The following is a 57671-nucleotide window of genomic DNA, read 5'->3' on the forward strand; positions in this document are numbered from 1 at the left end:
TATACGGGATCTTACGTCCCAACCAGCCTCAATCATGGTCATGACAAGTAGGGGTGAACATTATAGCGCTCGGGATCAAGTCCCACGGGCAGGTACGTTCGACCAGGCTACCTTAATCCTCTATGAAAATAAAAAAAGGATCAACCAGAAAGAACTGGTTGATCTCATAATACGAACGGGCAGTATAGCAGAACATTTTCTTGGCACATAAAACCTAACCAAATGAGGCAATTTATAGGTGGGTGATAATATGAAAAATAAATTGATATCTACTCTAGTCCTTTCCATTGGGGCGATACTATCCATTCAGTCAGCAAGTGTTGCTCAACCACATGATGAAACGACTAAAGGAAAAGATGCAATTGAATGGATTGCTTTATGGGGATCCCCACAAACAAGGGAAGAACGATTGGAACGAATGTTAACAACTGAATTGCAACAGAGGACACTATGGGCACTCCAAGAAAAGCAATGCTTAAAGACAGGTAAAGAAAATGTTTATTACTTTGACCCATTTCAAGTAACCGATATGAGAGAGGTTACGGGGGGATTTTATGAATTAGATGTTTTAGCGAGTGTACATGAAGTTATTAATAACGAGGTAGAAAAGAAAACAGAAAATTATCAAATTACATTCCGTCACAATTACGATTCAGGATTCGTTGTCACACATGTAAGCGAAAATAATATAAACCCCTAAATTATTGTGCTAACGGGACACTATAGTTGAATAATACACATTGATGAGCAGGTGCTTCGGTATCCTGCTCTTTTTATTAAGCTAACGGGCAGGTTAGTTCCAATATGTGGTATTATATGTTTATTAAGTTAATGACTGAGTTACTCCAATTTCAGTACGGATGGAAGGGAGTTAGTAACATAAAACAAAAAAAACTTGTTGGATTGTTCGCGTCAATATTTCTCACTTTCTATGGTATATGGAAACTAAATAATTTTTTCGAACCAAAAGTTGGTCCGGTAGGTAACGGTCCTAGTGATACTGTTGTGGAAATAGTATGGATATTGTTTGGTATATCAATGATTTTAGGTGTTGGTGGAGTGATTTATTTTTCTTATTCAATTTTTAAAAGAAATGATTAATTAATAATCCAAAAGTTAGTTGTTCCGCGGGCAGATTAGTTCAATGACGATAAGACGGGATTTTAAAAAAAGTGCGCCATAAAGGTTGCCTCTACTTCCTCATCGCAACATAACTACTTGTTCTTTCGTTTGAACAGTAAACGTTGTTATTTAAACTGGGGGTTCAAAATTTGAAGAAATTTCTACTGCCTTTCGTAATGACTCTCGTTCTCATGGGCTTAGTTGGTTGTTCTGGCGTTCAGCCAAATGGTGTTGATTTAGTAGTTGGAAAAGAGCCAATGGACAAGGTACTTGAGGAAGAGCAACCGCCTAAGGCTGAAATTCAGATTGGTGAACAAATGTATGAGACAAAACTCGGCACATATTGTTGGGACTCAAAAAATCAAAGCAGATGTGTGGATTCAATTGGTCCAGTTGAGCTTTTAAAAGGTGAAAATCCAGTTATTGTACAGCCTGGTGAAGTTATTACATTTGTGATGAACTATGAGCCGCAACCGAACCAACACCATGTCATGCAAATCTATGAAGACAAATCTGAAGAAGCTGAAGTGAAAGAAAATAGTTTTCATGCACCTACACAAAAAGGGACATATTTCTATTCATACGGGGTATGGTGGATGGATGAACATATAGAGAACCTATCTCACGGTGATGCTTTTTATTATTTCGTCCTAAAAGTTGTTTAGATGATTAAGCTAACGGGTAACGTTAGTTGAATAATACACATTGATGAGCAGGTGCTTCGGTATTCTGCTCTTTTTATTAAACGCATCATTGGCAACCCAAGAGGTCTAGAAAATGACCTATATAGTGATCAAGGTGATTTGTACGTTGAAGTTTTAATAAGACCTGACGTTAAGCAGACGCTGCCTATTCGGTGGCGTTTTTTATTGGGAGGAGGTGAGGTCACAACTGAAAAAGGATCCTTATAATTAGGACTCCTTTTTTTCTGGAAATCAGGGTTTCATCGGGTAAGTGACCAAGTTCTTGTCCTCCGACACAAATACTGTTTGCTGTTTGTGCTGTATCTGGGTTTATTGGTCTGTTCATTTTTAAAAAAAGACATTACATATATCTCGGTCGAACCACATGTAGTAATGAAACTAAATTATGTAACAGAACACATAACAACGATTCATTCATTAAGTTTCTTTCTCAGCCAACCCGAAAAAACTTTTTAGGGGAGCTCATACGTCTTACTTATGTAAGAGACACCAAGCATAAACGGAGGTTTTTAGAAAATGAAAAAGCAGTACGTAAAGAAATACCTTTTTTAGCGCTGGCAGGTTTCATTTGTGCAGTAAGCATCGGTACACCTCAAGTTTCATTAGCAAAACAGGCAACCTCCGACCACCATCAGAAAAGATATGGAAAGTAATCTATATAGAATTCGCAAAAAACTGGATGTTCCTTAAAGATAAGGAACATCGATAGATCCTGACGTATCTGGGACCGAAACGTATTATCATGCAGTCGATAGTTTTCCGTTCACACTCGATGTGCAAGAGCATTTGGTGGAGAGGATACCGGATACAAGGATCGCGACGTGAGAGAGGCTGGAAGGTACTGATGTAAAGCAACAATCCCGTGATTTTGCAAGAGGAGGTTCCACACAAAACGAATCGATGAAACGAATAAGTTCAGCGATAGGCATCAGAATCGAACGGCCCAATCCATTGTGAAAGGGATCACAAAGCATTTCGTGGATAGAGAAGCTTAGCGCGCGGCTGTTTGAACCGTGCACTCATTTCAGGGATACAATACAACGACTTTTATAATTATTGCACCAGATCTGCATGATATCTATTAATCTATTTATTTAAACCGATTATCACAGATGCTTCAGTACACAATGGAAAGGTTTGGAAAGTAGTGAAAACATCGAGAAGAAATAAAAAGGCAAGGATAAGAAAGGTAAGAATACGTTTTGGGATTATTGTTCTAGTAACATTTTTTCTAATGATCTTTTTAATAGGGAAGATGTATTCTTCTCACCAAGAAGGAGTACTACAACAAGCTATCAAACAAGAGGCAATAAAACAAGAGGCAATAAAACAAGAAGCTATCAAACAAGAGGCAATAAAACAAGAAGCAAAACAACAAAAAAAATCTGACGGAAAAACTAAAGGGAAAGTTGTTTACCTAACATTTGATGATGGCCCTAGTAAATTAACGGATCAGTTCTTAGATGTATTAAAAGAGCAAAATGTAAAAGCAACATTTTTCATGCAAGGAAGTAATTTAAAAAAAATGAATTTACAAGAAAGTGTAAAACGAGTAATACGAGAAGGACATTATATTGGTGGACATAGTATGACCCATGATTCTCAAAAGTTATATACAAATAAACAGTTTGTACCAGAGATGAATGAAACCTTAGCTCTTATTCATGATATTACAGGTACAAATCCTAGATTGGTTCGTGCACCTTATGGTTCAGCACCAGGATTGAGAAGTGAGCGAATTCGTAATCAAATTGTAGAATCTGGATTTAAGCTTTGGGATTGGACAATTGATTCTAACGACTGGAGATTAAAAGGTCATCCGAACCAAATTCTAGAAAATATTAAAAGGGAAACAAAAGTTGACATGGAAGTCGTTCTCATGCATGAAAAATCACAAACATTACAGGAACTAACAGAAATCATTACATTTTATAGGGATAAAGGATATGCGTTTGGCGTTTATAATGATGCTGATCACTTTGTCCTAAATTTTCAGAATGATGAACGACTGTAGTCGGGTTGAACATATGAACACGCTATATTACACTCCAAATATTAGGAAGGAACTGGAATGATGAACAAGAGAATCAAAAAAAAAATCATAGTAGTGCTAGCGCTAGTGCTAGTCTTGATCGGATCAGGAGCTTTTGTGTTCCGTAAACCGTTAGCTATGCTTGCATTTGATATATTTTTGTCTGATCGGGTAGTGAGCACGTTAGAGGGGAAGTCATATAAACCGCTAGACGGGAACGGGGATGTAACTACTCCTATAGTAGAAACGGTGAAACCTTTTTCTGTTTTACTATTAGGTTCAGACCAGCGTGGACATGAAACGGCGCGTTCAGATACTATGATTTATGCGGTGATTAGACCTAAAGAATCAAAGGTATTATTGGTTTCAATTCCGCGAGATACCTATACGGAAATTATAGGAAGAGGAAAGAAGGATAAGATCAATCATTCCTTCGCTTTTGGCGGACAACTGATGGCGAAAAATACCATGGAGGCTTTACTCGACCATAAGTTAGACTACTATGCTACGATTAATTTTGTAGGATTAAGGGATGCGGTGGATGAGCTAGGGGGTGTGGAACTTCCAATTGAGAAGGATATCGTCAATAAAGGCGTAGACCATGAGAAATTCACGATTAAAGCAAATCAGTCTATTTATAATGGTACGGATGCTTTAAACTATGTGCGTTATCGTGAGGATAGTGATTTCAATCGTACGAAGAGACAACAGGTCTTCTTAGATCAGGTAGCTAAAAGGATGATGAACCTAAATCAAATCATTAAGATCCCACAATTACTAGATATCATGGGTTCTAACCTTCAGACGGACATGCAACCTAAGTTCATCATTGATCTGAGCAAACAACTACTAACTGGAAACAAAGTTCAAATTACAAGTTATACGGTTATGGGTGAGAGCATACGTTTGAACGGTATTTCCTATGACCGTGTGGATGAAGAAGATCTCAAATTTGCTCAAGATTCAATTGATAATTGGATGGACAACTCCATACCAACAGATCAGTTACTGAGACCAGAAGATCAGGATAAAGCGGAGTAAGTTACTTTAAATAATAGTAGCCCAGCCGAGAAGACGAAATTTTAAGGAGACAAGCATATGTCGCTTCTGAATGTCTATGATATATGCAAGAAAAATTCAAAATGATAATTAGAAAAAGGACTGATCTTTCATTTGTTAAAGATCAGCTTTTTATTTTACTATGAATAAAAGAGTGAAGATTCGGATCGAGATTTTAGAAGGTACGGATTTGTCGACTCAGATTATTAAAATAAAAGGCTATTTTCTGAAATATTGTTGCTAAATAAAAAACAATTATAGTCATTTTACCCTCGCAATAGATTCACTTAAAGAGATATTAAAGACATTAGTACAGTTTATAGAGGGAGATGTATTATGAACACTAATGCTCGTTCCGATTCCAAAGAAAAGATTTTTACGATTGAATGTAAGGATGTAATTCTACGAGAATTTTTAGTTACTGATTTATATGATTTTCATTCACTCACCTGGCAACCTGAAATACATGGATTTTTTCCAGGATTTAACGTATCTAAATAACAACGGAAAGATTGGTTTATGAATAAATACTGAAGAAGACTTTCGTAATGATTGTCTGGTTTTATATGATTACTTGGGTTATTCCAACAGTGATAGTAGTATGATAAAAGAAATTGATACACTATATTTTGTAGTGTGCAATGATAAATTCAAACCTACTTATAATGAAAAACAGTATAGGTTCACATCAGGGACAATTCATTCATCAAAAGGATAAGAGTATGATCAGGTTATTATTATAGCTAACGATTATACTTAGCTATAGAATGACCGCTATCTTCATTATGTTGCAGTATCGCGTCCAAAGAGTAGATTATTGATTTTAATTTATGACGATGATCGTGGGTTAGGATACATGCAAGAGATAAAGCGAGTAATTAATGATGCAAATAGAATATTAAGCACAAACCTTTCGGTTTCAGATATAATCAAAATGAGAAAAGTAAACGGGATATAATTGAATTTATATAGATGAAAATATTATAAATGATTTTATTTGGGTCACTTCACAATTTTAATGTATTTGAACATGTAGCCTTATAATAAAGTTGGGATGTTTATAAAAAAGATACGATGTTTATAATAAAATTGCGACGGTTGTAAAAAAGTTGCGATGAAATACCCCTTTAGATTAGTGGTCTAAAGGGGTGTTTTTTATGTCTAAACGAGCAAGAACATCTAAAATCGAAAAATGGATTAAAGAAGGTCGTGGCTCTGGAGTCGGTTCAGACTATAAACCGTGGTTAAATATTCAAGATGTTTCCTCTTTGGGAAGGTCTACTCGTCTAAAAGGGATTAAAACAAATAGGCAACATGAATTTTTATCTGATTTGGAACGAAACTACTTTTATTTAACTGAATATTCAGATTTTGTTGTTGGTATTCGAGAACAATTTCCTTTATTGCCGTTGGAAGAAACAATTGTCATTGTAGATGAATTAGGTCTTAAACATCCCACAGACCCAAAAACAAATGAGCCAGTTGTAATGACAACGGATTTTTTATTAACAGTAGATAAAGGTGAAGGACTAGTAGAGCTTGCTAGGACCATAAAAATGAAAGACGAGCTTTTAAAAGAGCGAATTATTGAAAAGTTTGAGATAGAGCGGGTTTACTGGGAGAGAAGAGAAATTGATTGGGGTATCGTAACAGAAATAGAAATTCCTAAAGAAATGGCTCGTAATATTAGTTATATTCATGACTATTACGATATTCAACAATACGATTCATTTCAAAATATGAATCAACAGCATAATGCAATTTCATGATGCGGGCAATAATTGATACCCTGTAGCTGATGCTCTCTATGAATATATGGTTCTCCGCACCTCTCATTATCTCCCTTCGTACATTCAGCGCAATAATATAACCCATCCTTTGCAGAAATCTCTCATTCAGGCAAGAGCAGAATACAGGAAATATCAGTTCATAGACTCTGCCGAAATTGTCTCACACCCGTTGAATATCGCAAACTTTTGGAAACAACTGTTCAAAGCTGTTCGCAATTGTGTTGTTTGCTTCACACCATTCTCGTACCAGATGTTTTTAACAACGAGTGTTCGAGTTTTTCTCTCCGCGATAATCTCGGCTCGTCCAATGAAGCTCTCTCCATATAATAGAGGCAGCACATAATAGCCGAATTTTCGTTTGATTGCAGGCGTGTAAATCTCCCAGGTGTAATCAAAGTCAAACAATTCGTTGATAAGTTTTCTGTCCCATATGAAATTATCTAGCGGGGCAATAAGCTCGCAACGCAATTTCGGCTCCTGATTTTGCAGAATGGCTTCAATAAGCGGTAAATCCTCCGCGAGGCAGTACAGCATATCCTTCATTTGCTCCACGGCAACAGCAACAATGCGAGCTTCGTGTAATAGCTGGCGGAAAACCTCTTTGCGCTGTGCAGCTTTCAGCCCCCATATATTCAACCATGCATCTGACGCACGATTCCATAAGAGACCAACCGAGCCGATTCGCCGTAGTACCCGCCACTTATGATGCTCAAGCTCATCTTCCAGCGGCTCTGATGCACTCAGCAGATTTGGCGGTATGTACTTCTTGGCTATATCGTAATATTTACGTGTTCCTTTTTTATGATGGATAATCAACTCACCCGTCGAATACATCTGTTCCAGCACTGATCGAGATGAATTGTTTCCACTGCTCCAGTGGATTGCCGATTGCCAAGAGAAATCTCCATCCAACTTTAAATCATCCGAACTTAGTGCACCGTGATTTTGGATATGAGCCCGTACTTGCGCTGTCAACGCTTCCATTTCGGGATAGCGTTCGGCATGTTGTCGGGCGGCCTGCCTGTATCGCTCAAAATACGGCCAGTCCTCGACAGGGATAATGGCCAGGTTCTTGTCGGGATAATCGACAAGGCTTCTATCCTCATACAGCAAATCGGCGAGCATTCCCTTAGTAAATCCTTTGATTCGCGACTGTAACACCAATTCGGCGTTTTTTCCGCAAACATCGATGGGGTCGTATTGAATACAGCCAATCTGCCGAGCAAAGTCCAATACGCCCTGCTTCCCGCTAAATTTATATTCGTCCAAAAGTCCGTGTTTCAACAACAAAAATTGCCGTGCCTGGCGGTTTGTTAATTGGATCATGTGCGCACCTACCTCTATTTTAGTTTTCTTATTATATTACAGAGGGGGATGGAGGGGAAAAGAAAAGCGAAGGCGTGAAGGGAAATTTGTTCACCTCGCTGGGGTGTTTCGTGGACTTTTATTGGCCGGCTCGAGTCCAGTGCAATACCGAACTCAAAACAATCAATCAGCCGCATAATAAAAACTCTAACTTTAAGTAATACTACCCAGGAGGGCATCTTTTCGTTATTGCATTTCTTTTGTTGGGCCCATCACAGGTGGTACTGGTAAGCCTGCTTGACGTAATAGCACCATCATTTGGCCGCGGTGATGTGTTTGGTGGTCAATTAAGAAACGTAATAATGCACCTTTTGTTGCAACACTCGCAATGCCTGTTTCTGTTAGCAAGTCCACATCTGATAACTTAGCTACCTCTTCCTTGACCGCCTCTGCTGCTTTTTCGTAAGCTGCTATAATTTCTCTTGCTGTCGCTGGAACTGGTTCATCTTGACCATTCATTGGTACAGTTAAACCTGCTAAATGACTAAAATAACCTGTTGTTTCTACTAAATGCCAGCTTAACCAACCAAGTGTACTATGCCCTTCCAAAATACTTTGTCCTAATTTGTCATCTGTTACGGCTTGTAATACTTGCAATGTCCCTTCCACAGCCACTGCCCATTCCTTTAAAAAATCATCCACTTGTCGATACATCCAAACTCCTCCTCTATCATTCACTTCTATATTTATTATACAAAATAGAAAGGAAAAATACAAACGTATGTTCTCGTTAAAAGTGTATACAAAAAACATCTGTAACCGCTAAACTTGAGAATACAAACAAATAGGTTAGTGAGATGAGCGATTTGAGTAACGAAAAAATACCAAAAAACAAGCGATATAAGCATTAAAAATCGTAGAGGAGTTGCTTGGAAGTTCGATAGTCGGGGTATATCTATTTGGTTCTGCAGTAAATGGTGGCTTACACATTAATAGTGATGTAGATGTCCTAGTGATCGCGAATCATAGTTCCATATTTCTATCACCTGTTAACAATCTCCAAACTTTCATTTTTTTTAAAAGAAGGAAGTTGAAAGGCATTCATCATTAGGTGAACGTTTTGAATGCGTTAAATATTGTATGTAACTGATAATTAAAGAATGTAACTATAATCTAGATACATCATGAACTGTCCTTTAAATATTAAGGACGGTTTTATTTTTTAGGAAGGGGCAAGGATATAGAGGGCATTGGAGATAAAGTTAAAAGCATTCGTCTACAGCACGGGCTGAATCAGGTCGCCTTAGCTGAAAAAATAGGGATATCACTGAAATAGAACAAGGAACGAGCTTCACTTGAGTTTCTGTCCCAATGCCGAAGCTGCAACGAACGGATTTAACCTTTGGTGTGAACAGGGCGATAAGATTGACCACGAAGCTGTTAAAAGTGGATTGGAAACGATGCGTAATTGGAAAAATGAGATCATCAACTACCATCGCTGCCGACGAATGCAACTGTAGAAGGTCGTCATTACTTCACATGTAATCGTGACCGTTATAAGACTAGGATCTTAGTAGAATGCAATCGTTATAGGCTTAACTAAATAATCAAGCACTGATTTCTAGTTCCTCTTTTTATGAAAAACCATTTTTTTTGATAATATTGTTCAAATTTCTTTTGATTATCAATAAAAATCCGAATAATAAACGTTTACACGTGATAAAAGTTCGTTTATAATCAAATTTGTGTTTATATAAATTATTTAACGTTATTCGTATATTCTTAGAATATGGTCTAAGAGTCTCTACTAGGAGCCTAACAATCCTAACTACGAATGGGTGAGATTACTCTACCCATTTATAGTTAGGATTTTTTTGTTACTTTAGTCAGAATTACTATTAAAAATTTTCTATAAGGAGTGTATATCATGGAAAAAGTATTTGATTATGAAGATATTCAGTTAATTCCTAATAAATGTGTGGTTAACAGCCGTTCTGAGTGTGATACGACTGTGACATTAGGAGGTCGTAAATTTAAACTTCCTGTTGTGCCCGCCAATATGCAAACAATCATTGATGAAAAGATAGCCCTTTATCTTGCTGAAAATAATTATTTTTATATTATGCATCGCTTTGAGCCAGAAAAGCGGCTGTCATTTGTAGAAGATATGCAGGCAAAAGGTTTCTACGCTTCAATTAGTGTTGGAGTGAAAGAAGAAGAATATCAATTCATTGAAGAGCTTGTAAAGGCAGGGCTTACCCCTGAATTCATAACGATCGACATTGCACATGGTCATTCAAATGCTGTCATTAATATGATTCAGCATATTAAAAAATACGTACCCAAGAGCTTTGTCATTGCTGGTAATGTTGGTACTCCTGAAGCTGTGCGAGAACTTGAGAATGCCGGTGCTGATGCGACAAAAGTTGGGATTGGACCTGGTAAAGTATGTATCACAAAAATTAAAACAGGATTCGGGACTGGAGGCTGGCAGTTGGCAGCACTTCGTGGGTGTGCAAAGGCAGCAAGTAAACCGATTATTGCTGATGGTGGAATACGAACACACGGTGATATAGCCAAATCAATCCGTTTCGGTGCATCGATGGTCATGATTGGATCCCTTTTTGCCGGACATGAAGAATCACCAGGAGAAACCATCGAAAAAGATGGTAAGTTTGTTAAAGAATATTTTGGCTCTGCTTCTGAATTTCAAAAAGGTGAAAAGAAGAACGTAGAAGGTAAGAAAATGTACGTTGAGCATAAAGGTTCCTTACAGGAAACGTTAACTGAAATGGAACAAGATCTTCAATCTTCTATTTCATATGCTGGTGGAACCACGTTAGCCTCCATTCGTCACGTAGATTATGTTATTGTCAAAAACTCTATTTTTAATGGCGATAAAGTATATTAAAGCCTTATTTAAAGAAGCTTCTAAAGGCAAGTGTTTTACGTATCCTCTGGACTTTTCTATTACTTTCTAACAACATCGCTTAAAACAGAAAGTCGAATTTCTATCAATGATTACCATGAGGCACTCAAGTTAGCTCTAGATAAAATTCAAGGTAATCTTGAATTGTACCATGTTAATTCACGCCACAAAGTTTATTTCGCACTTAGTTTAAATGATTCCTTAGTCAATCTGACTAGGAAGTCTTTTTCATTTATGATTCGACGTTTCAATACGAGTTATTAACCGTGATCAGTCCAGTACCGTTGTATCTATTATTTCTTATAGTTAGAGTTTTTAAGGCGAATGCAGCTCATGGTTGGAGGTAACGAACATTATGCTAGACTAGTGTCGAATTTATGATCTCCGTTATGAGTCAGGATTCCATTTCTAGCAGAATCACCCATCAATCTAGAGAAAAAATAAACAGTTACAAAAGCTTGGAAACACTTAAATAACAAGTGCCATGAAAACAATACTTTATTGTAAATAATCATGTCTGGTGACATTAAAGTTCACCGATATCACGCTGAGCCGAGAGAAACCCAGGTACCCCTGCATTTTTCTCGGCTTTTTCGTTCCATAAATTATTTTATTAAAGGTGAGGTGTGGAGTCTGGGCGAAGTATGAATTTGAATATTGTCGTTCGAATATTGAGGTTAGCCTCTGATCCGATAAATTAAAAGGGGATTTAAGTGAAGTCGCACTAGAGAAATTAGGTGAGTTAGAAACTGAACCAATAGAAAGTGGTTTTAAATGGTCGATATATTTATACTGAAAACAGAACGAGGGATATTATGAAGTTTGACCGCATGTTAAGTATTGTGAATATACTATTGAACAATGAGAAGATAACCGCTAATGACCTAGCTGGAAAACTAGAAGTTTCTAAACGTACTATTTTTAGAGATATTGAAACTTTAAATATGGCAGGAATACCGATCGTTACATACCCAGGGATAGGTGGGGGCATAGGAATATTAGATGGCTACAAATTAGATAAAAGCATTCTGTCAACGGATGACATGAAAAATATTGTGATGGGATTAAAAATACTGCAAAGTTTCGAAAATAAAGATATCATCGAACGATTGATTACAAGAATATCTCCCACCAATGAAGATATTGCGCTGATGGAAAGCAATGTAGTTATTGATTTATCGACATGGTATTCAGATGGATATACGCAAACCATGATGGATGATTGTAAAAAAGCCATATTGAGAAACAATCGGATCCGTATCGAATACCATTCGAAAAATAAATATAGCAAACGCACAATTGAACCCTATAAACTTATCTTTAAATATACCGACTGGTATTTGTATGCCTTTTGCACAGATCAACAGGATTTTAGATTGTTTAAAATCAATAGAATTTCATCATATAAATATTTAGAAGAAATATTTATGCCTATGCCAACAAAAGATATTTCTATGGATTTTAGTGTTAAAGAAAATGATTTGGGAGAAACGAAGGATTCTCCATCACAAGAAATAGTATTGGAATACAAAGCGGTACATAAAGATTTATTAATGGATAAGATTGGAGCAAGGAATTTTACGGAAGATGGTAAGTTTATTATTTTCTATTCTGCTAATACGAATTGGGTAGTTGATTTAATAATTAGCCTACAGGATAAGGTTAAAGTAATTAAACCGCAGTTCATAATATCAGAGGTTGAAAATACAATAAAAAAGATGCAAGAGCAATACAAAAGATGACACCTCGTTGTCATCTTTTGTTATATATAATCAAATTAAAAGGAGTGTTACGATATGAAAAAGGAAGTATTGATTTTTATTTCCAATGGATATGCTGATTGGGAAGCGGGATATATATGTGCCGTACTAAATAAGCCAGAAAGCGAATGCAAAGTAAGTACAGTTTCTTTAAATAGCGACAATGTAAAATCGATGGGCGGATTTACTGTTATTCCTGACTATAATATAGACAGTATACCCTCACAGTGTGAAATGTTAATTTTAATCGGGGGTACAACATGGAAAGATAATTCAGCGATTACTCCACTTATTGAAAAATGTATACAGGATAGGGTACCTATAGCTGCTATATGTGACGCTACAACCTTTTTGGCAGAACATAGCTATTTAGACAACATTCCTCACACTGGAAATTCATTGGAATACTTAAAGGAATTTGCTCCTAATTATAAAGGGGACGCAAATTTTATAGAACAACAGACCGTTTCGAGTGACTGTATCATTACGGCTAATGGTACGGCATCTTTAGAATTTGCAAGGGAAATTATGAAGAAGTTAGATATCTCGCCAATCGAAACCATTGATGGATGGTATAGCTTTTTTAAAAATGGATTATATCCAGAATAAGCAAGAAAATAACCGCGTTCATCGCGGTTATTGGTATTTCATAGGGACATATTCTTATCATTATATAATGCCAAGAATATACTTCTCACTCATAGCATCTGTCCGCCCACCATCGTCCATAGAACTTGAAATTCTTTATCTAATAGGACTAAGTCAGCATCGAAACCAACGGAAATCTCCCCTTTTTGTTGAAGCCCAAGAATATTGGCTGGGGTAGTTGAAGCCATCTGAACAGCATCCAGCAACGAAATTCCAGTTTCGACAGTATAACGTAAGGCTTCATTCATGGTAACTGTACTGGAGGCTAATGTTCCATCCTCTAGTCTCGCAATGCCATCCTTTACCGAAACATGATGGCCTCCAAATATATAATTCCCATCACCCATACCCATGGCTTGTAGAGCGTCTGTGATTAAGACCATACCTTCAGGTCCTTTCAAGCTATGCATCAATCGAATGATAGCAGGATGTAGATGGACATTATCCACGATAGCTTGAAGACTCACATGTTTCTCTTCGAAAGCCGCCACGATAAGCCCGGGATCTCGATGATGAATCGGACGCATACCATTAAAACAATGGGTAACATGACTAGCACCTGCTGAAAAGGCTTGTTTGGCTTCTTCATATGTGGCATCAGAGTGAGCAATGGCTATAATGACTCCTTGTTCCTTCAAAAAGGAAATCAGCTCCATACCGCCCGGTAGCTCAGGTGCTATAGTAACCATCTTAATGAGGGAACCTGCTTCCTCAAAAATCATCTTCATTTCTTCTAAGTCAGGATGCCGTAAATACTTTTCATTCTGCATTCCTTTTCGCTTCGGATTCAGATAAGGGCCCTCTAAGTGAATACCTGCAATCTTTGCGCCTGCTTCACGTCCTTGTACAAGCTTAACACTACGAATCATTTCTAGAAGATCCTCTATCGTGGAACTAACAGAGGTAGCCAGAAATGAAGTGCACCCCGTTGAAGCACATACACGTGAGACTTCTTGAATACTCTCGGTCTTGCCGTCCATCATGTTAAAACCATTGGCACCATGGATATGAACATCTATCATGCCTGGTACTAACAAATGCCATCTACCATCAATCAGTTCATGGTCTCCATCTACAATAGGAAGATCACCTGTATCTATCCTCATGATTTTCCCTTCAGAAATCCACACATTGGCTGATGGAACGATACTGTCTCGAAGTACCAGTTGTACATTATGCAAAATATAATTCATATAAATCCCCCTCTATTCTATGGGTATCATTCTTGGTTTCGAACCTCTTGATTTTCTTCCGGACACTCAATAACGGTGATGTTCTTCTGATCCAGAACTTCTCTTATCTCAACTGGGAGTTCCCTACTTGTAATTACAATGTCAACGAAATCAAAGTCTAGCCGATGAATAGATTTACCACTAAATTTGGTGTGATCGGCCACTACGATAACTTGATCAGATCTTCGGGCCATTTCTTTCTTTACCCGGGCATCTTCTTCATATGCATAGTAGAGTCCATCAGATCTGATTGCCGATGCTCCAATAAAGGCTTTATCAGCACGAATTTCACTTAGTTTATCAATAATGGAAGAGCCATATAAGAAACGGTGCTTTACATTTAAGTAACCACCGAGAATATATATTTGAAGATCCTCTCGATTGGATAAAATACCTACGTTATCAATGGAGTGCGTAACAACCGTAATATTCTTGGCGGTAATTTGTTCTGCAACAAATTGCACTGTGGTTGATACGTCTAGAATAATAGTCTCATGGTCTTGGATAAGTTGTGCCCCAATTTTCCCTATTCTTTTCTTACTCTCGGATTCATCAATCAATCGATCCTGATAAGATAACATTTCTTTCTGTAACTCAGGTAATGAAAGCCCCCCATGAGTTCGAATAACAACGCCTTCTTGTACCAATTTAACAATATCCCGTCTAGCAGTATCCCTCGATACTTCAAAGTGCGTACAAATATCTATAACACTCATCGATTGATGTTTTTTCAAGTATTCAAGTATTTTTAACAATCGTTCTTCTTGAAACATAATATATGCACCTCCATTTAAGTAATTTTAATTATACACTCAAGTATTTATAAGTATATTATACATTATATAAGTATATATAAGCATTTAATTCTGAAAGTTCAACAAATCTACCGTAATCTACTCGGTTAACGAATTATCTAATAGGAAATTGGAAGAACTTAAAAATGACTTGTAATTAGTCATAACGGGTGAATGGATGGAAAAAAACCGCCAATATATAAAGGGCGGTTAAGGTAGCTATTGCGATGGGTATCATGATCTCAATTTCCTGTTACATCAATTGGCTCAAAGTCTTAGCCTGAGCATCTAGATTGCCAGCTGCTTCGCTAATTCCTGCAAATTCACCGACTGCTTGTTGTATTTGATGCTGGCTATCGATAATTGCCTGTTGGGAGGATTTTGTTCCGCCGCTGACTCTACCAACATGTTCGGAAATCTCTTCAACAGTGGAATGAATTTCTTGTGCAGATTCCTGAACATGTTTCGCAAGCTTACGAACTTCAGTTGCTACAACGCTAAAGCCGCGTCCATGGTCCCCAGCATGTGCCGCTTCAATTGCCGCATTCAAGGCGAGTAGGTTCGCTTGCGAAGCGAATTCCCCTATCGTTCGGACAATACGCTGAATGGCTATACTTTGCTGTTCCAGGTTGTAAAGATGGCTCAAGTTGTTCTCATTGTCGTTCATCATACGCTCAATGGATAAAGCCACTTGCTGATTGCGTCTAATACCTTCTTCTGTACGCTTGAGTAAATCCTCTGCCAACTCTTTTAATTCGGTAGTTAATTGGGTTGTGGCAATTTCTCGTGCTGTTATGTCTGTCGCTACTTTAAGAACGGCCACTACCTGTTCAGTATCATTGTATATTGGCATATACGTGGCCTCAAGCCAAAGAATACTGCCATCCTTTGTCACACGAACGATTTTCTCTTGAAATTTCTTACCTTTTCTTAAATTATCCCATAGTGTTCTATATTCTGAACTGTTAATAAAGTTTGGTGTACAAAATTGCTTATGGTGAATTCCTGGCAACTCAGACATTTGATAGCCCATCGCCTGAGCAAAATTCTCATTCGCCCATAACACATCGCCCTGTGTATTAAACTCAATCATAGCCAGTGATTGCTCTAATGCAACCATCACCGCATTTTCATCAAGAACTTGTGTCGACAACTTCGTTATTAACATGAGTCACTCCCTTTATAGTGGAAAATTAAATTCGGAAAAATATCATTTATATTCATTGGTTTATGTTAGTGTATGGGACAAATATACTAATATTTAACATGGCAGATTATACAATAAATAAGTATCGGAGTATAGAGGCAATATTCGACATGCAAAGAGATAAAATCCAATCATAAGTACTGTAAGTTTGTAGATTGTTGTAGAAAGTAATTTGAATATTCGGAACTTCCGACATAATATTCGGCTGAGTCTAGCGAAATACAAGCAATTCACCCGAAGTCTGCTAGGCTTTTGCTGTTCTTACCTCAATCATTGAGTCATTTAATGTGATGTAGACGGAGAAATCATATTTTGTTGAAATAGAGCTGAGAATAGGACGATAGCCCGCAGTCTTTCGACTAACCGGATTATCGTCCTGTTTGATGTCTAAATATAAAGTTCATGAAGAAGATTTACTTTCGTGGGGTAGAGTTGAGATGCTCAATCTGTTCATCCAGAATTGTACTCGCTTTATCTAAAAACTGTGTAATAAGCTCAAGTTCTTCAACCTTATAGGATGAAGCCAGTTTAAGCATTGCGGTGTGAAGAGGGTGGTACGTATTGCTGACCTCTTCTTTATTTTCATATAAAGGGACAATAATGACTTTGCGACGGTCATTGGGGTCATTTTCTCTGCGAACAAACCCATTTTTTTCAAGACGATCAATTAAAGCGGTAACGCTTCCTGTAGCAAGCCCGGTTAGTTTGGATAGCTCTCCAGCGGTAATGGGACCCTTTTCGTGCAGAATATCTACGGATAAATAATCGTTATTGTATAACCCTAGAGAGGCAGCTACATTCTGCTGATATACGACTGTTCTGGTTCCCAGGCCTCTCATACGTAAGGTGAAATTTTCTTGCAAATCGGTTGGTTGATCTTGTTGATTGCTTGACAAAAGAAAACACTCCTTTTAAAATATAAGTATCTCGACAATCAAGATACTTTATATACGAGATACTAGATTTACGTGTGATTAATTAAATTTATTGTATCGGAATTATTACTCATTTGCAAAGAGATAGAGCATAACGCCAATTCAACAGGTACTTTGAGTCTATTTCTTCAACGATATGATTGAAAATTGGAACATGAGGAGAAATTTTCTTGAAAGAAGTCATTGTTATTAAAGGTGCGCGGGAGAATAACCTGAAGAATGTTTCGCTTTCGATTCCTAAGAATAAGTTGGTCATCCTGACAGGGCCGTCGGGTTCTGGTAAATCGACGTTAGCGATGGATACGCTTCAGCGGGAATGTCAGCGACAGTACATGGAATCGATGGGATTGACATCGGATTCGATCAGTAGACCGAAGGTGGAGTCTATAGAAGGTCTGTCCCCTTCTATCAGCGTCGGACAGCATGTTACCAACCGCAACCCGCGCTCGACAGTCGGGACAGTGACTGACATATACACGTATGTCCGATTTATCTTTTCTAGACTGGGGGAGCGGGTATGCCCTTCATGTAGTAAGATCATCCCGCCTTCTTTTGAGCCAGCAGGATTGTTGGTAGAGGAAGACGAGGACATCGAATGTCAGACAATCAGTTGTCCGCATTGCAATACAGAGCTTGAGAAGCTTGGTATGTCACACTTTTCTTTCAATAAGCCAGAGGGAGCCTGTGTTACGTGCAGTGGTCTCGGTCATGTAGCACGCATTAATGAAGCGGCTGTCTTCAATCCTGAACTTAGTCTGCGTGACGGGGGAGTTGCCTCGCTTAATGGTGTCCATCGTGATATCCAGATACGAATCTTGATGGCGGCGGGCAAACATTATGGATTTGACCTTGATCCTGATCAACCTTTGAAAGATTACGGTCAAGTTCTGCGTGATGTGTTGTACTACGGAGTTGAGAGTGAGGTATTTAAAGGTCATTATCCGAATGAGAAGCCGGTCCAAGGCACTAAATTTGAAGGTGTCATTCCTGGTTTGTGGCGGCGTTACAAGGAGAAGGAGGGGGAGTCCAATGCTCAGGAAAAAGACGGAGGATTCTTTCACCAACAGCTCTGCCCTGAATGCCATGGAGCTCTCCTGAAGAAAGAAATTCGTCTTGTTCGGGTAGCTGATGCATCCATTACTGATGTCTCAGATTGGTCGCTCGGTGAAGTATACGAGTGGACGAGAGCGTTGCAGGCGGTAATACCATCTAAAGGACTTCAGCTACTTGAGCCTATCCTCTATGATATGCCTGTACGGTTAAAGCGTATTATGAATGTCGGGCTTGGTTATTTATCCTTGAACCGACAGACGGTATCGCTGTCTGGTGGAGAAGCGCAACGGTTGCGACTCGCGTCCCTGCTTGGTTCAGGTCTGACTGGCGTACTGTATATTCTAGATGAACCGACGACAGGGCTTCACTCTCGGGATACAGTGGGCCTCATTCGGGTGCTTCAGGAGCTACGCGATCTGGGCAATACAGTCCTTGTTATTGAACACGATGTCGAGATGATGCGTGCTGCCGATCATATGATTGATATCGGTCCGGGTGCCGGAATATACGGTGGGACTGTAGTGGGTGAAGGTAGTCTGGAGGATTTGATGGCAAGTGAGCTTTCGGTTACAGGGGCTTATTTAAGAGAAGAGGGACTCTCGTCTCCCACACGTGTTCGAAGGAAGGAGAGTGGACAGCATATTACGATCCAGGATGCGCAGTATCGCAATCTTAATATGCCCATCGTTTCCTTTCCACTTGGGTGTCTTGTATCCGTAACAGGGGTTTCGGGTTCAGGCAAATCTACACTTGTATTCGATATCCTTGCCCAGGGAAGTTCGAAGGAACAGGAGCACACAGGTTGTTGTAAGGAAATAACGGGCTTGGAGCATATCGGTAATATCGTTATTGTTGACCAGACGCCAATGGGGAGAATTCAACGTTCGAATGTCGCGACCTATACCGATGTGTTTACGCATCTGCGTCAGTTGTTTGCAGGATTACCAGAGGCTAAGGAAAGAAAGCTAACCTCGAAGCATTTCTCATTTAACACACCAGGAGGTCGTTGCGAGAGATGCCAAGGTCTAGGTATGCTGTCCGTAGATATGAATTTCTTACCTGACCTAGAGGTGAAGTGCCACGACTGCAAGGGCAGAAGATTTACGGATGAGGTTTTGCAAGTTCAGTATAAGGGCTTATCTATTTCAGACCTACTGAATATGTCGATACAGGAAAGTCTTGTGGTCCTCAAGTCGGAACTGAAAGTGGCGACCACCATTGAGATGCTGTGTGAGGTTGGACTGGGCTATCTGAAATGGGGTCAATCGGTCAAAACTTTATCTGGTGGCGAGGGACAACGAATTAGGTTGGCTAAAGAACTTAGTAAACCATCTAAAAACCATACGCTTTATTTGTTGGATGAGCCGACCACAGGTCTCCATCCAACGGACATTAAACAGCTTCTAGTATTGCTTCATAAATTGGTCGATACAGGGAATACGGTTATCGTTGTCGAGCACAGTTTAGAGCTGATTAGGGAATCCGATTGGGTGATTGATATTGGTCCAGAAGGTGGCGAAGCGGGTGGGAAGCTAGTAGCTAAAGGTACACCGGAACAGGTAGCCAAAGTGAAGGATTCTTATACGGGTATGTTCTTGAAGCACATTTTAGTTGAAGGGCTCTAATCAAAAAAGTCTTATGAGAATACAAATTAATGGCCAGAGTGTATTGATGATGGTCGGTATTGTGTTAGAAGTTGAGTAGTAGTGGAGGGAACAATAGAAGATGGAAAAGAAAAATAAAGTAGGCGTCATCATAGGCGCGCTACTACTTGCCACGCTTATGGCATCGATGGATAACACCATATTAGCAACAGCTATGGGAACCATCCTTGGGGATTTAGGTGGCTTAGATAAATTAATGTGGGTAACCTCTGCTTATATGATAGCAGAGATGGCAGGTATGCCGATTTTCGGTAAATTATCGGATATGTATGGTCGCAAACGCTTCTTTATCTTCGGTATTATTGTATTTATGATCGGTTCTGCCTTATGTGGTACGGCAGACTCTATCGTACAACTGAGTATTTATCGCGCAATTCAGGGAATTGGTGGTGGAGCGCTCGTACCGATCGCATTCACGATTATGTTCGATGTGGTTGCTCCAGAGAAACGAGGTAAGATAGGTGGATTATTCGGTGCCGCTTATGGTATTTCCAGTATATTTGGACCTCTAATTGGTGCGTATATCGCAGATTATCTGCATTGGTCTTGGATTTTCTACATCAACTTACCTATCGGTATTATTGCTTTCATAATGATTGCAATTTTTTACAAAGAATCTGTCGAGCATTCTAAGCAAAAAATCGATTATATGGGTGCTTTTACACTGGTAGCTTCAATTCTTTGTCTGATGTTCGCACTTGAGCTCGGCGGTAAGCAATATGCTTGGAATTCTATGATGATTATAGGTTTATTCGTAGCTTTCGCCGTACTTATTGTTAGTTTTGTATTTATTGAACGTCGGGCAGAGGAACCAATCATCACCTTTGGGATGTTCAAAAACCGTCTCTATTCAACAAGTAATGTGATGGCTATATTTAGCGGTGCAGCATTTATTACTGCCTCTGTCTATATTCCAATCTATATTCAAGGTGTTCTAGGTGGATCGGCAACGAATTCAGGGCTCGTCTTACTTCCAATGATGGTTGGATCCGTGATTACTGCTGCAGGCGGAGGGATCTTGCTATCTAAGCTTAGTTACCGTTCCATCATGATATCGACGCTTGCGCTGCTTGCTATAGGTATTGCTCTACTTACAACGTTAACGACGGATACCTCGCGCTTCATGGTAACAATCTTTATGTTCCTTGTTGGTCTTGGGATAGGTGCATCGTTCTCTGTATTAAGTAATGCGGCGATCCATGGATTTACAGCAAGACAGCGTGGATCTGCAAGTTCGACGCTTAGTTTCACGCGGGAACTGGGGATGACGCTAGGCATTACGGTATTCGGTATTATTCAAAGTCATGTGTTTACGAATAAGTTAGCTTCTATGTTCAGCAGTGGAGGAGAAGCAGCGCAAGGTGTCGATCTTAGCGATCCGAGTGCAATCTTGACCCCAGAGACTCGGGCAAATATTCCTACTCAGGTTCTTGATTCGATTACAGAGGCATTATCTTCGTCCATCGTTCATACATTTGCTTGGGCTATTATTCCTTCTGTTATCGCGCTTGTGGCAGCATTGTTTATGAGCAAAGAAAAGTTCGATCCAGCAAGTGAACTTGACGAATATACGCCTTCACATTAACAATTCATATTGGAATGTATGAGTAATGACTGTCTCACAAAGTCCGATTGAAGCACATAAAGTTCGATGTAATGCCGACCGGCAATCAGGATCTTATCTGATTATCGGTCGGTTTATTTCTCGATACATAATATTCTTGGAATCTATTTAGTTGATCTAAAAGAAAATATTGAATGTATATTTGAATTCATGGACGGTATAGTAATATAATATTAGAGCAACAAACATAGGGGGTATAAATCATGTCAACACCACACAATACAGCACTAAATGGAGAAATTGCTAAAACCGTATTAATGCCAGGAGATCCTTTGCGAGCAAAATACATCGCAGAAACCTACTTAGAGAATCCAACGCAATTCAATACGGTACGAAATATGTTTGGATATACGGGGACTTATAAAGGTGTAGAAGTGTCAGTGATGGGTTCTGGCATGGGAATGCCAAGTATCGGTATTTATTCTTACGAATTATATAATAGTTATGGTGTAGAAAATATCATTCGTATCGGTAGTGCAGGAGCTTATACAGATAAATTAAATTTATTTGATTTGGTACTTGCAGATAGTGCATGGAGTGAATCTACATATGCTTACGTACAAAGCGGCGTAGAAGGAAATGTACAACTACCAAGTCAGTCTTTAAATGAAAAAATTGAAGCAGCCGCTAAGAGTATCAACAAACCACTCATGACGGCAAGAATTCATTCAAGTGATGTATTCTATCATGAAGATAATGTGCCTAATCATAATGACTTTTACAATGAATATGATTGTGTTTGTGTAGAAATGGAAAGTTATGCGCTGTTTCATAATGCGAAAGTATTAGGTAAACAAGCTGCTTGTATTCTTACCATCTCAGATTCATTAGTAACACATGCCGTAACAACAGCTGAAGAAAGACAAAATTCTTTTAACAGCATGATGGAAGTGGCATTAGAAGCAGCTATTTCTATTGCAAAATAAAGTCTGCTCAAATCCTACAGCGTTTATCGAACCGAGCCATTTCAATCCTGAAATGGCTCGGTTTTTCTTTTACCCACGCTTGATTCCTACTTTATCCCATTAAGTTTATGGGGATTAATGCATATATATAACAACATTAATTGTTGTAATGTACATTTTCCTTACAAAACAAATTTACCCCCTATAATAAAATAATCTCCCTTCCTTTAACAGAGCCAAACAACTACTATAAGGTAGAATGATTAAAACTATCATTATTTGTATAATAATGTTAAATTGATGGCTATCAATGGTTCCTTGATAATTCAATAGATTCATTGCTCAGCAATTGGATTATTCCTATACGGCATTATTACACAAATACACAATGTTTCACTCTATGGTACCTGTATCCACTATTGTCAGTCTCCCTTAAAAAGAAATGCTACGCGGTAATCTAACTCACATTTTATACACACTTAAATCATATAAGAAATTCACCTGAGTAAGTCTATATTTAAGCTTTACTGCTAATTCATGAGTCTATTTTCTAGGTATATATTTTAAATATCTGAGAGTAAGTACGAAGTTTTTTATTGTAAACGCTTTCAGTTGGTGATTGATTACTACATCCATATTTTAATGTAGTCGAAACTTCACGCATTCGGTTCAAATCTACTTATTTAACCCACTAAATAATTCATAGGGAGCGTGTATTTATGTTCAGAGAAATCCATAAGTCCAAAATCCATCGTGCAGTTGTAACGGAAGCAAATTTAAATTATGTAGGAAGTATTACGATCGATGAAGATATTCTAGAGGCGTCTAATATCATCGAGAATGAGAAAGTACAAATCGTTAACATCAATAACGGAGCAAGACTGGAGACATATGTCATTGTTGGGCCAAGAGGAACTGGTGTTGTTTGTCTAAATGGAGCAGCTGCGAGGTTAGTACAACCTGGTGATCTGGTGATTATTATCTCGTACGCAATGATGGAAGAGAGCGAAGCAAGGAATTACAAACCTAATGTAGTCATTATGGATGAGAACAATCGTATCGTAACGGACTCCTATAAAGAGTTGCACTCTACTACGATTTAATATCTGAGGCGAAAGTAGGAATCTAAATGAGCGTAGTTCACAATCTCTCGGAAGTACTCCTTGAAAGTCAAAGAAATGGTTCTGGAATAACGTTTTGTGAAGCGGGAAGAGAACGGTTCATGTCATATGAACAGCTTCATCAGACTGCACAATTGGTGCTAGGTGAACTACAAGAAAGAGAAATGGGGGTTAAAAGTTATGTTGTGCTCCAGACAGAAGACAATGAACGATTTATTGTTCTGTTCTGGGCTTGTATTTTAGGTGGGATGATTCCAGTTCCGCTAACGGCGGGACGAACGGATGAAGGGCGGAGGAAGTTACTCCAAGTCAGCAAGCAACTTGGTGAGCCGTACTTGCTGTGTGAGCCTGACATTTGGGAATCTGTTGTCGCTTATTGTTCGAAGAATGAAGAGCATGATGCCATAGAGAAGCTCAAGAACAGAATGTTGTATATAGAAGAATTGATGGAAGCTGGAGTGGGACTTGGTCGACTGGGTAGCATTTATGACTCAACGGAAGAAGATGTAGCCGTTATACAGTTCACTTCAGGCTCAACAGGAGATCCTAAAGGTGTTGTATTGACGCATGGTAACTTGTTGTCAAATATGCGGGCGATCATGGCTGGGTCACAATCAACAGAAGCAGATTCATCTCTAAGTTGGCTACCGTTAACCCATGATATGGGCTTAATCGGATTTCATCTGACCCCGATTCTAGGAGGGATGAATCAATGGCAAATGCCTACATCGATGTTCGTACTTCATCCGATGAAGTGGATGGAACTGACGAATAAACATCGTATTACTTGTTTGTCATCTCCAAACTTCGGTTATGTTCATTTTCTTCAGCACTTTAAAGCTGAGGCTGCGCTGCATTGGGATTTATCTTCAGTACGCCTCATCTTCAACGGAGCGGAGCCGATATCAGCAGCTCATATTCGGCAATTCATTGCGCACATGAAGAATTATGGTCTTAGTGAAAATTGTATTTTCCCCGTATATGGATTAGCCGAGGCTAGCTTAGCTGTGACGTTCCCACATGTGGAGGAAAGGTTAAATACACTCTACTTGAACAGGAAGAGTCTGAATATCGATGACGAGATACAAATCATATCATCTGACGATCCAGATTATATCGAAATTGTAGAGCTTGGATTTCCAGTACTAGATTGTAATGTACAGGTATGCAACGAGAAGGGACAAGAAATCTCTGATGGAAGTATCGGTCTTGTGCATATCAAGGGTAGTAATGTAACAAGAGGTTATTTCAATCGACCAGATGTCAACGAAGTAACGATATCTCCAGACGGTTGGCTTAATACAGGTGATCTCGGATTTATGCGAGATGGGCGGTTATATGTGACGGGTCGTATGAAGGATATTATCTTCGTGAACGGACAAAACGTATATCCACATGATCTTGAGGCACTCGTAAGTGAGGTTAATGGTGCTGAAATCGGAAAAGTAGCCATTTGTGCTGTCCAAGAAGATGTGTCAAAACAAGATGAAATTGCGGTATTCGTACAATATCGCGGTAAGCTGGGCGGATTCATGCCGCTAAGAGATCAAATTCAGAGGCTCTTAAACCGAAGAACTGGATTCCAAGTGAAACTCATTGTTCCGGTACGACGCATTCCAAAGACAAGCTCAGGTAAAATTCAACGATATGTCCTTGCAGATAGTATGCGTTGCGATGAGTTTGCCACTGTTCTTGCAGAGTTGTACTTACTGGAGCAAACATTGGTAACAGAGCCTACTGTAGAAATCATTGTTCCTCCTACCACGGATAGCGAGCACAAAATATTGTCTATTTGGCAAAAGGTATTAAAGAGGGATCGGATCGGTATCGATAGTCATTTTCTGGAGCATGGGGGCAATTCGTTGCGGGCGACATACGTAGCGGCCCAACTGCAAGAGACGTTCGGTATAGATATTTCGCTTGGTGAGCTCTTTCAACATCATACGGTCCGCTCGCTCGCAACTTTTATTGACGATATGGTAGAGGGTAGCGTTCGAATTAAAGCGCAAGGGCCGATTGAGAAGGTAGAGTCGAGGGAATGGTATCCAGCTTCATCTGCACAGAGGAGATTATTTATTCTCGAAGAGATGAATCCGGGTTTGCTTAACTATCACCTGCCACAATCGATTACCATTGACGGCAAGTTGGATCTGGATAGATTCCAGCAAGCTTGGCGAGTACTTGTTGGACGGCATGCTAGTTTACGCACATCATTCGTCATGGAAGATGATCGGGTAGTACAGCGAATAGCTACGGATGTAGAAGTGCCGATTGCATATGCGGACGGTAGTGAATGGTTGGATAGCGGAATACAGAGCAGGATGAAATCATTTCTTCAACCTTATTCACTAGACAAAGCACCATTATTTCGGATTGAATTGATCACGCTGGAGGATGAGCGTCATCTGATGTTGTTCGATATGCATCATCTGATTACGGATGGGACGGCGATGGGTATTCTGATTGGAGAATTTGTTGCCTTGTACGAAGGTAAGGAACTTCTTCCAATGAGGCTAGACTACGGTGATATTGTCTTGTGGGAGGAAGCATCTAAACAAGACGAATGTAAGGTTAAACAGCAAATGTACTGGCGGCAATTATTCGACAATGGTGTTCCAACGGTTAATATCCCAATGGATTATTTGCGCCCCCTAAACCCTAGTTATAGGGGAGCAACAGAAAAAGTTATTGTGGATGCGAAGCTCACAACAGAGCTGGAGCTACTGGCTGCTCAAACGGGGAGTACGCTGTATGCCGTATTAGTATCGATTTATTACATATTGCTAAGTAAGTATACAGGAGCTGATGACGTCGTCATCGGTACAGCCGCAGCTGGAAGAACACGCTCGGAGATGGAAGGTGTTGTTGGCTTGTTCGTCAATATGGTGCCGCTCAGATTCCAGGTGGACCACACACTACCATTATCCCAATGCTTGAAAAAAATGAGCGGCGATCTGATGGCATCATTAGGTAATCAGGATGTTCCATATGAAGAGATTGTGGAACTCACTCAAGCTAAACGGGAATATGGTCGCAATCCGATGTTCGATACCGTGTTTACGTTGCAGAACATGGAGCTTCCAGAATTCAGAGCGACGGATGTGACATTTAAACCCGCGTCTATGGACACGAACACAGCAAAGTTTGATATGAGCTGGGAATGCGTCTCGTCAGATGAAGGTATTAATATTTCCATCGAATATGCGGTTGATTTGTATAGTTCAGAGACGGTGCAGCAGTTTGCTCGTCACTACATCGCCTTGGCGAGAGAAGCGGTTCGGTATCCTGATTCACCTCTGATCGATCTTGCCCTGCTAGATACGGATGAACGTTCAATGCTTATGAGCAATAGCCAAGCACAACAAACGCCGTACCCTAGAGATATTCCACTTCATCGGCTATTTGAACGGCAAGCTTCACGGGTGCCGGAACATATCGCTGTAGTGTTAGAAGAAGAGTCCTTGACATATGCTGAGCTAAATGAGGCGGCGAATGCGCTAGCGAGATGGATGATAAATCGTGGTGTAACGAAAACTTCGCGTGTTGCACTTCTACTTTCTCGATCTTGTGATATGCCGATTGCCATTCTCGCAGTCTTAAAAACAGGTTCGGCTTATGTACCAATCGATCCCAAGTATCCAGCAGAACGTATTCGATTCATGCTTCAGGATGCTGGTATTTCCACACTTATTGCGGGAGCATCGACAGCCAGTCTGTGCCGGGAGCTTCTGCACGATTCCAATATGAGTATCGATGTCATTGATATGGATGCTAGAAGCGGGGAGTGGGGGAAGGAAGATAAGCATAATCTGTCTATTGAATCAACGGCGCAGGATCTTGCCTATATTATGTACACCTCTGGCTCTACGGGTATTCCGAAGGGCATTTTGACAACTCATCGCAACGTTTCCCGAGTTGTTGTGGATACAGACTATATTCATTTAACAGATGAAGATGTCTTCCTGCAGTTGTCCAATTATGCCTTCGATGGTTCGACTTTCGACTTATACGGATCTTTGCTGAATGGAGCCAAGTTAGTTCTTGTAAATGAAGACGATCTGTTAGATATTTATCAGCTCATAAGGTTGATCAGAAACAATAATGTCAGTGTGTTTTTTACGACTACGGCATTGTTTAATACGTTGGTCGATCATGGACTGGAAGAGTTATCTACGCTTCGTCACATACTGTTCGGTGGTGAAAGAGCATCTGCCCCGCATGTTAAGAGAGCGTTACGTGCTCTTGGTCCTGGGGTGCTATTGCATGTATATGGACCGACTGAATCAACCGTCTTTGCAACTTGTTATAAGGTTGAAGAGTTGGAACAAGATGGAGTAGTCATTCCAATTGGCAAGCCGATTGCACATTCAGAAGCGTATGTCTTGGATGTGAGTGGACATATGGTTCCTGCACTTGTTCCTGGCGAGCTATGTATTGCTGGTGATGGGGTGGCTTCGGGTTATTTAAATATGCAGGAAATGACTGACTCTAAATTCATTGCACATCCCTTCAAGGCTGGGGAATTGTTATACAAGACGGGAGATTTGGTCAGACGATTACCAGATGGAAATTTAGAGTTTATGGATCGAATGGATACACAGGTGAAGTTGCGCGGGTTCCGTATTGAGCTTGGAGAAATCGAGAGTAAACTGCTAGAGTGCATAGGCATGAGAGAAGCGGTTGTTGTCTTGAAATACCGCGATAGTGATCCGCTCTTATGCGCCTATGTCGTTGCTGAAGAGTCGATATCTATTGAACAGTTGCGTACGGAGCTTGCAGCAAAGCTTCCGATGTTTATGGTTCCCTCTGCATTCGTACAGCTAGAGAAGCTTCCACTCACCGCGAATGGGAAATTGAACAAAAGTGCATTGCCTGAGCCGGATTATACCGCACAAGGAATAGCTGCTGCATATGTCGCGCCGGCGACTCTTACGGAGGAGAAGGTTGCTGGGATCTGGCAACAGGTGTTGAAGGTAGAAGTTGTAGGTGTATGCGATCATTTCTTTGAACATGGTGGGCATTCACTGAAAGCGGCGACGCTTGTATCTGAAATTTACAAACAATGCCAGGTTCGAATGCCGATCAAGGAGATTTTCCAGCGTCCTACGGTAAGAGAACAATCAGCATGGATCGACGGAGCAAGTAAAGAGGCATTTGATCCAATCTTACAGGCACCTATGTTGGCATCCTATCCTTTGAGTCCTTCACAACAGCGAATATTCCTTATTGAAGCAATGGGGGATGTTGGGATAACTTATCATATTCCACTTGCACTGCGTTTAACGAAGCAAGTTCAGCACAGTGAGCTTGCGAAGGGCTTTAAGAAGCTTATCAGCTTACATGAACCGCTCCGAACATCGTTCCGTCTGATTGGCGGCGAGGCATGTCAGATTGTGCATGAACAAGTCCATTTCGAGCTACAGGAAACGAAATGTGAAGAGAATGGGTTAGAAGAGTTGTTCCGAACTTTCGTACAGCCGCTAGACTTGATGCAAGCACCATTGCTCGACGCGAGCCTAGTAAGTTGTGAATCGGGTGAAGCCTACCTATTCCTCAATCTGCACCATATTATCGCTGATGGCATATCTATCGGGTTAATCATGGAGCAACTTGTACAACTAGTGGATGGAGAGCACCTAGAGCCACCTCTTGTTCATTACAAGGACTATGCCGTATGGAGAACCAAACAGAACGTAACTAAGCGACTGCTAGAGAGTGATCGTTATTGGCAGGATCAACTTGCAGCACCGCTACCACTTCTAGATATGCCACTTGATTTCCCTCGTGGAGAACGGCAATCTTTCGGCGGCGAGACAGTGGTATTCGACATCCCTGCACAGCTATCTAATCGCCTCCAAGAGTTGTCGGACACCATTGGCGTTAGTCTAAACAGCGTGCTATTTGCATCCTATGCGATATTGCTCCAGAACTATACGGGCCAGAGGGATTTGGTCATTGGTGCCCTAACGGCTGGAAGGACCCATCCTGATACGACAAATATGGTCGGGATGTTTAATGGATTCCTACCTATTCGTCTTGTAATGGAGGAAGTTGAAAGCTTCATTCAGATTGCAAAGGATACCCATGAACAATTGCTTGCAGCATTCGAGCATCAAGGAACTTCCTTTGATCGAATGATCGAAGCGGCACAAATGTCATATGAACCATCGCGTAATGCGCTGTTTGATACGATGCTGATTTTGCATAACCAGTTCCAAGCCAACCCTGAAGTGAAGGGTAGTACATGGGGATTACAACCCACTCCAATTAGCGGAAATGTTACATCCAAGCTCGATTTCAAATTAGATATTTATGGTCAGGGTAGCAGCGGTTTGCGGGGGGAATTGGAATTTAACACAAGTCTGTTCCGAAGAGAAACGATGGAGCGTCTTGCGGAGCGATTGTTGAGTCTGCTTGCGCAAGTGGTAGATCATCCAGTTGAGAGTTCTTCTTCTATTCGCTTGATCTCAGATATGGAGGAGCAAATCCTACTTCGGGAATGGAATGATACGACAAATGATTATCCACAAGGATGCACTATTCATGGAATGTTCGAGAAGCAGGTAGCGAAGACCCCTGATGCTATTGCGATCCGATCTCGTGAAGGGGCGCTTACTTACGGGGAACTGAATGAGCGGGCAAATCGACTTGCTCTGCAACTCCGTAATAAGGGAGTCGAGGCAGATTCGATCGTACCGATAGTTGCACAACGCTCTTTTGCAATGATGATTGGCATTATGGGTATTCTGAAGGCCGGAGGTGCTTACTTGCCTATCGACCCTGAATTCCCTGAGGATCGAGTTCATTACATTCTTGAAGATAGTGGGGCCACGCTTTTATGTGCCGAATGCAGATGGATAGAGCGGTTGTCATTTGAAGGAGAAATTGTTGATCTCGAAGGTTTAGACGAGAGCTTACAACTTCATCCGGAAGTGTTGAAACCAGTATCTAACTCACAGAATTTGGCGTACGTCATTTATACATCTGGATCTACCGGTAAGCCGAAGGGTGTCATGATTGAACATGAATCGGTCATAAATAGATTGAATTGGATGCAATCTCAATATCCTATAGATCCACAGGATATTATTCTACAGAAGACGCCTATTACGTTCGATGTTTCGGTATGGGAACTCTTCTGGTGGAGCTTTGTCGGGGCTTCCGTTTATTTGTTGGAGCCACATGGAGAGAAGGAACCGCAGATCATAATGAACGTTGTGGACGAAGAGTCCGTGACAGTCATGCACTTTGTTCCTTCCATGCTAAGCGTATTTCTTCAATATACAACGGAATCGAGACGTGATAAGCCGCTCGGTGATATGCGCTATGTGTTTACAAGCGGAGAAGCATTGAAGCCTGCACATGTGAAAGGTTTCTATCAAATGATTTCACGTGGAGAGACGAACACGAGTCTCATTAATTTGTATGGACCGACTGAGGCAACAGTGGATGTTAGCGCTTATGATTGTGCCAACTATTCACATGGATCAGTGCCAATTGGTGCACCGATATACAATACACGATTATATGTTGTTGATGAGCAGTTGAGTCTTCAGCCAATCGGCATTCCAGGAGAGCTATGTATTGCAGGGGTTGGCCTCGCTAGAGGTTATCTCAATCGTGGTGAGTTGACGTCAGAGAAATTTGTAACCGATCCATTCTTCCCTGGCGAGCGAATGTATCGGACAGGTGATCGTGCACGTTGGCTACCAGATGGTAATATCGAATATTTGGGCAGATTCGACCATCAGGTTAAGATCAGGGGTCAACGGATCGAATGCGGAGAGATAGAGCATGCTCTACTGCAGCTTGAGACGGTCTCGGATGCTATTGTCACAACCGTGAAAGATAGAATCGGTGAGGTCGCCTTGTGCGCTTACGTAGTAACAACTTATACACTTGATGAGCGTGAACTGAAGAATATACTCAAGCAGTCGCTCCCAGAATATATGGTTCCATCACTATTTGTTTTCATGAGTGAACTACCGCTAAGTGCCAGCGGCAAGACTGATCGCAATCGGCTTCCGCAACCGACGTATACTGATTCCGTTGGCGGGGGAGAACCGCGCAGTGATACAGAGCGGAGGCTAGCGGCGTTATGGAAGCATATCCTTGGCGTTGATCGAGTAAGTGTAGACGACCATTTCTTCGTATTAGGGGGACATTCGCTACGTGCTGCTCAGTTATCGGGAGCGGTGGAACAGCAACTAGAGGTCTCCTTCTCGTTGAAGGATGTGTTTGGAGCTCCAGTATTAGAGGATATGGCAGCGTTGATCGATGCGGCGTCGAGGAAAGCGGTAGTGCATATTCAGAGAACGAAGCAGCAGGCTACGTACCCATTGTCACTTGCTCAGAACCGCATGTTCGTGCTGCATCATGTGAATCCATCAGGCACGACGACCTACAATTTGCCGCTAGCGCTAAGGATGATAGGTGAGCTAGATGTGGAGAGGATGCAACTTGCGTTACAAGGTCTGATCGAACGGCATGAACCGCTAAGAACGAGCTTCGAATGGAACGATAGTGTGCCTGTTCAACGGATTCATGAACATGTGACGTTGATAGCAAATATAACAAGAGTTGAAGATGTGGATAGTGTGGATGAAATGAAAGGGTTTATTGAACCGTTTGACTTACAGCAGCCGCCACTTCTACGTGCTTCGTTAATTACAAATGGTGAACAAGATCATATGCTTCTGCTCGACATGCATCATATCGTATCGGATGGTATTTCCATGTCTGTGCTGGCAGGAGACTTCGCAGTGTTGTATGGCGGAGGCACGCTGACTCCGCTTGACATCCAATACAGAGATGTCGCGGTCTGGCAACAAGCTTGGATGAGTAGCGATGAAAGATATCGACAGGAGCAATATTGGCAGGAGACGTTGTCGGGCACGCTACCGCTTCTGGACTTGCCAACGGACAGGTCTCGCTCTTCCGAGCAGAGTTTTGCGGGAAGCAAGCTTATAGATACGCTACCTCCTTCATTGATGGAAGAGGTAGAGTCATTAGCAATCGCATCAGGTATGACACCTTACCATGTCATGTTAGCGTGTTTCCACGTTCTACTTTATAAAATGACGGGACAAGAGGATATTATCGTTGGAACACCGATAGGCGGAAGATTTCATCCAGTCACAGAGCCGCTTGTTGGCATGTTTGTCAACACGGTTGCCATACGTAGCAAGCCATCGGGTGAACTGACCTTCGCCGTGTTAGCGGAAGCGATAAAAGAGAGTGTACTGGGAGCAATGCATAATGGCATGTTACCGTTCGAGCATTGTGTAACCGCACTTGATGTACCTCGTGATCTAAGTCGGAATCCGATCTTCGATGTGATGTTTGTTTTGCAGAACATGGAGACTCCGATGATGGAGACAGATAAGCTTCAATGGAAGACATGCTCACTAGAACATGCTGTATCTAAGTTGGATATGACATTTGAGCTGGCAGAACGCGAAGGCAGAATAGATATCGCCGTAGAGTATGCGACCGCTTTGTTCGACAAGGAAAGCATTCGCAGAATGATTAGTTACTATATCCGTATTGTAGAAACGGTTACGCGTGATAAACATATTCCAATGTGTCAAATCAGTTTGCTGACGGCAGAAGAAGAAGTGAATCAGATTACTGCTTTCAATGAGACCGCTATAGCCTATCCAAGTCAAAGGACTGTGGAAAGTTACCTAGAAGCACAGGCGGAGTGGATTCCGCATGTAACGGCCGTTGTAGATGAATCGGCCCAAATATCGTATGGCGAGTTGAATGAGCGTGCGAATCGCTTAGCAAGGGCACTGAGAAAACGAGGAGTGAAGTGTGAGGATACCGTTGCCGTCATGATGGAACGTTCCATCGAGATGATCATTGCGATCTTCGGCATATTGAAGGCGGGAGCGGCGTATGTGCCAATATCGCCTCAATTACCTGAGGATCGCATTCAGTATATGCTTTCTGATTCTGGAGCAACGATCGTATTAACACGGGATATAGGAATGCGTAATTTATTACTAGGTTCCGAGATATTGGATGTCGCGGATATGCTACAACAGGAGCAGAATGGATCTGCTTTGGAAAAGATACATCATTCTCGAAACCTGGCCTACGTACTGTATACATCAGGTTCAACGGGTCAACCAAAGGGTGTCATGATTGAACATCATTCTGTCGTCAACCGTATCATGTGGAAGCAGAATAACTATTCCTTGGATATGAATGATGTCATTCTGCAGAAAACGCCGATCACATTCGATGTGTCGGTCTGGGAGCTGTTCTGGTGGAGTTTTGTTGGAGCTAAGCTGTGTCTACTTGAGCTTGGCGGAGAGAAAGATCCTGGCGCAATCGTAAATGCGATAGCCAAACATGCGGTGACGACCATGCACTTTGTACCGTCGATGCTTCATCTCTTTATGGATAGTCCCGGCATCGTTGATGCTGGTAAGGAGCTTGCGAGCTTGCGTACTATCTTCGCAAGTGGTGAAGCACTGACAGTCGACCATGTGGAACGATTCAGAAGTAATATAGGCAAACCATATCATGTGGCACTCGTGAACCTTTATGGCCCGACAGAGGCGACAGTTGATGTGTCGTATTACGATTGTATGTGCGAAGAAACCCTGACAAGTGTACCGATTGGGAAGCCAATCGATAACATCTCTTTATATGTGGTGAACGACGCACTGCAGATACAACCCGTAGGAATAGCTGGAGAACTGTGTATCTCAGGTGTTGGCTTGGCTCGTGGTTATTGGAGACGTCCTGATTTGACAAAAGATAGGTTTGTGAATAATCCGTTCGTATCAGGTGAAGTGATGTACCGGACAGGCGACTTGGCAAGATGGCTACCTGACGGCAATATCGAATACTTGGGACGATTGGATCATCAAGTAAAGATAAGAGGGTATCGGATTGAATGCGGTGAGATTGAACATACACTCACGAATCATCCTAGTGTGAAGGAAGCCGTTGTAATTAAGCGTGAAGGAACGGCTGGTTCAGCGCCATTCCTCTGTGCATATGTCGTAATGAATGAATCTGTAACCTCGATACAATTGCGTGAGCATTTGGCGATTACATTACCAGACTACATGATTCCAGCCGTCTATATGGAGCTTCCTCAGATGCCGTTGTCTCCGAATGGCAAAGTAGATCGGAAGGCATTGCCAACACCAGATGGAATGTTGGATACAGGGATAAGTTATGTAGAAGTTTCAGGTGACACGGAGCGAACGATCGCAGTTGTATGGGGAGAGTTACTTGGTCGCTCAGATATCGGTGCGAATCATAATTTCTTCGATGTCGGTGGGGATTCGCTACTCCTCATCCGCGTTCATCAACGTCTGGACGAGCTATATCCTGGTGTGCTGAAGGTGACGGATTTGTTCAATTATCCGACGATCGCATTGCTTGCTGAATATATCGACTCACGTGGTGATAAGCTTCGCCTTTGGCATTGGAGTGGTATTTCGTTACGGGAAGACTGTAGCAATGAAGCATATGCTGCGCAATGGAAGGGCTCGTTCCAGTTAACTTTGGACACAGATTTGGTACAGGGGCTTAATAAGCTCGCGGAGTCTCAATCCGTTACTGTTGAGTCGGTAACTTTGGCGCTTTACTTATTGTTCTGGAAGCAGCAAGCGAATTCGAATCTTATCCTATTGCCTGTCGCAACATCTAAAGGACGGATCGCTCCTGTTGAGATTGATTTCAGCACAGTGAAGGAGTTCGACGAAATGCTACGAGCAGTCGTGTCGTCCTTAAATGATGCTGAGGTGGACTATGATGTGCAACAGGTGAAGTTAGAGCGCGGAAGTCATGAAGGTTTTAGTGTGGCGCCGTTGTATGTGGATGGATCGAAGAATAGCATTGCTACCGGACAGGAACTGCTCCAAGTATTTGATATTGTCCTGATGATAGATAGTAGCAAGGGAACAGAGGTTAAGGGCGTCATTAATGGATTGTTGGAATTTAATGCACGCCGTTTGAAAAAGGAGAAAGTTAAGGAATGGGCGCAAGGTTATGTCAAACTGCTAAGGATGGCTGTTCATCAGTTTCAACAGACAGCAACATCCGGTACGGATGACAACAATAGAGATTGAACTAAAGACGAACCCATATACTCGTGATTCTCTTTAGAAATGATCGAACTTGTGAGTGCAAATTTCAGTTCAATCTCTATAGACAAATAAATCAAACAAGCAAAGGGGCACCAATGTGAAAAAGATATTATTAATGATTGGCAACATTGCGCTCTATTTGGGTATCTTCTATGCCGTGCTATTTTTGCTAAGGGCGACCTATCAGTGGGAGGTTACCACTGGCTTAGCGAAATTTATGGATTATAATCCTGCTATGTTCATGGGAGTGCTCTCTGCTGTCATCTTGTTGCTCTATATGTTGTTATTCCGTTTGAAGAAAAGCATATGGCCCGGGCAGGGACAAACCTTGTTTCAGGCGAGTAGGTTTAAACGCATCTCACTCAAAAATACCATGTTTATGTTTGGCATGGGGTTAGCCGGATGTCTATTCAGCATAGGACTCATGGAAATTGATTTTATTGCACGCAACTTCCCGTCCATTCCAGGTCTTGTGAATGACATGATGAGAAGTGAATCCATATTGTTCGTCATACTTGGCGTTGGTCTTCTAGGACCTATCTACGAGGAGATATTGTTTAGAGGATTAATTTACAAGCATTTACGATCCGTTATGCCTATGATTGCAGCGATTATTGTACAAGCTGCAATCTATGCATATTTTCAACCGAGTCTAAGTTTGTCTGCTATTGGACTTGGATCGGGGATTATATACGCTATTTTATGCATTAGATTATCCTCTATATGGGCTCCAATTATTGTACAAACTTCAGCGATGAGTCTGATCTTTATTGCTAAGTATGTTGGATTCTACGAAACGTTAAATAAACTGGGCGAAGGTATGTTGTATGTCATAACCATTGTGAGCCTACTCAGTTTACTAGCGGGTACTGTATATGTATGGAGAAGTGGCAATGGAGAAAACAGGAACCCTGTACAAGGGAAATCTATTCCGACGAGTGGGGGGTTATAATGTTGAAACAATGGGGTCTTATGTTAGCAAAAGTTGGCGTTATTATCGGGATTTATTTTGCTTGGTTCTTCACGGCACTTTATATATTCAATCATTTCATTTATCAGGATAATGCCTGGTTTCAACAGAATACATTAATCTTTATCGTCTTTAATGATATTGTGAGCTTCCCACTTATGTACCTCGCACTGAAATATATTTTTAAAGTGAATATATTTCAAGCTGCACGGTATCGGAAGATGGGGGCGAGGGCGCTTGTGCTCTCCCTACTTATTGGCTTAGGAGCAGGGTTATTTACAGTTGCATTCGCACAATGGCCTGGAATTCAATCCGAATTAGTACAATTCAATGTTCTTTTCGATTATCTTTATCGGGTTGAGTGGTATGTGTTTCTACTGTTCCTTCTTCTTGGAAACATATATAAGGAAACGTTATTTAGAGGGGTACTCCTTAATGCGTTTAGAGGCGTCCTTCCATTAGTTATTTCTATTGTTCTTCAAGGTATTTTGTACGGCGTATTATTTTTTACCGGCGATATCCCTCTATCGATTTACGGGTTTCTAGGAGCTGTTATTTTTGCTCTGATCTACGTCTGGTTCGATTCCATATGGGCGCCCATAGCCGCTCAAGTGGCTTGCCAAGGCATACAGTATATCTTGTGGCATTGGGGTCCTAAGACGGACAATCTTCCTGTCTTAATAACTGGAATGGTTATATCTCTCATAATCATTGTTCTTGGAATGTTCTTATCTAAGCGGGAGGTTCGTAATACATCAACAAACCAAGGGGCGATTAATCTGTGAGAACAGTATTGATATTCGCTAAATCTCTGTTATATCTCATCATTTATGCAGGAACCGTCATGCTTATGAATACAGCGATATACAACTGGATATCACAGCCGGATCTCAAAACTTGGTTTGACAACAATCCAGCAAGCATTTTTATTATCGCTAACCTAATTGTTCTTGCACTCTATATACCTCTGCAACGCTTGCAACGTGTTTCTTTTGCGGATCTGGGCTTTGTCTCTCCGAAATCGTTGCTCGTTAGCGCTGGAGCGGGTCTGTCACTGGGTCTGTTTATTGCATCATTCTCAGGGATCTCTTGGATCAAAGACAACTACCCTGAAATAGCTAATCTAGTAACGTTCATTATTGATGGAGGACACTTTTTAGTTATTTTGTTTGGCAGCATCCTACTAGGCTCTTTATTGGAAGAATGGCTCTTCCGTGGTTTGTTGCTACATTTGTTCCGCGAGCGATTCTCCACACTATTGTCGGTATTGCTACAAGCTGTATTTTTTGGGGCTGTCTTTATGAATATAACTGTGGGTCTCTTTGCGGCACTAGGAGCAGTTATTTATGGTGTGATTCGTGTCTCGACAGGGTCGCTATGGTCGTCATTAATTACACATATGATCAGTACGACCTCCCTGTATGTTGTATCGCTTTTCATAAAAGAATGGTCTTCAGCAACGGTGGTTGCACTTACCATTATTAGCGGATTGGCGCTATTAGCTCATATCTTTGTTCTATTATTTCGTTCTCGCCGGCTGCCACGGAATAAGCAAACAGCAGGTAGCTTCAAATAGAGTAGGAAGGGAGTGTGAGGCATGTTTCAACTTGATCTGCTGGAGGAGAAATCGGATATACTCAAATCGGACATATTCGATGATGAAATTATAGAAACATCATTAAACGAAATAGCAATTGTAGGTATTTCCGCAAAGTTGCCTCAGGCTCAGACTCATAACGAATTTTGGGACGTGTTGCTTAGTGGTATCGATTGTGTAGGTGAATTTCCAGCGTCTCGTCGACGTGAACTTGAGCCGTATTTACACAAGCTGGGAGCAATGTACAACAACGTTTCTATATTTGATGGAGCATATCTGGACGATATTTCATCATTTGATTATTCATTCTTTCGGTTATCTCCCAAAGAAGCCTCTTTGATGAGTCCCAACCAGAGGTTATTTCTACAGACGGCTTGTAACGCACTTGAGGATGGTGGATATGGGGGAGAGGCGCTTCAAGGTACACGTACGGGTGTTTTTATCGGTCATAATGCGGATGCGTTGCATGATTACAAAAGAGTGATCGAGGCGGTTAACCCGGAAGCTCTCTCTTTAGCGGCACCAGGTAACTTAAGCTCAATGATAGCAAGCCGGATCTCATATTTACTCAATCTAAGAGGACCGGCGATTAGTGTAGACACAGCATGTTCATCGTCGCTCGTGGCAGTTCATCTGGCTTGTCAGTCTATTCGCAGTGGAGAATGTGACACGGCATTGGCTGGCAGCGTAAAGATCAATCTATTACCGCTTGATATCGGTATTCGGTTAGGTATTGAATCAAGCGATAATCGTGCCAAACCGTTTGATGATTCCTCGGATGGAACAGGTATCGGGGACGGTGTTGTAGCCATGTTACTTAAACCACTGTCTACAGCGCTTCAAGATGGAGATCATATCTATGCTGTCATTAAAGGTAGTGCTACCAATCAAGACGGAAGTTCAGTTGGTATTACTGCTCCGAATGCGTTGGCACAAGAGGATGTGATTGTTCGTGCTTGGGAAGCTGCGGGAATTGATCCTGAGACGGTGACTTATATGGAAGCACACGGTACGGGGACTATGCTTGGAGATCCGATTGAGGTTGATGGTATAACACGTGCATTCAGCCGATTTACGGATAAAATGCAGTTCTGTGCAATCGGTTCTGTTAAAAGTAATATCGGTCACCTAGATCATGCGGCTGGTATTGCCGGTTTACTAAAGGGAGTACTCTCGCTCTACAATAAACAACTTCCGCCGACGTTACATTTTCGATTACCCAATCGCAAAATTTCATTTGTTGATTCACCTCTCTATGTGAATAACGAGTTGATGCCATGGAGCGATGAAGACGGGGCGAGACGATGTGGGGTTAGTGCATTTGGTATGAGTGGTACCAATTGTCATGTCGTATTAGAGGAAGCTCCTCAAATAAACAATGAGATTAGTAAGAATGATGTGAGTATTCTCTGCTTATCTGGGCATAGCAAGAGAGCACTGAAACAGATCGTTCAGAATTATCAGGAATGGATATCCGCCCGTGATATGGATAGTTGGAGCATGGAAGACCTTTGTTTCACCGCCGCCACGGGACGTGGTCATTACAAGTATAGACTTGCTATCGTTGCTACTGATCAGGTTGAGCTTAGAAGAATTCTTAACTCACTCGACATCGAGCGGATTGGGGACAAGAATACGCAGGATGTGTATTATGGGCTGTCAGCTTCGTCGGACGCTGTTATTAGTGACGAAGTACTTGTGCAGGAGCTTCTGGATCACGAAGCGAGCGGTGAACGAAGAGACCGCGGGATATTAAACCAAATAGCTGAGCGTTATGTTGCTGGCGTTAGAATGGATTGGGCACGGATGTACAGTAGAGGGTCTCGTCAACGTATTCCTATCCCCGTATATCCTTTCGACCGGCATTCCTGTTGGGTTGAAGAGTCAAGTGACAAGCCGAATATTTCCCCTCTCTCCATGATTCAGGACCTGTGGACACGCAATGAGGTTCCAGCGGACTTGAGAATCGAAATGGAAGAAACATTTGCTAAATGGCGTGGTAGGCTTCAGCAGCAGTATCAAGTAGATAAGGGGCAAGGTAAAGCCGTATTACTACTCGGTGAATGCGGCAATATGGAAGTGGGACAAAGCGTAGCAGAGGTATGGGGGGAGATACTCGGATACAACGAGCTTCATACCGAGGCCAATTTCTATGAGCTTGGCGGCGATTCTATCATTGCTCTCAAAATTATGAATAGGTTGAGTGAACGATTGAGTGTTCGGCTTGAAGTCGTTGATCTGCTCGCTAACCCTGTACTGGGATCGTTTGTAGATGAAGTAGCTGAACGTCGATTGAAGTCTGTTCAAGAAGTGAAGGATGAAGCAATCATCATATTGCCGATTCCATCCGCCGAGCATTATGCCATATCTTCTCCGCAGCAACGAATGTATCTTCAGCAGTTGGCAACGCCTGGCGATCGAAGCTATAATTTGCCGGAACTCCTACACATTGATGGCGTTATTGATGCGGCTAAGCTGGAATCTTCCATTCAGACACTCATTCAACGCCATGAGATGTTGAGAACATCGTTTGCTGTTGTTGAGGGAGAAATTCGGCAGATTGTTCATGAAGATGTATCCTTTACTTTAAATAGGTTGCAGGTGAACGAAGAAGATCTTTCGTTGGTGTTACAAAATATGTTTGTTCCGTTTGATCTAAGCAAGGCTCCACTACTTTATGCGACATTACTCACGATTAATCCAGACCAACATGTACTGTTGTTGGATCTTCATCATATTGCTTCTGATGGGATGTCGGCAGGTATATTACTCAGTGAGCTTATTAGGATTTACCGTGGAGATCTATTAGAACCACTTAAGCTGCAATACCGTGATTATGCTGCTTGGCAGCAACAACTACCGCAATCGGAACGGATGGAGCGTCAGCGTCAGTACTGGATGAATCAATGTGAGGGAGAATGGCCTGTTCTTCAGTTACCAACGGACTTTCCTCGTCCTCCTGTGAAGAGTAGTCGTGGCGAGACCTTTGATCTTTATATGGATGTTGGGTTGAGTGCAAGTATTCGAGAATTGGCAAAAGGGACGGAAAGCACATTATTTATGGTATTGCTCTCTGCATATTACACACTGCTTGCGAAGTATACGGGTGGAGAAGATTTTGCTGTCGGTACACCCATTTCCGGACGCGTAAATCGTGAAGTAGAGTCAGTTGTGGGTATGTTTGTAGGTACTCTTGTGTTGCGAGGCTACCCACAAGCCGATAAAACGTTCCTACAGTTGTTGTCTGAGGTGAAAGCAACAGCGGTTAACGCATATAAAAATGCAGATTTCCCATTTGAAGAGTTAGTTCAACTGGTCGACAGACGTGATGCAAGTCGAAATCCTCTGTTCGATACGATGTTTATTATGCAAAATTTGAATACGCCAGACTTTTCCGGAGATGGTCTGACCTATAAGCATGAACGATTCCCCCATGGAACGGCTAAATACGATCTAATGATTCAAGCAGTCGAAGGAAAAGAAGGGATTCGTTTAGTCGTCGAGTATTGTACCGATTTATTCCGTCCTGAGACTGCACAGACATTTATGCGGCATTATATATCCTTATTACAGTACGTAGCAAACAATCCAGGACATACATTAGCGGACTGCGAAATGTTATCTGTTCAAGATTATAATCAACTTCTAACTGATTTCGGAAGTCGTGATACACAGTTCGACCCACCGCGTAGGTTTCATGAATCTTTCGAGGAGCAGGTGCAGTGGGTGCCGGAGAGTTGCGCGATTTCGCATCGGGGAGAGTCGATTACATACAGAGAACTCAATGAACGATCGAATCGATTGGCTCGAAGGCTTCAACGAAGCGGCGTAGGTGCCCATACCATTGTAGGTGTCATGGCAGAAAGATCCATACCTATGCTGGTAGGTATGATCGCTATCATGAAAGCGGGCGGCGCTTATTTACCCATTGACCCGAATTTCCCTCAAAAACGGATTGATTATTTATTGTCTGATAGTGAAACGAAACTTCTTCTAACAGATCAAATGGATGCTGTGGAAATTGAATCTTCAATAGAATTGATCGGGCTTGATGGCGATTATGTATATGAGGGTGATGAAAGTAATCTGGAGATGACAGGTTCTGTTGAAGATCCTATGTATGTTATTTATACTTCTGGATCCACAGGCGAACCCAAGGGTGTAGTTGTATCCCACCGTAGCTTATTCAATTTCAGTCATTCGCTCAAGCGGTTTTTTGGTGAGAGGTTCGATGAACGCGATCGATGCTTAAGTCTGACGAACATTTCGTTTGATGTGAGTGTATGCGAGCTGTTTATGCCGCTTATGTTTGGTGCAAGCGTCATCCTCTATCCTGAGCCCAAACTGATTGACCCAAGGCAACTTGCTTCCGTAATCGCCTCGGAGGGGGTGACCTTTGCCTACATTCCTCCGACGCTACTTAAAGATGTTGCGCGCGCATTGGAGCAATCGAAAGTTAAACTTCAGCTAAACAAAATGCTAGTCGGGGTTGAACCTATTAAGGATGAGACTCTGGAGTTATTCGTAAGTCTGAATCCAAATATATGTATTGTAAACGGATATGGACCGACTGAGGCAACGATTTGTTCCAACATGTATGTGTATGAACATGGAATGCCATCTGGAAAGACTGTGCCTATTGGAGGACCGATGCATGGCGTCGAAATTTATATATTAGGCTTCGGGGACAGACTCGCCCCAATAGGGGTAACTGGAGAACTTTGTATCGCGGGTAGCGGTCTAGCACTAGGTTACTATAACAAACCCGAGTTGACTGCAAGTCGTTTTGTCCGGCATCCAATGCTGGACGGTAAGCTGTTGTATCGTACGGGTGACCTAGCGAAATGGCTACCAGACGGCAATGCCATGTATATGGGCAGATTGGATCACCAGATTAAAATTAGAGGCATTCGTGTTGAGTTGGGTGAAATACAGACACACTTGTTACGGCATGAGGCGGTAGAGGAAGCTTTTGTCATCGCTACTGAAGACAATGAGGGTGACAAAAGGATATGCGCTTATATTGTTCTGAATCGTGAAATCGAAAAGGCTGAAATTAAAAATAGCCTGAAGAGCAAGTTGCCTGATTACATGATCCCATCTTATTTAATAGCGATTGATGCGATACCACTCACACCAAATGGTAAGGTAGATCGCAAGGCTCTGCCTGAGCCTTCCCTCCAGTTGCAGGAAGTAAGAGATGTTGTATTGCCACGTACAACATTGGAAGCGAATGTAGCTGAGGTCTGGCAAGATGTATTAGGCTTCGGTGGGTTTAGTATTTACGATGATTTTTTCGAGCTTGGTGGTCATTCACTTAAAGCTGCAGTTCTGGCGGGCCGAATTCATGCGAAGATTGGCATCGAGGTGCCCCTCGGTATCCTGTTCCAGGCACCCACTGTTGTATTGATGGCAGGGTGGATTTCAGACGAGGTAAATCGCAATGGAGGTCAGTTAACACCGACATATGAACGAATTCAGCGACAACCAGATCAGGCGAATTATCCGATGTCACGGGCACAAAGAAGATTATATTTATTGGGGCTATTGTCAGCAGAAGATACAGCATATAACTTGTCATTTGTTATGCATATACGTGGGAAGCTGGACGTCGTCAAGCTTACGGAGGCATTTGTTGCAGTCATCACGAGACATGAAATTTTGAGGACAACTTTTCATTATGAGGGGATTGAGTTCAACCAGCGTATCCACACTAATCTGATGTTCGAACTTGAGAACATTGAATTGAGTGAAGATGAGAAATCTAGCATGTTGTCCGATTCTACAATAGTGACAACCAAGGATTTTATCGATGGGCTGATGTTGAAGTTTATACAACCATTCGACTTGGAAACAGGGCCCTTGCTTCGTGTGGGTCTGGTTTCGATGGAGCAGGATGGTCACTTACTATTGCTGGACATGCATCATATTGTGTCTGACGGTGTATCCATTGGCGTGCTGGTGAAGGAGCTGACTGACCTCTACGGAGGTAACATTCCTTTGGATCTTCCTATACAGTACAGAGATTATTCAGTATGGCAAGAACTGAAACTGCAAGGAGCTAGCTATGCGGGGCACCAGGAACATTGGTTGCAGACGTTCGAAGGAGAGTTACCTGTATTGGAGTTACCAACGGACAAGACACGTCCGTCGGTTCAAAGCTATGAAGGACGGACCATTCATTTTACTTTGAATGCAGAAGTGGCACAAGGCGCTCGTCGATTAGCGCGTGAGAATAACACAACGCTTTATACGGTCTTATTAGGTGCTTATGCGATATTACTAGGCAGATACAGCGGACAAGAGGACATGATTATCGGTACGCCTGTAGCTGGTCGCAGCCATGTTGATGTGGAAGGCTTAATCGGAATGTTCGTTAATACAGTTGCCGTTCGAACTCGACCAGAAGAAGAGCGGACGTTGGGTGAGTACGTAAATCTGCTTCATCATGAAGTATTACTTGCGCTGGAGCATCAGGAGTATCCGTTTGAGGAACTGGTAGAGCGGTTGGCCATTGAGAAGGACCAAAGTCGTAATCCACTGTTCGATACGATGTTTATTTTGCAAAATATGGATCACTCGGTACTGAAAGCGGGAGAATTAACTTTCGAGCAATTACAGTTCGATCCAGGGATAAGTAAATTCGATCTGACCATGATTGCAGCAGAAAGTGGAAACGAAATCGAGTTTACTTTGGAATATGCAACGAGCTTGTTCCATGAAGAGACGATACAGCGATTAGCGCGTCATTATCTCGCAATTGTAAGTGAGATGACCGTTAGCGACGGATCCACACGAAGATTAGGTAATTTAGTTATGATGGATGACGAAGAAAAAGCTCAGTTATTAACCGTGTTTAATCGTAGCGAGAGTGAAGTTGGGACAGATGGCTTCATCCCTGCCGATGAACATGCACAATGGGTAAGTATTTTAACTGAGATTGAACAACAAGCAGAGCGAACGCCGGATGCAGCAGCGATTCAGTGTGGTACGCAGCAAATGACGTATCGTGAACTGAACGAACAGGCAAACGGTCTAGCGCACACGCTTCGTAGTCGTGGCGTTGGGCCCGAACGTATCGTTGCGCTGATGGCAGACCGTTCACCACAGTTGATTGTAGCTATCCTCGGCATAATGAAGTCTGGTGGAGCGTATGTCGCGATAGATCCGTCCTATCCAGCAGAGCGTATAAGTTGGATGCTAGAGGATTGCGGCGAGCAACTATTGTTGACGGAGAAAGCGTACGCGGGAAGAGTACCAAGTGCAGTCGAAGAATGGTATCTAGATGACCCAGATCTGTATGCTATGGAGCGCAGTAATCTCGAATCAGTGTGCCATCCGGATCATCTGGCCTACGTGCTATATACATCAGGTTCAACGGGTAGACCGAAGGGTGCAATGATCGAGCATCGAGGATTAGCAAGCTTCGTGAAGGGATTCAGAGATTCACTTCCAATGGCGGAAGGGCAAGGCATACTAGCGATGGCTACGGTATCGTTCGATATCTTTGTCGTGGAGAGTCTACTACCACTGACACTAGGTATGCGGATTGTGCTTGCGAATGAAGAGGAACGTAACGACGCGTATTTATTACAAGAACTTATGGCTAAGCACGAGGTAGATGTCCTCCAAATTACACCATCGCGGTTTAAGTGGTGGATGGCACAAGTAGGGCAGACCGAGAGTTGGAAAGCACTAAGCGTAGTCATGATTGGAGCCGAGCCGTTAACACTGGAGTTGCTGGAACGGTTACGTAGAGTAACGCAGGCGCGAATCTTTAATCTGTATGGACCAACAGAGACGACGGTATGGACATCGGTGTGCGAAGTGACGGAAGGGGAAGTCATTACGATTGGTACGCCGATTGCGGGTGCAGGGATGGTCGTATTGAATGCCAAGTTGCAGCCACAGCCAATAGGTGTTGTTGGAGAACTATATATTGGTGGTTCAGGCGTAGGACGTGGATATCTAAGTCATCCTGAATGGAACGAAGGCGTGTTTATTTCGAATCCGTTCTGTGCGGGTGAACGAATGTACCGGACAGGAGATCTAGGCAGGAGACTGGCAAACGGCGAATTTGTATATGCAGGTCGTCGGGATCATCAGGTGAAGATACGTGGACACCGGATCGAGATTGGCGAAGTAGAGCAACAGTTGCTGAGTTATGGACAAGTGAAGGAAGCAAACGTTATGGCGTTTAAAGAAGCTGACGGTGAGTATGCGCTTTGTGCGTATGTTGTCTTGGATGAACATTGGGGAGTGGAAAATGATAGCCAGTCCCTCTCAGGTGTAACTTCGGAATTGAGACAACACCTGAGTGGTAGGTTACCTGCGTATATGATTCCATCTTACGTCATGTCACTGCAATCCATCCCACTGACACCGACAGGTAAGGTAGATCGTAAGGCGCTACCGAAGCCGGAGGTATCTGAGCGGAGCGAACCTCAGCATACGCCGCCAAGAAATGAGACGGAGCGTAGATTGACTGCACTTTGGCAAGACCTACTGCAAATAGACAACATTGGAGCGACAGACAGCTTCTTCGAGCTCGGGGGTCACTCACTTAAGGCGGCAGCATTAGTTAGTCGTGTACAGGAGCAATTCGGAGTGCATGTGTCACTTAGGGCATTGTTCTTGAATTCAACGGTGGAGTCATTGGCGGCTGTTATCGATGCCGATGGTGAGCGTAAACAAGCTTATCAAGCAATCCAGCGTCAAGCAGATCGAGAGTATTACCCGATGTCGCGCGCACAGAGAAGGCAATTTATGCTCCAGCTTATATCTGGGGAAGCGACGATGTATCATGTACCGTTCGCGGTACAGATTCGTGGCAAGCTAGATTCCGTAAGACTTGCGGAAGCATTCGGAGCTTTAGTTGCTAGGCATGAGAGCTTGCGGACGACGTTTCACTATATGGATGGGGAGTTCACCCAACGGATTCATCCTGTTCAAGAGTTTGAGCATGGAATTGATTCATATGGAGCATTCAAATTAGAGCAATATGTCTTAGAAAGAGAAATAACCGACAAATGGGTTCTGGGATCTGTTATTTCCGCGGATTGTCAGCAGACAGTTACAGATACATTGGCAGACGGACTGATGGATGATCTAATGACACAGTTTGTAAGACCATTTGATCTCGGAAGAGACTCACTACTACGAGCAGGACTTATTCGACTAGATGAGCATTGTCAACTACTGTTGCTAGATATGCATCATATCGTGACAGATGGTGTATCTGTGAGCGTGCTTCTGAAAGAATTGACCGCACTATATAGCGGCGATGAGCTGCCGGAGCTACGAGTACAATATCGGGATTACAGTGCTTGGCAGGAAGAGCGACTTAGTGGAGAAGTGTACGAGTCACATGAGCGTTATTGGTTGGAGACGTTCTCAGGTGAGTTACCGATGCTTGTGTTGCCCAATGACAAGCCGCGCCCATTGATACAGAGCTTTGAGGGACAAAGGTATGCGTTCATGTTAGACGAAGAGCTTACGAAGCGAGCACATCGTCTAGCCAGAGAGCAAGGTACGACGCTTTATACTGTGCTAATGAGTGCGTACGCGGTGCTGCTTGGTAAGTACAGTGGGCTAGAGGATATTGTGATTGGTACGCCAGTGGCGGGTCGAGGTCATGTCGATGTAGAAGGTTTGATTGGTATGTTCATCAATACGGTGGCGATTCGTTGTCGACCACAACTAGGTCGAACGGTAGGCAGTTATATTAAGGAGCTGCATGATTATGTACTTCTTGCGTTGGAACATCAAGAGTATCCTTTCGAGGATCTGGTGGAGCGACTTGAGCTTGAGAAAGATCAGAGTCACAATCCACTGTTCGATACCATGTTTATTCTGCAAAATATGGAACGTTCAGCGCTTGAAGCTGGAGGCCTGATTTTCGAGTCGATGCCGTTTGAGCCAGGTGTCAGTAAGTTCGATCTGACACTGGAGGCAGTGGAGAGCGGAGCGGAAATTATGTTCAGCATGGAATACGCAACTGCGTTATTCCACGAAGAAACAATTATACGAATGGCGGATCATTACTGTGCAATTATTCAAGAGATGACAGCGGACAGAGGGATAGAAAGAACCCTTGGCGAGCTGAAATTATTGAATGAAGCTGAACGCATTGAGCTGTTAGATGTATTCGAGAGCAGTATCTTGATGAACAATGGAACGATTATTAATGCTCAGAAGGAAGAGTGTACTACGAAATGGGACGGTTGCACTGATAAACAGGAACTTCCTCAGTCCCATACGTCTTCGGACTGGAAATCTATACTCTTAGAGATCGAACAACAAGCAGAGCGAACGCCTGACGCAGCAGCGATTCAGTGTGGTACGGAGCAAATGACGTATCGTGAACTGAACGAACAGGCAAATGGTCTAGCGCACACGCTTCGTAGTCGTGGCGTTGGGCCCGAACGTATCGTTGCTCTGATGGCAGACCGCTCACCGCAGTTGATTGTAGCTATCCTCGGCATAATGAAGGCGGGTGGAGCGTATGTCGCGATTGATCCGTCCTATCCAACAGAGCGTATAAGTTGGATGCTAGAGGATTGCGGCGAGCAACTATTGTTGACGGAGAAAGCGTACGCGGGAAGAGTACCAAGTGCGGTCGAAGAATGGTATCTAGATGACCCAGATCTGTATGCTACGGAGCGCAGTAATCTCGAATCTGTATGCGAACCGAATCATCTGGCTTACGTGCTGTATACATCAGGTTCAACAGGCAGACCGAAGGGTGCTATGATCGAGCATCGGGGATTGGCCAGCTTCATTAAGGGATTCAGAGATTCACTTCCAATGGCGGAAGGGCAAGGCATACTAGCGATGGCTACGGTATCGTTCGATATCTTTATCGTGGAGAGTCTACTACCACTGACACTGGGTATGCGGATTGTGCTTGCGAATGAAGAGGAGCGTAACGACGCGTATTTATTACAAGAACTTATGGCTAAGCACGAGGTAGATGTCCTCCAAATTACACCATCGCGGTTTAAGTGGTGGATGGCACAAGTAGGGCAGACCGAGAGTTGGAAAGCACTAAGCGTAGTCATGATTGGAGCCGAGCCGTTAACACTGGAGTTGCTGGAACGGTTACGTAGAGTAACGCAGGCGCGAATCTTTAATCTGTATGGACCAACAGAGACGACGGTATGGACATCGGTATGCGAAGTGACGGAAGGGGAAGTCATTACGATTGGTACGCCGATTGCGGGTGCAGGTATGGTCGTATTGAATGCCAAGTTACAGCTGCAACCGATAGGTGTTGTTGGAGAACTATACATTGGTGGTTCAGGCGTAGGGCGTGGATATCTAAGTCATCCTGAATGGAACGAGGGCGTATTTATTCCGAATCCGTTCTGTGTGGGTGAACGAATGTACCGGACAGGAGATCTAGGCAGGAGACTGGCAAACGGCGAATTTGTATATGCAGGTCGTCGGGATCATCAGGTGAAGATACGCGGACACCGAATTGAGATTGGTGAAGTGGAGCAGCAGTTGCTGAGTCATGCACATGTGAAGGAAGTTGTTGTTGTGGCGTTTAAAGAGGGAGATGGCGAGCATGCGTTATGTGCGTATGTTGTCATGGATGCATATCAGAGAATCGAAAATGATAGCCAATCCCTCTCTATCATGACGTCGGAACTACGACAGCATCTTAGCAGCAGGCTACCTGCGTATATGATTCCGGCTCACGTAGTTCCTATGGAGGCGATCCCACTAACCCCAACAGGTAAGGTTGATCGTAAGGTACTACCGAAGCCTGCACGAACTGAGTTAAGTCAGCGACAGTATGTGGCACCAAGAAATGATACGGAGCGCAGATTGGCTGTTCTATGGCAGGAGTTATTGCAAACTGATCATATTGGAGTAACAGACAGCTTCTTTGAACTCGGAGGTCATTCGCTTAAAGCTGCAGCATTAGTGAGTCGTCTACAAGAGCAATTCGGAGTTCATGTGCCACTGAGAGCATTGTTCTTGAATCCAACTGTGGAATCATTGGCGGCTGTTATCGATGGTGAGCATACACAAGTGTATCAAGCAATTCAGCGTCAAGTGGATCAAGAGTATTACACGATGTCACGGGCACAGAGAAGGCAATATGTGCTTCAACTCATATCTGGTGAAGCGACGATGTATCATGTACCATTTGCCCTACAGATTCGTGGTCAGCTTGATGCTGTAAGACTTGAGGGAGCATTCGCTGCATTAATTGCTAGACATGAGAGCCTCAGGACGACGTTCCACTATGTAAATGGTGAGTTCAGGCAACGTGTTCACCCTGCAGTGGATTTTAAGCTGGAAGGAAATGCTTGGGCAAGAATGACAGCTAGACGATTGCTGCCTGAATCAGGGATAGATGAGATTATCACCCGATTAATGGAACGATTTATACGGCCATTTGATCTCGCAAAAGGTCCGATGCTAAAGGTGGGGCTTGTCCCACTAGAGGAGGAACGCTACCTGCTGTTGCTGGATATGCATCATATCGTAACAGATGGTGTTTCTGTGAGTGTACTTCTGAAAGAGTTGACCGCACTATATAGCGGCGATGAGCTGCCTGAGCTACGTGTGCAATATCGGGATTATAGCGCTTGGCAAGAGGAGCGACTCAGCGGAGAAGTGTATGCGGCGCATGAGAGATATTGGTTAGAGACATTCTCGGGTGAGTTACCGGTGCTAGAACTGCCAACGGATAAACCTCGCCAAGTGATTCAGAGCTATAACGGGCAAAACTATGCGTTTAAATTGGACGCTGATCTTGCGCAGCAAGCGCATCGCCTAGCCAGAAAACAAGGAACAACGCTTTATACTGTGCTACTAAGTGCTTATGCGGTGCTACTTAGTAAATACAGCGGACAAGAGGATATTGTGATAGGCACACCAGTGGCAGGACGAAGTCATGTCGATGCGGAAGGTTTGATCGGCATGTTCATTAACACGGTGGTGATTCGTAGCCGTCCTGAAGCAACAAGAACGATTGGCAGCTATGTTAAGGAGCTGCATGATGATGTATTACTTGCGCTGGAACATCAGGAGTATCCATTTGAGGATCTGGTGGAGCGTTTGGGAATTGAACAAGATCGGAGCCGCAACCCGCTGTTTGATACGATGTTTATTTTGCAAAATATGGAACGAACGGCAATTCATACGGGTGGGTTGACCTTCGAGTCGCAGCCGTTTGAGTCAGGTGTCAGTAAGTTTGATCTGACACTAGAGGCAGTGGAGAGCGGGGCGGAAATTGTGCTCAGCCTAGAGTACGCGACAGATTTGTTCCATGAGGAAACCATTATGGCAATGGCACAGCATTACTATGCAATTGTTCGAGAGATGACAGCTTCCGAGGGTATAGAACGTACGATTGGTGAGCTTATAAAGGTAGATGGAAATATTTAAGAGGTTAGAATTATCCCCGATAGGATGACGAATATGTCGTCCATCGGGAAATACTTCGTTTTGAAGATATGCCCAAATATGAAGGAGGATGTAATCAGATGAAATTAACACTCGAGAGAAAGCCATTTAATGAGTTTTGGATGAATTGTATGCTGAACCAAGCGTTCTCGATTGCTGAATCTACACATTCAAGCTACCGATATGCTGCTTATCTGAATATTTATAGCTATTTTCCTTGGGCTGCGGCCACGGATAGTGAGTTCCGTTATCCCACGATTGACAGCTTATATTATTTGGATGATTGGACAAGGTTCCCGTTAACTGGAGTCATTAAATTGATTGAGCCAGGACATTTTAGCAATAAAGAAGCATTTACGGAAGAGATAAAAGAGGTGCTGCGCGGTGGTCGTAATTTGAGTCTGAATGTCGATTTGTATTATTGGCTACCTGATAGCTTAGCATGGAAGAAATTCCATTGGTATCATTATTCGTTGTTCAATGGTTACGATGATGAGCGTTCGTCTTTCTATGTAATAGATGATACACTTGCCGGCTATCTCGAGTACGAGGTGCCGGAAGAACGGCTTAAGAAAGCATTCAATAACGCTGAATATAACATCAACACAAATTATACAGGTCCTGCTTACTACATATATAATTTACACACAAGTATAGAGCCTTATGAGCTTAAGATATCTGAGGTTGTTGAGAATGCTGAAAGGTTAGCTCGAGAGCTAGAGGACTTCTCAATGGAAGGCATGTGGAACGTGGATACAAGGCAGGAGAAATATAGTTCTCATATTACGTATGCGCTAATTGGTATCAATATTATTTGCAATCGGCATATAGCAAACGTAGCGCTTATTCGCACTTTGCAAGAGCAAAAGCTACTAGATGAGAAGCTCTGCGAAGCTCTATCAGAACGAATAGATGTTATCCGTGACGGATGGGACGAGGTAAAACAAGCATTTGTGACTCATAAATTCGATCGTATAAGAGAAATCGAACGTGCTGAAGGGCTCTTGTCCAAGGAGCGAGAATTCTGGAGAATGCTCGTTGATGGAGCGTAAACATGATGAACAGCTACCTACGTAAGGTGCCAACAATAAACCGCATACCGTTGCTCTGTCTACCCTATGCGGGTAGTTCAGCTCAAATCTACAAAAAATGGTCAAAGGGAATAGATCCCTCCATTTCGTTAATCCCAGTTGAAATGGCCGGGAGAGGGAGCAGAATGCGAGAGCAGCTTTACGAGGATATACATGAAGCGACCAAAGATTTGCTTCGTCTGGTTCGTGAATATACATGTGATCAGTACGCCATATTTGGCCATAGTATGGGAAGTATGCTTGCCTACGAGCTTATTCATCTTATCCACGCAGAAGGCCTTCCGCTCCCGATGGCTACTTTCATGTCTGGTAGGGATGCACCTCATTGTGCAGATATAGACCGAATGACATATCAACTCCCGGATGAAGAATTCATTGCTGAAGTGCAGAGTCTAGGTGGAACGCCACTGGAATTATTTCAAGATCAAGGTCTGCGGAATTTATTTATGCCTATTTTGCGTGCAGATTTCAAGCTGGTTGGTACGTATGAACATATACCGAAAGAACCACTTCCATTAAAGCTAATTGTATTAAACGGCATAGGGGATACAAGCTTACGGTGTGACGTTGAGGAATGGAAAACACATACCAATCAGACCTGCGATATCGTACATTTCGAGGGAAGTCATTTCTTCATACACGAGCAGGAACATGAGGTTGTATCTCTGATCAACGATAGACTTCTGAGGATGTCGGCTGACAGTAGAATCACGCATAAATAGTAGGGAGGTTCGAAGGGAATGGATATGGTTGTTCAGCCTACCAAGGAAACGATTCGGAGTACACAAGACTTATGGAATGAAGTGCGAGGTTTTCCTTCTGATCGAAGAGGTGGGATTGATGATTTTCGTATCATGGAGCAACAGATAAGGTTGGATGATGAGCTTACCAGTCATTTGCTACGAAAAGCTACCGGGTCTAATCATCGATTGTATACGACACTCCTTACTGCTGTATATATATTACTGTATAAATATACGCAAGATGATAGGTTAATTGTTGGTATTCCAAGTATAGATATAGGTAGCTCAAACGGCTCTAACGGTCAGGGATGGGTTCCACTGCGTATTGATGTTAGTGAAGAGGATTCACTTGTATCTCTGTTGGGGCAATTGGAGGACACAACAAATGATGTGAGACGGCATGTTGCGTACAATAATGAGCATTTCGATGAGAGAGTTGCACATGAAGCTGACTCTTCCGTTCCACATGCAACAAGTGAATTTTATTTAAGACAGGCCACAGCAGTTGTGCTAGAAAATATACATGGGAAATCATATGATCAACAAGTTGGATTACTCTTTTCATTCCGAATCGTGGAGCAATTGGGGTCAGCTATTGAGCTTACCATTCAATATAATGAAGATGCATACAGCGCTAATATGGTAGAAAATTTAGGGTTGCAGGTTCAGAAGATGGCGAGACTGCTAGTCGGAGAATCGGACTTACGACTGCAGGATATTACACTTCTGGATGTGTATGAAGTTAATGCGTTGCTCTTATCACATTGCGGTGTTGTATACGACTCCTCACAAGACGATTTATTGATTTCGTCAAACAACGAGAACTCATCATCAATGGTACGAAATCCCGCAATAAGTATAGAGATGGAACTGACAAGGGAAAGATCAAGATGGACTTTGGATGGCAGGTTCGAGACGCAGGTCAGACAACATGCTGATGAGACAGCTCTTGTATGTGGACTGGAGTCTTTGACGTACCGCGAGCTAAACGAACGAGCAAATTCACTCGCCTCAAGGCTACGGAAGAACGGCGTAGACACGGGTGTGCTAGTTGGTTTGATGTTGGAGAGGACGTTGGATCTTGTAGTAGGTATTATCGGTATATGGAAAGCGGGAGGCGCTTATGTACCTATTGATTTGGAATACCCGTCGTCACGTGTCGATTATATGTTGGAGGATACCGCAGCCCGGGTGATGCTAACGCAGCAGCATCTACTGCATCGAATGCCCTCTTATACGGGTTCTATTATATGTATTAACGTTGAGGATGAACTGGGAACAACAGGGGATACGTCGGCAATTTCTCCTTTGAAAGAGAGTAGTTCACCAGAAGATCTAGCTTATATCATTTATACTTCCGGCTCGACAGGTAAGCCCAAGGGTGTAGTCATTGAGCATGAAAGTGCAATACGTTTCATTGAAGGAATGGTAGAAGAAGTAGAATGTGTTCCAGGTAAAACTATTGTTGCGTTAGCGAGCGTAGCCTTTGATGTGTCAATCCATGATTTAATCATGCCTTTACTGTATGGCATGAAGGTTGTATTGGCGACGCAAGTCGAGCGCAGAGATCCAGAGCTGCTGGATCGTCTAATTATCAAGCATGACGTTCAGATGATGGTTTCGACTCCGATGAGACTACAAATGTTGCTTTCTGGTAGAGAAGAGCGTTCCTGTATGCGACATTTGACGGATCTGATGATCGGTGGAGAACCTTTCATTCCAACGCTCTGGGATCGATTGAAGCGATATGATCATCTTTGTGTCTATAACGTGTATGGCCCGACCGAAACGACAGTGTGGTCGACAGTACAGCGAATTGTGGATGACCACCCTGGTATTGGTAAAGCTCTTAAAGGTGTTCGGACATATATTCTGGATAAGCGCGGAAATCTCCAGCCTCCGGGTGTTACGGGTGAGTTATGTATAGCCGGTACGAGGCTTGCTCAGGGGTATTGGGGGAAATCGGAACTTACGAATAAACAATTTGTTGCGGACCCTTTCTTTCCAGGGGAGCGGATGTATAGGACGGGTGATCTTGCACGCTTTCTTGCGGATGGAAGTATCGCGTTTCTAGGTAGGAGCGATTTTCAGGTGAAGATACGTGGTTACCGCGTCGAGTTAGAGGAAATTCAGTTGATGCTCTCACGTCATGAACAAATATACGAATCAGTAGCACTTCTGCAAGAGGATCAAAGGGGCGAGAAGTGGTTAAGCGCGTATTATGCCGCGGAGTATGAGTTGCCGTCAACGGAAATTCGTAGCTTCATGGCGAGTCGATTACCAGAATATATGGTGCCTCAGCGATTTGTATGGCTAGCTAGTATGCCTCTGAACGCTAATGGAAAGATCGATAGAAACGCATTGCCTCAACTAAGTGATAACGCTGTTCTAATGGATTACTCGAAATCTACTCTAACGTTCAAGCACCTAGAATCAGAAACGGAACGTGAAGTAGCATGCCTCTGGAAAGAATTACTTCATAGGGAAGATTTGCATGGGGATGACAACTTCTTTGATATTGGAGGGAATTCCATTCTGCTAGTTGCGCTACATCATAGATTAGAAGAACGTTATCCAGAGCGTCTAACGGTTGCAGATCTGTTCGAGAATGCAACGCTTCGGGGCATGGCGGGAATATTGGATACCCCAGTCGGTGAAGAAGGTGAAATGGGCGAATTAACGATGATGAAGGGTATGGAATTCGGGACCCAAGCAGGAGATGCTGAAGCAAGTACAGGAAGTATATCTGACATTAATGAGCTGAATCTGGAGGGATCGATAAGTCGGGAACTAACGTGTATTGCAGAAATGCTTAACGTAGAATGTATTGATATATTGTTAACCGTCTATTTGTATGTACTATCCGATATTGCGATGACGGATGAAGTCGCTGTATTTGTAAAAGGTGGCGTAGGTGATCGTATCGTGCCTGTGACGCTGAACATGTCCCACTATATGGAATTTAACGAGATGATATCAGAAGTGAATCGTCAACGAAATGGTAGCACTTACTATACATTCTCTTCTCTCGCGACCGCTGCAGGATTCCGAGCTGCGGGCAATGGGATTATACCTTGGTTCTCAGCAACCGATATGGGATCAGTGAAAGAATATATGTCGATGATTGGTCTCGCGCTTCAACTTACGACGACTGAGTCTGAGTTGATGGTTTCATGTATTTACGACACTGCTGTATGGGATAAGTTTGGTATAGATGGTTTGCTATCCCTATATAAAGAATCTCTCGAAATCATGATGAAGGATCTTGGGGAAGGGCGTGAAGGGTAATGGTTAAACGGGCGTTATTGTTCCCTGGGCAAGGATCACAGTATGTCGGTATGGGCAAGGACTTATTCGTCAAATATCCAATAGCCAAAGAGACATTCCATGAGGCGAATGACGCGATGAATGTCGATCTCACCAGGCTGATGTTTGAGGGAGGCATAACGGAGCTAACTAGAACGGAGTATGCACAACCAGCTATATTAGCCGTCGGGATGGCTATGTTCAGAATATATAAGGAAGTAGTGGGTTCAGATATTAATTATATGGCCGGTCATAGTCTTGGAGAAATTACTGCATTGACCTGCGCAGGAAGTATCCCATTTGCAAGTGCCATTCGTATTGTTCATCGTCGTGGCGAGCTGATGAGGGAAGCTGCTACAATCGGGGGAGGAGCGATGGCCGCTGTTCATGAGCTTGACATAAGCGAGGTTGAATCCATCTGTACATCGGTAAGCGCAACGCATAAAGGTGGGTCCGAGATTGTTGTTGTATCCAACATTAATTCGGAGAATCAAGTTGTCATTTCTGGGCATAAGGGGGCACTGAGCGAGGCGACTGAACGGTTG

29 protein-coding genes, 3 pseudogenes and 1 riboswitch (1 of these 33 running past the window's edge) are annotated in these 57671 nt (G+C 42.5%); of the genes and pseudogenes, 25 read left to right on the forward strand and 7 right to left on the reverse strand.

Annotated elements, in window-relative coordinates:
* The 7 genes and pseudogenes from PBAT_RS25810 to PBAT_RS19715 form a co-directional block, all read left to right on the forward strand.
* The coding region (locus tag PBAT_RS25810; protein WP_211267843.1) for a hypothetical protein at positions 1-211 on the forward strand (211 nt) is incomplete at its 5' end.
* Between the two features lie 39 nt (positions 212-250).
* Positions 251-700: a hypothetical protein gene (locus tag PBAT_RS19690; protein WP_068652116.1), complete on the forward strand. Its 450-nt coding sequence runs from the start codon at positions 251-253 to the stop codon at positions 698-700.
* Positions 701-1271: 571 nt separating this feature from the next.
* Positions 1272-1787, forward strand: a complete 516-nt coding sequence (locus PBAT_RS19700) for a hypothetical protein (RefSeq protein ID WP_068652120.1) — start codon at positions 1272-1274, stop codon at positions 1785-1787.
* A gap of 1186 nt (positions 1788-2973) precedes the next feature.
* On the forward strand, positions 2974-3840 hold the full coding sequence (locus tag PBAT_RS19705; protein WP_068652122.1) for a polysaccharide deacetylase family protein: 867 nt from the start codon (positions 2974-2976) through the stop codon (positions 3838-3840).
* 57 nt (positions 3841-3897) lie between these two features.
* Positions 3898-4899 carry an LCP family protein gene (locus PBAT_RS19710; RefSeq protein WP_246168371.1) on the forward strand — a complete coding sequence of 334 codons (1002 nt, stop codon included), beginning with the start codon at positions 3898-3900 and terminating at the stop codon, positions 4897-4899.
* 354 nt (positions 4900-5253) lie between these two features.
* The gene (locus PBAT_RS24925) at positions 5254-5418 is read left to right on the forward strand and encodes a hypothetical protein (RefSeq protein WP_188016996.1); all 165 of its coding nucleotides are present in this window, start codon (positions 5254-5256) and stop codon (positions 5416-5418) included.
* A gap of 656 nt (positions 5419-6074) precedes the next feature.
* Positions 6075-6668, forward strand: a pseudogene (locus tag PBAT_RS19715) (TnsA endonuclease N-terminal domain-containing protein); the annotation flags it as partial.
* Here PBAT_RS19715 and PBAT_RS26050 read toward each other — a convergent pair.
* The 3 genes from PBAT_RS26050 to PBAT_RS19725 form a co-directional block, all read right to left on the reverse strand.
* The gene (locus PBAT_RS26050) at positions 6662-6805 is read right to left on the reverse strand and encodes a TniQ family protein (RefSeq protein WP_246168782.1); all 144 of its coding nucleotides are present in this window, start codon (positions 6803-6805) and stop codon (positions 6662-6664) included. The pseudogene PBAT_RS19715 and the gene PBAT_RS26050 overlap by 7 nt on opposite strands.
* Positions 6806-6839: 34 nt before the next feature.
* On the reverse strand, positions 6840-8033 hold the full coding sequence (locus tag PBAT_RS19720) for a winged helix-turn-helix domain-containing protein (protein WP_068652126.1): 1194 nt from the start codon (positions 8031-8033) through the stop codon (positions 6840-6842).
* A 225-nt stretch (positions 8034-8258) separates the two neighbouring features.
* Complete coding sequence (locus tag PBAT_RS19725; RefSeq protein ID WP_068652127.1) at positions 8259-8726, reverse strand: DinB family protein; 468 nt, start codon at positions 8724-8726, stop codon at positions 8259-8261.
* 143 nt (positions 8727-8869) lie between these two features.
* On the opposite strand from PBAT_RS19725, the pseudogene PBAT_RS24930 reads away from it, so the two are divergent.
* The 5 genes and pseudogenes from PBAT_RS24930 to PBAT_RS19740 all read left to right on the forward strand — a co-directional run.
* Positions 8870-9042, forward strand: a pseudogene (locus PBAT_RS24930) (nucleotidyltransferase domain-containing protein); the annotation flags it as partial.
* A 337-nt stretch (positions 9043-9379) separates the two neighbouring features.
* Positions 9380-9615, forward strand: a pseudogene (locus tag PBAT_RS26420) (transposase); the annotation flags it as partial.
* A 149-nt stretch (positions 9616-9764) separates the two neighbouring features.
* Positions 9765-9863, forward strand: a riboswitch (purine riboswitch).
* 76 nt (positions 9864-9939) lie between these two features.
* On the forward strand, positions 9940-10923 hold the full coding sequence (gene guaC / locus PBAT_RS19730; protein ID WP_068652129.1) for a GMP reductase: 984 nt from the start codon (positions 9940-9942) through the stop codon (positions 10921-10923).
* Positions 10924-11756: 833 nt separating this feature from the next.
* Complete coding sequence (locus PBAT_RS19735; protein ID WP_068652131.1) at positions 11757-12683, forward strand: helix-turn-helix transcriptional regulator; 927 nt, start codon at positions 11757-11759, stop codon at positions 12681-12683.
* Positions 12684-12737: 54 nt separating this feature from the next.
* Positions 12738-13310, forward strand: coding sequence for a type 1 glutamine amidotransferase family protein (locus PBAT_RS19740; protein ID WP_068652133.1), 573 nt, complete (start codon positions 12738-12740; stop codon positions 13308-13310).
* Positions 13311-13399: 89 nt separating this feature from the next.
* Here PBAT_RS19740 and nagA read toward each other — a convergent pair whose 3' ends face one another.
* The 4 genes from nagA to PBAT_RS19760 all read right to left on the reverse strand — a co-directional run bounded on the left by nagA (position 13400) and on the right by PBAT_RS19760 (position 17421).
* On the reverse strand, positions 13400-14542 hold the full coding sequence (gene nagA, locus PBAT_RS19745) for an N-acetylglucosamine-6-phosphate deacetylase (RefSeq protein WP_068652135.1): 1143 nt from the start codon (positions 14540-14542) through the stop codon (positions 13400-13402).
* A 26-nt stretch (positions 14543-14568) separates the two neighbouring features.
* A complete protein-coding gene (locus PBAT_RS19750; RefSeq protein WP_068652137.1) occupies positions 14569-15354 on the reverse strand; it encodes a DeoR/GlpR family DNA-binding transcription regulator in 786 nt (261 codons plus the stop codon).
* Positions 15355-15628: 274 nt separating this feature from the next.
* Positions 15629-16543: a methyl-accepting chemotaxis protein gene (locus PBAT_RS19755; protein WP_068652139.1), complete on the reverse strand. Its 915-nt coding sequence runs from the start codon at positions 16541-16543 to the stop codon at positions 15629-15631.
* A gap of 452 nt (positions 16544-16995) precedes the next feature.
* Positions 16996-17421 (reverse strand): MarR family winged helix-turn-helix transcriptional regulator, encoded by a 426-nt coding sequence (locus PBAT_RS19760; RefSeq protein WP_188017016.1) that lies wholly within the window; start codon positions 17419-17421, stop codon positions 16996-16998.
* A 266-nt stretch (positions 17422-17687) separates the two neighbouring features.
* Between PBAT_RS19760 and uvrA the strand changes: the two genes are divergently transcribed.
* The 13 genes from uvrA to fabD all read left to right on the forward strand — a co-directional run.
* Positions 17688-20195: an excinuclease ABC subunit UvrA gene (gene uvrA, locus PBAT_RS19765; RefSeq protein WP_068652143.1), complete on the forward strand. Its 2508-nt coding sequence runs from the start codon at positions 17688-17690 to the stop codon at positions 20193-20195.
* Positions 20196-20295: 100 nt separating this feature from the next.
* Entirely contained in the window at positions 20296-21819 is a 1524-nt protein-coding gene (locus tag PBAT_RS19770; protein WP_068652146.1) for an MDR family MFS transporter, read from the forward strand.
* Positions 21820-22061: 242 nt separating this feature from the next.
* Positions 22062-22784 carry a purine-nucleoside phosphorylase gene (gene deoD, locus PBAT_RS19775; protein WP_068652148.1) on the forward strand — a complete coding sequence of 241 codons (723 nt, stop codon included), beginning with the start codon at positions 22062-22064 and terminating at the stop codon, positions 22782-22784.
* Between the two features lie 698 nt (positions 22785-23482).
* On the forward strand, positions 23483-23866 hold the full coding sequence (gene panD, locus PBAT_RS19780) for an aspartate 1-decarboxylase (RefSeq protein WP_068652150.1): 384 nt from the start codon (positions 23483-23485) through the stop codon (positions 23864-23866).
* A 26-nt stretch (positions 23867-23892) separates the two neighbouring features.
* Positions 23893-35979 (forward strand): non-ribosomal peptide synthetase, encoded by a 12087-nt coding sequence (locus PBAT_RS19785; RefSeq protein ID WP_068652153.1) that lies wholly within the window; start codon positions 23893-23895, stop codon positions 35977-35979.
* A 115-nt stretch (positions 35980-36094) separates the two neighbouring features.
* Positions 36095-36949: a CPBP family intramembrane glutamic endopeptidase gene (locus tag PBAT_RS19790; protein WP_068652155.1), complete on the forward strand. Its 855-nt coding sequence runs from the start codon at positions 36095-36097 to the stop codon at positions 36947-36949.
* Positions 36949-37752: a CPBP family intramembrane glutamic endopeptidase gene (locus PBAT_RS19795; RefSeq protein WP_246168373.1), complete on the forward strand. Its 804-nt coding sequence runs from the start codon at positions 36949-36951 to the stop codon at positions 37750-37752. Before PBAT_RS19790 ends, PBAT_RS19795 begins: the two co-directional genes overlap by 1 nt.
* Positions 37749-38543 carry a CPBP family intramembrane glutamic endopeptidase gene (locus PBAT_RS19800; RefSeq protein ID WP_068652157.1) on the forward strand — a complete coding sequence of 265 codons (795 nt, stop codon included), beginning with the start codon at positions 37749-37751 and terminating at the stop codon, positions 38541-38543. The genes PBAT_RS19795 and PBAT_RS19800 overlap by 4 nt, the downstream gene beginning before the upstream one ends.
* Before the next feature lie 21 nt (positions 38544-38564).
* The gene (locus tag PBAT_RS19805; RefSeq protein ID WP_068652159.1) at positions 38565-51968 is read left to right on the forward strand and encodes a non-ribosomal peptide synthetase; all 13404 of its coding nucleotides are present in this window, start codon (positions 38565-38567) and stop codon (positions 51966-51968) included.
* A 98-nt stretch (positions 51969-52066) separates the two neighbouring features.
* Entirely contained in the window at positions 52067-53038 is a 972-nt protein-coding gene (locus PBAT_RS19810; RefSeq protein WP_068652161.1) for a cysteine peptidase family C39 domain-containing protein, read from the forward strand.
* 2 nt (positions 53039-53040) lie between these two features.
* Positions 53041-53799 carry a thioesterase II family protein gene (locus PBAT_RS19815; protein ID WP_246168382.1) on the forward strand — a complete coding sequence of 253 codons (759 nt, stop codon included), beginning with the start codon at positions 53041-53043 and terminating at the stop codon, positions 53797-53799.
* Positions 53800-53817: 18 nt separating this feature from the next.
* Positions 53818-57108: a non-ribosomal peptide synthetase gene (locus PBAT_RS19820; RefSeq protein ID WP_068652163.1), complete on the forward strand. Its 3291-nt coding sequence runs from the start codon at positions 53818-53820 to the stop codon at positions 57106-57108.
* A protein-coding gene (gene fabD, locus PBAT_RS19825; protein WP_068652165.1) for an ACP S-malonyltransferase crosses the window boundary here: on the forward strand, positions 57108-57671 show its 5' end (the start). The gene runs 711 nt beyond the window's last position; 564 of the gene's 1275 nt are visible here — the first part of the coding sequence; it begins with the start codon at positions 57108-57110; the stop codon falls past the right edge of the window. Before PBAT_RS19820 ends, fabD begins: the two co-directional genes overlap by 1 nt.

It is taken from the genome of Paenibacillus antarcticus (assembly GCF_001637225.1).
GTDB lineage: Bacteria > Bacillota > Bacilli > Paenibacillales > Paenibacillaceae > Paenibacillus_AQ > Paenibacillus_AQ antarcticus.

What these genes read in the sequence shown, in the direction of transcription:
- PBAT_RS19690 (WP_068652116.1), top strand. Translation starts at nt 251, where the DNA reads ATGAAAAATAAATTGATATCTACTCTAGTCCTTTCCATTGGGGCGATA.
- PBAT_RS19710 (WP_246168371.1), top strand. Translation starts at nt 3,898, where the DNA reads ATGATGAACAAGAGAATCAAAAAAAAAATCATAGTAGTGCTAGCGCTA.
- PBAT_RS24925 (WP_188016996.1), top strand. Translation starts at nt 5,254, where the DNA reads ATGAACACTAATGCTCGTTCCGATTCCAAAGAAAAGATTTTTACGATT.
- PBAT_RS19720 (WP_068652126.1), bottom strand. Translation starts at nt 8,033, where the DNA reads ATGATCCAATTAACAAACCGCCAGGCACGGCAATTTTTGTTGTTGAAA.
- PBAT_RS19725 (WP_068652127.1), bottom strand. Translation starts at nt 8,726, where the DNA reads ATGTATCGACAAGTGGATGATTTTTTAAAGGAATGGGCAGTGGCTGTG.
- guaC (WP_068652129.1), top strand. Translation starts at nt 9,940, where the DNA reads ATGGAAAAAGTATTTGATTATGAAGATATTCAGTTAATTCCTAATAAA.
- PBAT_RS19735 (WP_068652131.1), top strand. Translation starts at nt 11,757, where the DNA reads ATGAAGTTTGACCGCATGTTAAGTATTGTGAATATACTATTGAACAAT.
- PBAT_RS19740 (WP_068652133.1), top strand. Translation starts at nt 12,738, where the DNA reads ATGAAAAAGGAAGTATTGATTTTTATTTCCAATGGATATGCTGATTGG.
- nagA (WP_068652135.1), bottom strand. Translation starts at nt 14,542, where the DNA reads ATGAATTATATTTTGCATAATGTACAACTGGTACTTCGAGACAGTATC.
- PBAT_RS19750 (WP_068652137.1), bottom strand. Translation starts at nt 15,354, where the DNA reads ATGTTTCAAGAAGAACGATTGTTAAAAATACTTGAATACTTGAAAAAA.
- PBAT_RS19755 (WP_068652139.1), bottom strand. Translation starts at nt 16,543, where the DNA reads ATGTTAATAACGAAGTTGTCGACACAAGTTCTTGATGAAAATGCGGTG.
- PBAT_RS19760 (WP_188017016.1), bottom strand. Translation starts at nt 17,421, where the DNA reads ATGAGAGGCCTGGGAACCAGAACAGTCGTATATCAGCAGAATGTAGCT.
- PBAT_RS19770 (WP_068652146.1), top strand. Translation starts at nt 20,296, where the DNA reads ATGGAAAAGAAAAATAAAGTAGGCGTCATCATAGGCGCGCTACTACTT.
- deoD (WP_068652148.1), top strand. Translation starts at nt 22,062, where the DNA reads ATGTCAACACCACACAATACAGCACTAAATGGAGAAATTGCTAAAACC.
- panD (WP_068652150.1), top strand. Translation starts at nt 23,483, where the DNA reads ATGTTCAGAGAAATCCATAAGTCCAAAATCCATCGTGCAGTTGTAACG.
- PBAT_RS19785 (WP_068652153.1), top strand. Translation starts at nt 23,893, where the DNA reads ATGAGCGTAGTTCACAATCTCTCGGAAGTACTCCTTGAAAGTCAAAGA.
- PBAT_RS19795 (WP_246168373.1), top strand. Translation starts at nt 36,949, where the DNA reads ATGTTGAAACAATGGGGTCTTATGTTAGCAAAAGTTGGCGTTATTATC.
- PBAT_RS19805 (WP_068652159.1), top strand. Translation starts at nt 38,565, where the DNA reads ATGTTTCAACTTGATCTGCTGGAGGAGAAATCGGATATACTCAAATCG.
- PBAT_RS19810 (WP_068652161.1), top strand. Translation starts at nt 52,067, where the DNA reads ATGAAATTAACACTCGAGAGAAAGCCATTTAATGAGTTTTGGATGAAT.
- PBAT_RS19815 (WP_246168382.1), top strand. Translation starts at nt 53,041, where the DNA reads ATGATGAACAGCTACCTACGTAAGGTGCCAACAATAAACCGCATACCG.
- PBAT_RS19820 (WP_068652163.1), top strand. Translation starts at nt 53,818, where the DNA reads ATGGATATGGTTGTTCAGCCTACCAAGGAAACGATTCGGAGTACACAA.